Annotated in this window: 53 protein-coding genes and 2 pseudogenes (1 of these 55 running past the window's edge); 18 read left to right on the top strand and 37 right to left on the bottom strand. The window is 69.2% G+C overall.

Annotation, left to right across the window (positions count from 1 at the left end; all coding sequences use genetic code 11):
- The 4 genes from ACFU6I_RS25545 to ACFU6I_RS25530 form a co-directional block, all read right to left on the bottom strand.
- A protein-coding gene (locus tag ACFU6I_RS25545; protein ID WP_384370884.1) for an enoyl-CoA hydratase/isomerase family protein crosses the window boundary here: on the bottom strand, window positions 1–509 show its 5' portion. 310 nt of this gene lie to the left of the window's left edge; 509 of the gene's 819 nt are visible here — the first part of the coding sequence; it begins with the start codon at window positions 507–509; its stop codon lies off the left edge, out of view.
- 90 nt (window positions 510–599) lie between these two features.
- Window positions 600–1,265, bottom strand: a complete 666-nt coding sequence (locus tag ACFU6I_RS25540; protein ID WP_384370882.1) for a lipocalin-like domain-containing protein — start codon at window positions 1,263–1,265, stop codon at window positions 600–602.
- Window positions 1,266–1,336: 71 nt separating this feature from the next.
- A complete protein-coding gene (locus tag ACFU6I_RS25535; RefSeq protein ID WP_384370880.1) occupies window positions 1,337–2,914 on the bottom strand; it encodes an aldehyde dehydrogenase (NADP(+)) in 1,578 nt (525 codons plus the stop codon).
- A complete protein-coding gene (locus ACFU6I_RS25530) occupies window positions 2,911–3,573 on the bottom strand; it encodes an isochorismatase family cysteine hydrolase (RefSeq protein WP_384370878.1) in 663 nt (220 codons plus the stop codon). Before ACFU6I_RS25530 ends, ACFU6I_RS25535 begins: the two co-directional genes overlap by 4 nt.
- Before the next feature lie 139 nt (window positions 3,574–3,712).
- Here ACFU6I_RS25530 and ACFU6I_RS25525 point away from each other — a divergent pair, with 139 nt between their 5' ends.
- The gene (locus ACFU6I_RS25525; RefSeq protein WP_384370876.1) at window positions 3,713–4,270 is read left to right on the top strand and encodes a TetR/AcrR family transcriptional regulator; all 558 of its coding nucleotides are present in this window, start codon (window positions 3,713–3,715) and stop codon (window positions 4,268–4,270) included.
- Window positions 4,271–4,327: 57 nt separating this feature from the next.
- A complete protein-coding gene (locus ACFU6I_RS25520; protein WP_384370874.1) occupies window positions 4,328–4,501 on the top strand; it encodes a DUF6083 domain-containing protein in 174 nt (57 codons plus the stop codon).
- Here the strand turns inward: ACFU6I_RS25520 and ACFU6I_RS25515 are convergent.
- Window positions 4,487–5,605 (bottom strand): PP2C family protein-serine/threonine phosphatase, encoded by a 1,119-nt coding sequence (locus ACFU6I_RS25515; protein WP_384370872.1) that lies wholly within the window; start codon window positions 5,603–5,605, stop codon window positions 4,487–4,489. The two genes, ACFU6I_RS25520 and ACFU6I_RS25515, sit on opposite strands and share 15 nt — an antisense overlap.
- 243 nt (window positions 5,606–5,848) lie before the next feature.
- On the opposite strand from ACFU6I_RS25515, the gene ACFU6I_RS25510 reads away from it, so the two are divergent.
- Complete coding sequence (locus ACFU6I_RS25510; protein ID WP_384370870.1) at window positions 5,849–6,031, top strand: hypothetical protein; 183 nt, start codon at window positions 5,849–5,851, stop codon at window positions 6,029–6,031.
- 54 nt (window positions 6,032–6,085) lie between these two features.
- On the opposite strand, the gene ACFU6I_RS25505 is transcribed toward ACFU6I_RS25510, so the two are convergent.
- Both ACFU6I_RS25505 and ACFU6I_RS25500 read right to left on the bottom strand, forming a co-directional pair.
- Entirely contained in the window at window positions 6,086–6,262 is a 177-nt protein-coding gene (locus tag ACFU6I_RS25505; RefSeq protein WP_384370868.1) for a hypothetical protein, read from the bottom strand.
- Between the two features lie 359 nt (window positions 6,263–6,621).
- A complete protein-coding gene (locus ACFU6I_RS25500; protein ID WP_384370867.1) occupies window positions 6,622–7,923 on the bottom strand; it encodes a LuxR C-terminal-related transcriptional regulator in 1,302 nt (433 codons plus the stop codon).
- A gap of 276 nt (window positions 7,924–8,199) precedes the next feature.
- Here ACFU6I_RS25500 and ACFU6I_RS25495 point away from each other — a divergent pair, with 276 nt between their 5' ends.
- Together ACFU6I_RS25495 and ACFU6I_RS25490 are read left to right on the top strand one after the other, a co-directional pair.
- Window positions 8,200–9,282: an S-(hydroxymethyl)mycothiol dehydrogenase gene (locus ACFU6I_RS25495; protein ID WP_384370865.1), complete on the top strand. Its 1,083-nt coding sequence runs from the start codon at window positions 8,200–8,202 to the stop codon at window positions 9,280–9,282.
- Window positions 9,283–9,909: an MBL fold metallo-hydrolase gene (locus tag ACFU6I_RS25490; RefSeq protein ID WP_384370863.1), complete on the top strand. Its 627-nt coding sequence runs from the start codon at window positions 9,283–9,285 to the stop codon at window positions 9,907–9,909.
- Between the two features lie 86 nt (window positions 9,910–9,995).
- Here the strand turns inward: ACFU6I_RS25490 and ACFU6I_RS25485 are convergent.
- The 5 genes and pseudogenes from ACFU6I_RS25485 to ACFU6I_RS25465 all read right to left on the bottom strand — a co-directional run.
- Window positions 9,996–10,184: pseudogene (locus tag ACFU6I_RS25485) on the bottom strand (IS200/IS605 family accessory protein TnpB-related protein); the annotation flags it as partial.
- 425 nt (window positions 10,185–10,609) lie between these two features.
- Complete coding sequence (locus tag ACFU6I_RS25480) at window positions 10,610–11,038, bottom strand: VOC family protein (RefSeq protein ID WP_384370861.1); 429 nt, start codon at window positions 11,036–11,038, stop codon at window positions 10,610–10,612.
- Window positions 11,039–11,266: 228 nt separating this feature from the next.
- The gene (locus tag ACFU6I_RS25475; protein ID WP_384370859.1) at window positions 11,267–11,662 is read right to left on the bottom strand and encodes a hypothetical protein; all 396 of its coding nucleotides are present in this window, start codon (window positions 11,660–11,662) and stop codon (window positions 11,267–11,269) included.
- A gap of 396 nt (window positions 11,663–12,058) precedes the next feature.
- Entirely contained in the window at window positions 12,059–13,483 is a 1,425-nt protein-coding gene (locus tag ACFU6I_RS25470; protein WP_384370857.1) for a purine-cytosine permease family protein, read from the bottom strand.
- A gap of 1 nt (window position 13,484) precedes the next feature.
- Window positions 13,485–14,645: a serine hydrolase domain-containing protein gene (locus ACFU6I_RS25465; RefSeq protein WP_384370855.1), complete on the bottom strand. Its 1,161-nt coding sequence runs from the start codon at window positions 14,643–14,645 to the stop codon at window positions 13,485–13,487.
- Between the two features lie 83 nt (window positions 14,646–14,728).
- On the opposite strand from ACFU6I_RS25465, the gene ACFU6I_RS25460 reads away from it, so the two are divergent.
- Window positions 14,729–15,625 carry a LysR family transcriptional regulator gene (locus tag ACFU6I_RS25460; protein WP_384370853.1) on the top strand — a complete coding sequence of 299 codons (897 nt, stop codon included), beginning with the start codon at window positions 14,729–14,731 and terminating at the stop codon, window positions 15,623–15,625.
- A 49-nt stretch (window positions 15,626–15,674) separates the two neighbouring features.
- Here ACFU6I_RS25460 and ACFU6I_RS25455 read toward each other — a convergent pair.
- From ACFU6I_RS25455 to ACFU6I_RS25445, 3 genes and pseudogenes are all read right to left on the bottom strand, one after another.
- Window positions 15,675–15,875, bottom strand: a pseudogene (locus tag ACFU6I_RS25455) (ISAzo13 family transposase); the annotation flags it as partial.
- Between the two features lie 32 nt (window positions 15,876–15,907).
- Complete coding sequence (locus tag ACFU6I_RS25450; RefSeq protein WP_384370851.1) at window positions 15,908–17,491, bottom strand: SMI1/KNR4 family protein; 1,584 nt, start codon at window positions 17,489–17,491, stop codon at window positions 15,908–15,910.
- Between the two features lie 185 nt (window positions 17,492–17,676).
- A complete protein-coding gene (locus ACFU6I_RS25445; RefSeq protein WP_384370849.1) occupies window positions 17,677–18,882 on the bottom strand; it encodes a hypothetical protein in 1,206 nt (401 codons plus the stop codon).
- Window positions 18,883–19,372: 490 nt separating this feature from the next.
- On the opposite strand from ACFU6I_RS25445, the gene ACFU6I_RS25440 reads away from it, so the two are divergent.
- The 3 genes from ACFU6I_RS25440 to ACFU6I_RS25430 all read left to right on the top strand — a co-directional run bounded on the left by ACFU6I_RS25440 (window position 19,373) and on the right by ACFU6I_RS25430 (window position 21,668).
- Entirely contained in the window at window positions 19,373–19,534 is a 162-nt protein-coding gene (locus ACFU6I_RS25440; RefSeq protein ID WP_384370847.1) for a hypothetical protein, read from the top strand.
- Between the two features lie 563 nt (window positions 19,535–20,097).
- Window positions 20,098–20,832, top strand: a complete 735-nt coding sequence (locus ACFU6I_RS25435; RefSeq protein ID WP_384370845.1) for a MerR family transcriptional regulator — start codon at window positions 20,098–20,100, stop codon at window positions 20,830–20,832.
- Window positions 20,829–21,668, top strand: coding sequence for a hypothetical protein (locus ACFU6I_RS25430; RefSeq protein WP_384370843.1), 840 nt, complete (start codon window positions 20,829–20,831; stop codon window positions 21,666–21,668). Before ACFU6I_RS25435 ends, ACFU6I_RS25430 begins: the two co-directional genes overlap by 4 nt.
- Before the next feature lie 137 nt (window positions 21,669–21,805).
- On the opposite strand, the gene ACFU6I_RS25425 is transcribed toward ACFU6I_RS25430, so the two are convergent.
- The 4 genes from ACFU6I_RS25425 to ACFU6I_RS25410 all read right to left on the bottom strand — a co-directional run bounded on the left by ACFU6I_RS25425 (window position 21,806) and on the right by ACFU6I_RS25410 (window position 24,929).
- The gene (locus ACFU6I_RS25425) at window positions 21,806–22,606 is read right to left on the bottom strand and encodes a hypothetical protein (RefSeq protein WP_384370841.1); all 801 of its coding nucleotides are present in this window, start codon (window positions 22,604–22,606) and stop codon (window positions 21,806–21,808) included.
- 172 nt (window positions 22,607–22,778) lie between these two features.
- Window positions 22,779–23,048, bottom strand: a complete 270-nt coding sequence (locus tag ACFU6I_RS25420; protein ID WP_384370839.1) for a hypothetical protein — start codon at window positions 23,046–23,048, stop codon at window positions 22,779–22,781.
- 27 nt (window positions 23,049–23,075) lie between these two features.
- Complete coding sequence (locus tag ACFU6I_RS25415) at window positions 23,076–23,885, bottom strand: SAM-dependent methyltransferase (RefSeq protein WP_384370890.1); 810 nt, start codon at window positions 23,883–23,885, stop codon at window positions 23,076–23,078.
- Between the two features lie 591 nt (window positions 23,886–24,476).
- Window positions 24,477–24,929, bottom strand: coding sequence for a DUF402 domain-containing protein (locus tag ACFU6I_RS25410; protein WP_384370837.1), 453 nt, complete (start codon window positions 24,927–24,929; stop codon window positions 24,477–24,479).
- Between the two features lie 164 nt (window positions 24,930–25,093).
- Between ACFU6I_RS25410 and ACFU6I_RS25405 the strand changes: the two genes are divergently transcribed.
- Together ACFU6I_RS25405 and ACFU6I_RS25400 are read left to right on the top strand one after the other, a co-directional pair.
- The gene (locus ACFU6I_RS25405) at window positions 25,094–25,912 is read left to right on the top strand and encodes a hypothetical protein (RefSeq protein ID WP_384370835.1); all 819 of its coding nucleotides are present in this window, start codon (window positions 25,094–25,096) and stop codon (window positions 25,910–25,912) included.
- Between the two features lie 291 nt (window positions 25,913–26,203).
- Window positions 26,204–26,377, top strand: a complete 174-nt coding sequence (locus ACFU6I_RS25400) for a hypothetical protein (RefSeq protein ID WP_345509601.1) — start codon at window positions 26,204–26,206, stop codon at window positions 26,375–26,377.
- A gap of 239 nt (window positions 26,378–26,616) precedes the next feature.
- Here the strand turns inward: ACFU6I_RS25400 and ACFU6I_RS25395 are convergent, their stop codons facing one another.
- Window positions 26,617–29,112 (bottom strand): alpha-L-fucosidase, encoded by a 2,496-nt coding sequence (locus ACFU6I_RS25395; RefSeq protein ID WP_384370833.1) that lies wholly within the window; start codon window positions 29,110–29,112, stop codon window positions 26,617–26,619.
- 878 nt (window positions 29,113–29,990) lie between these two features.
- Here ACFU6I_RS25395 and ACFU6I_RS25390 point away from each other — a divergent pair.
- On the top strand, window positions 29,991–30,302 hold the full coding sequence (locus tag ACFU6I_RS25390; protein ID WP_384370831.1) for a hypothetical protein: 312 nt from the start codon (window positions 29,991–29,993) through the stop codon (window positions 30,300–30,302).
- Between the two features lie 286 nt (window positions 30,303–30,588).
- Here ACFU6I_RS25390 and ACFU6I_RS25385 read toward each other — a convergent pair whose 3' ends face one another.
- The 8 genes from ACFU6I_RS25385 to ACFU6I_RS25350 are packed head-to-tail and all read right to left on the bottom strand — an operon-like array spanning window position 30,589 to window position 39,526.
- Window positions 30,589–32,031: a family 20 glycosylhydrolase gene (locus ACFU6I_RS25385; protein ID WP_384370829.1), complete on the bottom strand. Its 1,443-nt coding sequence runs from the start codon at window positions 32,029–32,031 to the stop codon at window positions 30,589–30,591.
- Complete coding sequence (locus tag ACFU6I_RS25380; protein WP_384370827.1) at window positions 32,028–32,876, bottom strand: PIG-L deacetylase family protein; 849 nt, start codon at window positions 32,874–32,876, stop codon at window positions 32,028–32,030. The genes ACFU6I_RS25385 and ACFU6I_RS25380 overlap by 4 nt, the downstream gene beginning before the upstream one ends.
- Window positions 32,873–33,970: a sugar phosphate isomerase/epimerase family protein gene (locus tag ACFU6I_RS25375; RefSeq protein ID WP_384370825.1), complete on the bottom strand. Its 1,098-nt coding sequence runs from the start codon at window positions 33,968–33,970 to the stop codon at window positions 32,873–32,875. The genes ACFU6I_RS25380 and ACFU6I_RS25375 overlap by 4 nt, the downstream gene beginning before the upstream one ends.
- Complete coding sequence (locus ACFU6I_RS25370) at window positions 33,967–34,953, bottom strand: ABC transporter ATP-binding protein (protein WP_384370823.1); 987 nt, start codon at window positions 34,951–34,953, stop codon at window positions 33,967–33,969. Before ACFU6I_RS25370 ends, ACFU6I_RS25375 begins: the two co-directional genes overlap by 4 nt.
- Window positions 34,953–35,957 carry an ABC transporter ATP-binding protein gene (locus ACFU6I_RS25365; RefSeq protein WP_384370821.1) on the bottom strand — a complete coding sequence of 335 codons (1,005 nt, stop codon included), beginning with the start codon at window positions 35,955–35,957 and terminating at the stop codon, window positions 34,953–34,955. Before ACFU6I_RS25365 ends, ACFU6I_RS25370 begins: the two co-directional genes overlap by 1 nt.
- A complete protein-coding gene (locus ACFU6I_RS25360) occupies window positions 35,947–36,849 on the bottom strand; it encodes an ABC transporter permease (RefSeq protein WP_384370819.1) in 903 nt (300 codons plus the stop codon). Before ACFU6I_RS25360 ends, ACFU6I_RS25365 begins: the two co-directional genes overlap by 11 nt.
- A 29-nt stretch (window positions 36,850–36,878) precedes the next feature.
- Window positions 36,879–37,865 (bottom strand): ABC transporter permease, encoded by a 987-nt coding sequence (locus ACFU6I_RS25355; protein ID WP_384370817.1) that lies wholly within the window; start codon window positions 37,863–37,865, stop codon window positions 36,879–36,881.
- Window positions 37,865–39,526, bottom strand: a complete 1,662-nt coding sequence (locus ACFU6I_RS25350) for an ABC transporter substrate-binding protein (protein WP_384370815.1) — start codon at window positions 39,524–39,526, stop codon at window positions 37,865–37,867. The genes ACFU6I_RS25355 and ACFU6I_RS25350 overlap by 1 nt, the downstream gene beginning before the upstream one ends.
- Before the next feature lie 199 nt (window positions 39,527–39,725).
- Between ACFU6I_RS25350 and ACFU6I_RS25345 the strand changes: the two genes are divergently transcribed.
- A complete protein-coding gene (locus ACFU6I_RS25345) occupies window positions 39,726–40,949 on the top strand; it encodes an ROK family transcriptional regulator (protein ID WP_384370813.1) in 1,224 nt (407 codons plus the stop codon).
- Between the two features lie 356 nt (window positions 40,950–41,305).
- Here the strand turns inward: ACFU6I_RS25345 and ACFU6I_RS25340 are convergent, their stop codons facing one another.
- The 8 genes from ACFU6I_RS25340 to ACFU6I_RS25305 form a co-directional block, all read right to left on the bottom strand.
- Window positions 41,306–41,512, bottom strand: coding sequence for a hypothetical protein (locus ACFU6I_RS25340; protein ID WP_384370894.1), 207 nt, complete (start codon window positions 41,510–41,512; stop codon window positions 41,306–41,308).
- 58 nt (window positions 41,513–41,570) lie between these two features.
- Window positions 41,571–42,545 (bottom strand): PDR/VanB family oxidoreductase, encoded by a 975-nt coding sequence (locus ACFU6I_RS25335; protein ID WP_384370811.1) that lies wholly within the window; start codon window positions 42,543–42,545, stop codon window positions 41,571–41,573.
- 40 nt (window positions 42,546–42,585) lie between these two features.
- Complete coding sequence (locus tag ACFU6I_RS25330; protein ID WP_384370809.1) at window positions 42,586–43,068, bottom strand: hypothetical protein; 483 nt, start codon at window positions 43,066–43,068, stop codon at window positions 42,586–42,588.
- Window positions 43,069–43,132: 64 nt separating this feature from the next.
- Window positions 43,133–43,885 carry an amino acid ABC transporter ATP-binding protein gene (locus ACFU6I_RS25325; RefSeq protein ID WP_384370888.1) on the bottom strand — a complete coding sequence of 251 codons (753 nt, stop codon included), beginning with the start codon at window positions 43,883–43,885 and terminating at the stop codon, window positions 43,133–43,135.
- A gap of 65 nt (window positions 43,886–43,950) precedes the next feature.
- Window positions 43,951–44,889, bottom strand: coding sequence for an amino acid ABC transporter permease (locus tag ACFU6I_RS25320; RefSeq protein WP_384046238.1), 939 nt, complete (start codon window positions 44,887–44,889; stop codon window positions 43,951–43,953).
- 1 nt (window position 44,890) lies between these two features.
- Window positions 44,891–45,814 carry an ABC transporter substrate-binding protein gene (locus ACFU6I_RS25315; protein ID WP_384370807.1) on the bottom strand — a complete coding sequence of 308 codons (924 nt, stop codon included), beginning with the start codon at window positions 45,812–45,814 and terminating at the stop codon, window positions 44,891–44,893.
- Window positions 45,815–45,933: 119 nt separating this feature from the next.
- Window positions 45,934–46,932 (bottom strand): succinylglutamate desuccinylase/aspartoacylase family protein, encoded by a 999-nt coding sequence (locus ACFU6I_RS25310; RefSeq protein WP_384370805.1) that lies wholly within the window; start codon window positions 46,930–46,932, stop codon window positions 45,934–45,936.
- 5 nt (window positions 46,933–46,937) lie between these two features.
- Window positions 46,938–48,032, bottom strand: a complete 1,095-nt coding sequence (locus ACFU6I_RS25305) for a Rieske 2Fe-2S domain-containing protein (RefSeq protein ID WP_384370803.1) — start codon at window positions 48,030–48,032, stop codon at window positions 46,938–46,940.
- A 146-nt stretch (window positions 48,033–48,178) separates the two neighbouring features.
- Between ACFU6I_RS25305 and ACFU6I_RS25300 the strand changes: the two genes are divergently transcribed.
- Together ACFU6I_RS25300 and ACFU6I_RS25295 are read left to right on the top strand one after the other, a co-directional pair.
- Window positions 48,179–48,847: a GntR family transcriptional regulator gene (locus ACFU6I_RS25300; RefSeq protein WP_384370801.1), complete on the top strand. Its 669-nt coding sequence runs from the start codon at window positions 48,179–48,181 to the stop codon at window positions 48,845–48,847.
- Between the two features lie 555 nt (window positions 48,848–49,402).
- On the top strand, window positions 49,403–51,031 hold the full coding sequence (locus ACFU6I_RS25295; protein ID WP_384370799.1) for an amidohydrolase: 1,629 nt from the start codon (window positions 49,403–49,405) through the stop codon (window positions 51,029–51,031).
- 163 nt (window positions 51,032–51,194) lie between these two features.
- On the opposite strand, the gene ACFU6I_RS25290 is transcribed toward ACFU6I_RS25295, so the two are convergent.
- Window positions 51,195–53,123, bottom strand: a complete 1,929-nt coding sequence (locus ACFU6I_RS25290) for an NAD(P)-binding protein (RefSeq protein WP_384370797.1) — start codon at window positions 53,121–53,123, stop codon at window positions 51,195–51,197.
- A 162-nt stretch (window positions 53,124–53,285) separates the two neighbouring features.
- Between ACFU6I_RS25290 and ACFU6I_RS25285 the strand changes: the two genes are divergently transcribed.
- The 3 genes from ACFU6I_RS25285 to ACFU6I_RS25275 all read left to right on the top strand — a co-directional run.
- Window positions 53,286–53,723 carry a hypothetical protein gene (locus ACFU6I_RS25285; protein ID WP_384370795.1) on the top strand — a complete coding sequence of 146 codons (438 nt, stop codon included), beginning with the start codon at window positions 53,286–53,288 and terminating at the stop codon, window positions 53,721–53,723.
- Window positions 53,724–54,029: 306 nt separating this feature from the next.
- A complete protein-coding gene (locus ACFU6I_RS25280) occupies window positions 54,030–54,803 on the top strand; it encodes an SDR family NAD(P)-dependent oxidoreductase (protein ID WP_384370793.1) in 774 nt (257 codons plus the stop codon).
- A 421-nt stretch (window positions 54,804–55,224) separates the two neighbouring features.
- A partial coding sequence (locus ACFU6I_RS25275; protein WP_384370791.1) for an aldo/keto reductase occupies window positions 55,225–55,631 on the top strand: 407 nt, incomplete at its 3' end.

Below are 55,631 nucleotides of genomic sequence, written 5' to 3'. Positions count from 1 at the left end.
TCGTCGGCGCCCAGCAGGATCTCGAGGGCGCGTCCACGGCCCACCAAATGAGGCAGCCGACCGCTGGGGTTGCCCCCGGGCACGGATCCGACGCTCACTTCGAACTGTCCCAGGATGGCACCGGGCCCGGCGAAGCGGGTGTCCGTCGCCAGGACGAACTCGCTGCCGGCGCCCCGGGCTCGGCCGTTTATCTCGCTGATCGTGACAGCGGGCACCTGCGCGAGCCGGTACAGGTTGTCGGCGAACGGATGCAGACCCGAGGGGGCCGGCTTCATGCCGGCCACACGAGACCGGTCCGCCTGGAAGTCCCAGTGCGCCATGAAGAAATCGGGATTGCTGCTGCGGAAGACGACGGCGGTCAGATCCGGGGCCTGCTCGATGCGGGTGACCAGCTCGGCGAGCTGCTCGATGGTGTCGGGGTCGATCAGGTTGATCTCTCCGTTGGAGAAGGTCACCCTCCAGTAGGACGGGCTGACCTCTTCGACGGCGAACTGCTCGTGGTTACTCATGCGGGGTCCCTCCTTGTGAGGACAGTGGTGCGCACAGAAGCGCTGTACACGTAGGAAATCTCGGCGGGAGTGCGGCGGTCGTCCGACGTCTCACGTGTCCTGCGCGCCGAGGCCGGGCAGAGGCCGGTGCATGGCCGGCTCGACGGCGCACGTGCAGGACGTTCCCGGCAAGGGCCGTCCCCGCGAGCAGCACGAAGCCCAGTCCGCTGAGCACCACGCCGACCCACCCGAACGCGGAGAACATGACTGCTGCCACAGCGGATCCGACGGCACCTCCGGCCTCTCCCACACGAGTTCGGCCGTGCGCTCCGCGCCCCACAGTCGGGTGGGGGTGGGGACGGCGAGGGTGAGCAGTGGACCGTCGAAGCGCACCTTCCGTGTCTGGGGATGTCCGGTCCAGTTCGGGAAGAGGCTGGTGGTGACGTGATGCTCGACAGTGGTGGCGTCGACGACCTCGAACGGTCCGCCGTACGCGAGGTAGCCGACCGTCGTCCGGGCCAGTTCCTCGGGCATGGCGTCCTCGAGCCGTGCGGAGCTCAGAAGTGGGCGATCGCTGCGTCCCAGCTGGGCGGACATGAATCCCTGGGGGGTGTAGAGGATCAGTCCGTTCGGGTTGGGGCCGAGGGGCTCGATCACGTCCCCGTCAGCGCTCCTGGCGGTGTAGGACACGAGACGCCAGGCGCCGAGCAGTTTCCCGCGTACCTCGTCGCGGGCCTTGCGTTCGGCGTCCGCAGCGGTGCCTTCGGTGGCGTTCATGGAAAGGGGCTCCTTCCATTCCGGGAGAGTCGGACCCGTCCGTACCGGCGGGCGGGTCTCGGGAGAACGGTTCAGCGCTGCGTGATTTCGCCGTCCACCAGTCGCCACAGGTGCAGCGGGTTCGCCTCGCGCAGTGGCTGCGGCAGCAGCTCCTCGGGGAAGTTCTGGTACGTGACCGGGCGGACGAACCGCTCGATCGCGCCCGTGCCCACGGACGTGAAACGACTGTCGGAGGTCGCCGGGAAGGGACCGCCATGGGTGGATGCGTAGGAGACCTCCTGCGGGATGGAGAAGGCGTTGAACACGATCCGTCCCGTGCGGCGTTCCAGAACCGGCAGAAGCCGTTCGGCGATGCCGCGGTCCGCGGCCTCGGCGTGCAGGGTGGCCGAGAGCTGCCCGCGGAAGGCTCGGGCCGCATCGAGCAGTTGTTCCGGTCCGGTCACCCTGACCAGCAGAACGGCCGGGCCGAAAACCTCCTCGCGCAGGGCGGGTTCGGCCAGGAGCTGCTCGCCGGTGACCTCGTGCAGCAGGGACTGGCTGGACCCGGCGTGCGCGGGGGCGTCGCCCTCGGCGATCCGGACGGCGCCGTCGTCCTCCAGGCGCTGCGCGTTGCGGGTGTAGGCGTCGTGGATGCCGGGTGAGAGCATGGTTCGCGCGGCAGCCTTCTTCACCTCGGCGGCCGCTGCCGCACGCAGCGCCGCGAAGCCGGGTCCGTCGGCCGCGAGGAGGATCGCGGGCTTGAGGCAGGCCTGTCCGACGTTGTACATGGCGCGCTGCACCAGGCTGGTGCCGATCTCCGCGCCACGGGCCGCGAGTGCGGCGGGCAGCACGAAGGTCGGGTTGACGCTGGTCATCTCGGTGAACACGGGGATGGGGTCAGGGCGCTTCTGCGCCCGCCGGTAGAGGGCCATGCCGCCGCCCTCGGAGCCGGTGAACGTGACCGCCCGGACCAGCGGATGGTCCACGAGCTCCTCACCGATCTCGTTGCCGGCGCCCCGGATGAGAGAGAAGACGCCTTCGTGCAGTCCGGCCTCCGCGACGGCTTCCTGGATGACGCGGCCCTGTATTTCCGAGGCGCCGGGGTGTGCGTTGTGCGCCTTGACGATCACGGGGCATCCGGCCGCGAGGGCGGAGGCGGTGTCACCGCCCAACACGGAGTAGGAGATCGGGAAGTTGCTCGCGCCAAAGATCACCACAGGCCCCAGGGCCACCTTCTGCAGCCGGTGGTCCAGACGTGGTGCGGGCTGCCGGTCCGGCTGCGCGGGATCGATGGTCGCCTGCAGAAAGCGGCCCTGACGGACGACGGCGGCGAACTTGCGGAACACACCGGCGCTCCGCACGGCCTCACCCTCGAGCTGCGCCGCGGGCAGGCCGGTTTCCAGGGCAACTCGCTCAGCGAGCTCGTCCTTGACCGCCTCGAGCTTGTCCGCGATGAGGTCAAGGAACGCTGCCCGCTCGGCCAGGCCGGTGTGGCTGTAGCTGTCGAAGGCCTCGTCCGCCAGGCGGGCCGCGTGGTCGGCCTCGGCCGGGCCACCGAAAGCGAACTCGGGCTCGATGAGCTCACCGGTGGCGGGGTTGAGCGCCTTCATGGCCCCCTCGGTGGCGGCCACTCGGGACGCTCCGATCAACAAGGCTCCGGTCAGTGTCATGCGCGTTCTCCCTTGAATGCGGCGGTGAGCTCGTCGGTGGTGATGATGGCGTGGGCGTACGTCGGGCCGTTCAGGTCGTGAGCGGCGTGCATCATCTCCGGCAGGAACGCCGCGGTGGCGTCACGCACCAGCGTCACGTGGTAGCCCAGCTCCATGGCGAAGCGGCTGGTGGACTCGATGCAGGTGTTCGCCAGCAGACCCACGGCCACCACATGCGTGATGCCGTGCTGCTTGAGCTGGAAGTCGAGATCGGTGTTGGCGAATCCGCTCTGCGCCCAGTGCTCCTGGACGACCACATCACCGGGCTGCGGCTGGAAGTCGGGATGGAACTCGCCGCCCCACGTCCCGCGGGCGAAGCTGTGACGCTCCATGATGCTCAGCTGCGTGGGGTTGGGATGGTTCCACGTTTCGTAGTCACCCGGCTCCCATCGGCGATGCGGGACGAACACCACGCGGACACCGGCCTCACGGGCGGAGGCCACCACCGCATGCAGGTGCTCGAGCAGTCCGACCTCCTGCGCCATCTGCTCCAGGCGCGGCCAGATCTTGCCGCCCTCGGACAGGAAGTCGTTGTAAGGGTCGACCAGTAGAACGGCCGTACGACGAGGGTCGTAGGTGTGGGACACGATCGCATCTCCAATCTGGATGATGGTCATCATCTGCAAACTAGATTACGTTGGTCATCCAGAATGTCAAACGAAAACCATAAAAGCCCTAAATTGGACATGGGTGTATGATGATCATCATCCAGTTATGTGGTGGCCCTACTGCGCCGCCCCAAGGAAAGGCAGGGTCGACATGGGCCACTCGCAGGCCGAGAAGGCTGCGACCCGCGAACGGGTCCTGCAGATCGCCTCCCGCAAGATTCGCTCCGAGGACATCGCCCGCCTCGGTATCGCTGACCTCATGAACGAGGCCGGGCTGACACACGGCGGCTTCTACAAGCACTTCGACTCACGCGACGACCTGATCACACAGGCTGCCGCCGCCGCGCTGGCGGAGGGCACGGCGAAGATGGAGCGCTCCGCACAGAAGAACGCCCGGGATCCGCAGGCCGGCCTCATCGACGCCTACCTGGCGAAGAAACACCGAGATGATCCGGCCACGGGCTGCGCGCTGGTCACCCTGGGCGCCGCCGCCGGACGTGATGACCGGCACCTCAAAGAGGCCTACGAGAAGCAGGTCCGCACATACCTGGACCTGATCGCGGGACTCGACAAAGACTCCGAGGACGCCCGGGCCGAGGCGATACTCACCCTCAGCGCCCTGGTCGGTGCCGTACTCATGGCCCGGGCCGTGGCCGACGAGGCCCTCTCCGACGAACTGCTGGAGACGGTCAGAACCCGGCTGACCTGATCCGCGAAGCGAAGACCTGGCGACGGGCCTGAAGCCCACCGGGCATGACACCCGCGCGTGGCATCGCACCGGGTGGGCGCCACCGCGCCTGCGCCACCCGAACCGCCGGGCTGCCCGCACTGCGGACTCCCGCAGGACCGGCACCCCACCCCGCACGAGGGCCACCGGGTACTCCTCGAGCCCGTCGTCGGTTGCGTGACCTGCACCGCGATGCGCTCAGCGGTGCGGTGACCGTCGGACGGACAGGACCGCCACGTCGTCGTGCTGGGCTCCCTCCCCGGCGAACGCGCGCGCGTCGTCGTAGAGGGCGCGCGGCAGGTCGGTGGGGGCGAAAGATGCGTGCTCGGCGAGGCGTTCGGCGACGGGGTAGAACGTGCCGTCGACAGAGCGGGTCTCGGTGAGCCCATCCGTGGTCAGCAGCAGCGTCGCACCGGGCGGGAAGGCGAGCCAGTCGACGGTCGCGGGTTCGGCGGCGAGTTCGGCGAGACCGAGCGGGACGCCGGAGCCCAGAGCCGGCGTGATGACGGTGGCGTCGTGCACCAACTGCGGCGGAATGTGCCCACAGTTGATGACTTGGACCTCTTCGTGCGCGTCGACGTTGACGATGAGCGCTGTGACGAACCGTTCGTCGTCGCCGGTCTGTGCGGCGTAGGAGTTGTGCCGTACGACAGAGGCGTCGAGGGCGTCGACGAGGGCGGTCAGGGTGGGCTCTCGGTGGGCCGTCGCCCGAAAGGCGCCGATCACGGCGAACGCGGCGCCGACCGCGGGCAGGCCCTTGCCCTGGACATCGCCGATCAGAACCCGGGTACCCCACGGAGAGACGACGACGTCGTAGATGTCGCCGCCAACGAGCCTGTCCTCCTGGACGGGCTCGTACACGCCGTCGACCAGGACGTCGTCGGTGAGCAGAGGCAGGGGGCGCAGGATGTGGCGCTGCATTGCGGCGGCGGTGGAACGCAGCCGCAGCATCTCGTTCTCGCGGTGGATACGGCTGCGGCACGCGTAGACGGAAGCCGCGCCCAGAGCGAGGGTGAGCAGCATCATGAGGATCCTGTCGAACCACCGCTCCTCACCGTGCCGGACCAGCACGGTGACGATGACCACCAACGTGGTCCATGCAGCCACGAACTTCGTCTGACGTACGGTGCACAGCGCGGACGCCGTCCCCGGCAGGAATACAAGGAGCCCGAGAAGCCACACCGGGGACTCGGACACGGTAGCGAGGGCCACCACCAGGACCGTCACTGACACCACGCCGATCATTACCTCGACGTCGCGCGGTGGCTCGATGGCCTCGAAGGGATGCGTGGAACTCTTCGGACGCTTACGGGGCACGTGACCTCCCGGGCAGGTGGTGTACTCCCCCGTACGGTAGGCAGGCACGACCGTGGATGAGCCACGCCCCGCCGGACGATGTCCCCTGTGCGGTGGCCGGCACTCCATGCAGGGTCCGCGGCCCGTGGACTCCTTCGACCCGGTCGGATTCGATGACACGGGACCGGCGGACCAGCCGGTCACCGGCCTGGGGAGCGCAGAGTTGCAGCACTCCCGGCGAAGTTCAGGCGGCGGGCCCACGCGGTGACCGCCGGCACCGTCTCATCGGAGACGACCGGACTGACGGCCCCGATCCGCGACGCGATGGGCACCGCGGTGGCTGCCGTCGGCATGGTGACGCCCGTCGAGACGTTCCGGCCGCTGGTCGCGCCGGGCGGCAGCTGCTGCCGGGACCGGTCCGGCCGGTGTCCGTTGCAGTGGTCCTGATAGCCAGTCAGAACCTACCTGGCGTGGCTCCGCCCGGGCCACTCCTGGCCCTGGTCAGGATCCGTCCCATACCCCCAGACGCTTGATTCGGCGCTGCCGGAAGCGCTCCGAGAAAGCCGTGAGGGCGAAGACAAGACCCAGAGCCAGCCCGAAGACCACAGCGAACACGGTGTCGTCGGGTTCCTCCTCACGCGACAGCATCAAGAAGAAGAGCGTGAAGGGAACGGCCACGCAGAGACCGGTGCCTATCGGGTGTCGGGCCACCCACTTCTGGATCCGAGTCGGACGCCACTGCCCACCCAGGGCCCGATCCAGGGTCCGGAAAGCATCGCCCAGAGGCCGCCGCCAGTTCGCCATGGCAGAAGAATATGGCAGCCGATCCGCTGCCCTCCCCGGGCGAGGGCCGGTGATCAAGCCGCGGTCTGTCAGCCGCCGCGACCAGGACCGCACACGCCACGCCTCGTCCATGCTGCCCCGCCGACGCCGACTCTGCTGCGGCGAGCAGAAGGCTGAGGCGGGGCAGCGTCTCGTTCGATGTACCGGCCGTGCCCACGCCGCACGCTCGTCTGCCGCTCCGCCGTACGACGCCGTCACCGACGCGCGACGTGAGCGGACGCACTGTCGGAGAAACCGAGACCGGCGTCCACGGCAAGGGCGGCGGCAGCAGCCCGTGAGGTGACGCCCAGCTTGCGGTAGACCTGGCTGGTGTGGAACTTGACGGTGTTCTCACTGATGCCGAGCTCCGCGGCGATCTGGCGGTTGCGCTGTCCGGCGACGAGCAAGTGCAGCACCTCGGTCTCGCGCGGTCCGAGGTCCCACATGTGCATGGCTGTGCCCGAGGTGTCGGGCGGATCGAGCGGAATGCGTACGTCGATCTCCGAGCCCCACGTCTCCACGGCCTCCGCAGTGAGATGCCCGCCGAGCGCGGTCGCCCGGGCCGCCAGCTGTCGCAGTGCCGGACGTCCCTGGTCCAGAAAACCAGGGCCGTCGTCGCGCATCGAGATGAGCAGGTTCGTGCCGTCGCAGTTCCACTGGACCCGGATGCGAGTCACGTCCTCCTGCTCCCGCATGAGCAGAACCGCACTGCGGACGATGGCCCGGGCCGCATGGGCGACCTCTCCCGGCAGGGCTCGCCCGTCCGCGGGAGGCTCGATGAACTGGACCTGAATCCCACCGTACCGGCTCAGAGGACGCAAGTCGTCCCGCAGCCGCCTGAACGCCTGCGAGACGGCCTCCTCGGCGAGTGAGGCCACGAGATCGCTGCCCGCCCTGACCCGGACCAGAGCGGCGGCCGCCATGTCGGTCGCCAGCACCCTGGCCCGCGCGTCGTCCAGGTCGCGGCCGCGCAGGGTGGCCAGCAGGGTCTCCAGGTCGGTTTCGTGGCGGGCCGCCAGTTCGGCCGTGACCTGCAGCCGTTCGCTGGAAGCGGCGCGCGACTCGCGCAGGTAGTCGGGGCGGGCCTCGGCGACCTGCTGCCGGATGCGGGTCGCGGCCGTCGTCCAGACCGCGCGCACATAGTCCTCGGCACCCAGGTACGCGGGATCGCCTGGCTCACAGAGCACCAGGATGGCCCCGGTCGGCGCGTCGTACACGCGAACCGGGTGTTCCGTGCCGGCGATCACAGCGGAGCCGGGGGTTTCTCCCCCGGCCACGAGCCGGCGGACCGTGTCGAGTTCCGCGATCGTGATCCGCTCGGTGATCACCGGATCACCGGCCTTCTTCTGCGGTCGTCCGGTGCAGTCCTCCGTGAACACGGCCAGCGCCCGGTGCGGCAGCACCTCGTCGATCACTTCGTGAAGCCGTGCGGCCACCATGTGCAGCGGGGCGGTCGCCACAGCTCCCATCCGTTCCGCCACCAGGGCAGGATCCGGACGGGGCGTAAGAAAAACCATGGGAGGAATCTACCTCGCCGACCTACCCGAACGGGTGGGTGGAAGGCCCGGAACGTTGGGTGCGGCCTACCCGATGTGGCAGGAGGATGGAGCAGCGGAGCGGGCGAGCTGCCCCGCCGTCGGGCCGGCCCCGGAACGTGTACCTCACCTGTGGTGGCGTTCCGCGTCGGCCCTCCGGAGCTGCGCCGTGGTCCCAGTCCCCCGCCGGACGTGACAGGTCTCGACGCATCACGTCCGCCTCCAGCAATCAGCAATCAGCACGAGGGAAACACACACATGACCCATGAAGTCCAGGGCGTCGTCGCACGCCACACTGGTGCGCCCGTCTCCGTGGAGACCATTCTGGTGCCCGACCCGGGACCGGGAGAGGCCCTGGTGAAGGTACTGGCCTGCGGCGTCTGCCACACGGACCTGCACTACCGGGAAGGGGCCATCGGCAACGACTTCCCCTTCCTGCTCGGCCACGAGGCCGCCGGCATCGTCGAAGCGGTCGGACCCGACGTACAGGATGTCGCACCCGGGGACTTCGTCATCCTCAACTGGCGTGCCGTGTGCGGCCGATGTCGAGCCTGCCGCCGGGGCGAGCCCTGGTACTGCTTCGACACCCACAACGCCACGCAGAAGATGCGGCTGACGGACGGCACCCCGCTCACCCCGGCACTGGGCATCGGCGCCTTCGCCGAGAAGACCCTGGTCGCCGCCGGACAGTGCACCAAGGTGCCCGAGGTGCGCCCCGAGGCGGCCGGGCTGCTCGGCTGTGGTCTGATGGCGGGCCTGGGCGCCGCGCTCAACACGGCTCCGGTGCGACGCGGACAGAGCGTCGCGGTCATCGGCTGCGGCGGCGTCGGGGACGCCGCGATCGCCGGCGCCCACCTCGCGGGCGCCGCACGCATCATCGCCGTGGACATCGACGACCGGAAGTTGGAGCTGGCCAGGACCTTCGGCGCCACGCACACCCTCAATTCCCGCACCAACGACCCGGTGGCCGGGATCCGCGCGCTCACGGACGGGTTCGGGGCAGACGTGGTGATCGACGCGGTCGGCCGCCCCGAGACCTATCTGCAGGCCTTCGAGGCGCGGGACCTGGCCGGCGTCGTCGTCCTGGTGGGTGTCCCCGCTCCCGGCGTCACCGTCGAGCTGCCGCTCCTGGACGTCTTCGGCCGCGGCGGATCCCTGAAGTCCTCCTGGTACGGCGACTGTCTGCCCTCACGCGACTTCCCCATGCTCATCGACCTCTACCGGCAAGGACGCCTCGACCTGGACTCCTTCGTCACGGAGACCATCGCGCTGAGCGAGGTGGAGAAGGCGTTCGCCAAGATGCACTCGGGCGAGGTCCTGCGCTCCGTGGTGGTGTTCTGAGTGGGCGTCCGCATCGAACAGGTCGTCACCTCAGGCACCTTCAGCCTCGACGGCGGATCCTGGGACGTCGACAACAACGTCTGGATCATCGGCAACGACGACGAAGCCCTCGTCGTCGACGCCGCGCACGACGCCGATGCGATCCTGGCGGCACTCGGCAACCGGAGGCTGACAGCGGTGGTGTGCACACACGCGCACAACGACCACATCAACGCGGCCCCCGCCGTGGCCGAGAAGACCGGCGCTCCCGTCTTCCTCCACCTCGATGACCGTCTCCTGTGGTCACAGACCCATCCCGAGCACTCCCCCGCCTACCTCTGCGACCAGCGCCGGCTCACCGTCGCCGACACCGAGATCCAGGTACTGCACACCCCCGGCCACACCCCCGGTGCCATCAGCCTGTACATACCGGAACTCGACACCGTCCTCACCGGCGACACCCTCTTCGCCGGCGGCCCGGGCGCCACCGGCAGGTCCTTCTCCGACTTCCCCACCATCATCCGCTCCATCAGGGACCGACTCCTCGCACTCCCACCGCACACCACAGTGCTCCCGGGCCACGGCCACTCCACCACCATCGCCGACGAGGCGGCACACTTGGACGACTGGATCACCCGCGGCTACTGATGCCGTCAGCAGTTTCGTTCTTGATGCGTCTGCGGCCTCCCGCCAACGGTGGGAGGCCGCAGACGCATCCATCCGGCCGCTACCGCCGCACTGTGCTCCAGACCGTCCGCACAGCGCGCCTTGAGATCACGCGAAGCCAGACGGCCCTGATGCTCACCGACCGCACGCAGCACCATCTCGTCCCGGGGAGTGAGGTGCCCCAGACGGTCCCGGACCGCCACCCCGCAAGGCCCCGGCACCACGAAGGGCACGGCCAACTCCCTCACACCACCCACCGCGTCACCCCCTCCCACCAGGCCGGGCACCTGCCATCCAGCCCAACGAGCAACAGCCGCCAAGGTCACCCATTCGACCCCAGAACCCCCGTTCCCACCCCCACCAACCCACCGACAGGACTCACTCCCGCTCACCACCACTCACTTCAGTGCAGCAAACCGACAGCAGCTCACCACCCCACCTGCACGTCCGATGCGTACGCCCAGCCGGATCCCGCCTCCGCCGGCTCGCCCACGGCTACCTCCCCAACGCCCTCGCCCCTCACCGCGAGCGTCGGACACCCAGCGCGACGACACGCCCGGGATACGGAAGGCGTCACCCCGACGAGCGACCACTCGCTTCGCACACCCCGAGAACCAGATCGCTTGAGACCACAGGCATGTCCTCGCGTCCGGGGACAGAACGAGGAAACGTTCGCGGCCCCTCAGTCGATACAGAACTCGTTGCCCTCGATGTCCAGCATCGGGATGCACGAATCATTGCCGTCATACAGCGTTCGCACGTGTACCGCGCCGAGCGGGACCAACCGTTCGCATTCGGCCTCGAGTGCGGCAAGGCGCTCTTCACCCACGAGTCCGGTGCCGACGCGCACATCAAGATGCACCCGGTTCTTGGCGGCCTTCCCTTCGGGGACGCGCTGGAAGTACAGCCGCGGGCCCACACCTGAGGGATCAATGCAGGCGAACCAAGAATCCTGCTGCTCAGATGGCTGGGAGCCCTTGAAATCGTCCCAAGTGGCAAACCCCTCCGGTGGCGGCGGTACGACGTACCCCAACACCTCACACCAGAAACGAGCGAGGCGCTCGGGTTCTGCGCAGTCGAAGGTGACTTGGAACTTCTTGATCGACGTCATCGGACCACCATATTGGCGCGTGCTGTTCACCGAGATCCCGGGGGTCCACCGCCGTGCCGGTCGAGGTCTCGCGTGAGATGAGTAGCGCCAACGGCCAGATCGCCTGAGACGCGGGCCAATTCGCATGAGACCGGACAACGGACGGTCCGGCGCAACCGGTCCGTCCCGGGCTGACCTGTGACAGCGAACATTGATCCATTGCCACCGGAGTCTGGTCCGGTGCCGGTTCTACTCGCTGAACTCGTCGACAGTTCTACGACACTTCGATGCTCTGCGGGACAGGCGCGCCAGCAACTGGCCCGCGCCAACGGCAACGTAGAACACGACCAGAACCCCGAGTGCGAGGTCGAGCCAGTCATAGTCCCCGCCTGCCCAGAGCGAGGCCCACGCCCTGCGCCCCGTGATGGATCCGGCAACCACCAGCAGCACCGACGCCACTGCATACAGCGCCCGTGCAGTGCTGGGCCGCCGCTCCTTGAGCAGCTCGCCCCCCGCACCGAGCGCTACCAGCGCGGCGAAGGCATCGTGCGGCTCCAGATGCCCCGACCCGATCGCGTCCACGATGTTGATCAGGACGCCGATCGAACCTACGACCAGGGCGCCCTGGGATATGCGGCGACTCATCAACCCTCGCTAGCATTCAGACTTCGGTGGCGGCAGATCAATCCTCGCAGTCACAGGTGAATAGTGCTGCGACCGGAAAGGTTTGCCGGGAAGCTCGTGGCGTCCGGTGCGGTGCATCGCAAGGCGGAGGGTCGTCCACGTACCGGATGCACTCGGGCGGGCCCGGCAACGCAGCGAGCGAGCGTGCCAGGCGTCGCGGGGCAGGCGGGACTTCCGACACACGCCCTGGTCCGCGAAGATGCGCACCAAGCACTGCGCCGGGCAGCTCGACCCTGAGCGTGAACGCCTCGTCGCCGCCCTCTTCGACGGCGACTGGACCGCCAAGGACCCTGCCCCCGCCTACGCCTGACCTCGCGGGCGAGCATCCCAGTCGCGGTTGGCGCAGACCTTGGACGCTCAGTCGACCGGAAGCGGCGCGTCCGAGCCGGGTGCCGATGCTCGCGCGCCGACGGGTTGCACGACCCCTCGGGTGCGCCGCGCACAGGCCAGGTACAGCACCGTCGCCACCAGCAGGCCGACGATCCAGGAGATGTCGGCGCCGCCCAGGAGGTCGACCAGCGGCCCGGTGTAGAGGCTGCTGCTGATGAAGGGGATCTGCGCCGCGATGGCGACCAGGTAGACAACGACGGCCGGCCAGTTCACCAAGCCGTACTCGCCCCGAGGCCGGAAGAGCTCGCCGACGTCGTAGTGGCCGCGCCGTACGACGTAGTAGTCGGTGAGGTTGATGGCGGTCCACGGCACCAGCAGATACAGCAGGAACAGCGTGATGTTCTCGACAGTGCTCAGGATGTGGCCGCTTGCCATCAGAGTGGCTGCGATCGTGAGCGTGGCGCTCACCACGATGAAGACGGCGCGCACCAGCGGCGTCGCCGAGCCGTGGCCCTTGGCCGAGAAGGCGCTGATCGCGGTGAGGTACATGCCGTAGTAGCCGTACACGCCGGCAGGGACGATGCCGATGACGATGGCGAGCAGGATGGCCGAGTTCAGCGCGGGGATCTGTCGGCTGAGCATGCCGATGGCGTCGTCGCCCACCGCCTCGGCGCTGATCGTGGCGGCGAACGCGCCGAGGATCATCACCCACGAGGAGCCGAGTGCCGAGCCGGCGTAGGTCCACAGGAACGTGGTCCGCGAGGGGGTGTCCTCTGGGAGGTAGCGAGAGTAGTCCGAGACGTACGGCGCCCAGGTCAGCTGCCACGAGACGAAGATCGACATGACGAGCAGGACGGTGCCGAACGACGGAGCCGGGCCGCTCGGCAGGTGCTCCGGCAAGTGAGAGGCCAGCGCGATCGTGAGGGCGAGGAACAGTAGCCCCGAGACCACGCTGACCACTCGGGTCGACAGGTGGATGACCTTGTACCCGACAATCGCGATGACCGCCGGGACCGCGCCCTGGATGATCACCGACCAGGTGAAGGAGATGTGGGCCCAGTTCGCGAAGGCCTGCCCGGTGATGACGCCACCCTCGATGCCGAATCCGATGTACATGCACAGGACGATCACGACCGGCAGCAGCGTGCCGAGGAATCCGAACTGCGCACGGCTCTGGATCATCTGCGGCACGCCCAGACGGGGACCCTGGATCGAGTGGTAGGCCATGAACACAGCACCGACGAGGTTCCCGATCAGGATGGTGGCGACGGCCCAGGGAAGGTCGAGTCCCAGGGTGACCGCCAGGACGCCGGTGACGAACCCGGTGATCTGCACGTTGCTGGAGAACCAGACCGTGAACAGGTGCCACGGCTTGCCGTAGCGCTCCTCGGGCGGGACGTAGTCGATCGAGTGCTGCTCGATCGACTCGCCGTGTGATCGGTTGCGGCCCATCTCATGCCTCCTGCGGGGTCAGGGCGGCCGCACGGGCGATGGCGCCCAGCGCGTCCAGGTGAGCGGGGGTGTCGGCGACCGGCTGGTCGGTGGCGGAGAACTTCGCGATGACGACGTCGCTCTGCGGGTCGAGCCAGAGGTACTGGCCGAAGATGCCGACACCGTAGAAGGACCCGTGGTCGTCGCCCGGGATCCACCACTGGTTCTTGTAGGTGCCACCCGCCGCCGAGTCGGACTCGGCCGTGGTCGCGAAGTGCCCTCCGCGGCGCGTCCGCGCGATCCAGTCAGCCGGCACCACCGGTGTGCCCTCGCGCCACCCGTCGTCGAGAACCAGGCGCCCGAATCGCGCGAGATCGCGCAGTCGCATCCCCATCCCGGCACACGCATAGGGCGTTCCGTGGTCGTCGACCGTGACGAAGGCGTCGTCCTCGGCGCCGATCCACGACCAGAGATGTCGCCGCATCAGCTCGCCGTAGCCCGCGCCGCCGGCGCGTTCGAGCACCCACGCGAGGACGTCGGTGGTCCCCGAGCAGTACTGGAAGTCGGCGCCGTGTCGGCCGGCGCCGCGCAACTGGGCCAGGAACGGCCGGGTGCCGACCACGTCCTCGGGCTGCCGCGGCCGCCATCCGGCAGCGCGGTCGCCCGCGTGAACCTCGGCGGTGGACTCCAGGTACGACATGTCGTAGTACGGCGCCGCGGTCATGTCGAGCAACTGCCCCACGGTGGCGCCGGCGTAGGAGCCCGCCGCCAGCTCGGGGACGTACGTCGGGACGGTCGCCTCGAGGTCGAGGAGGTCGGCAGCGGCCAGCACCCCGGCCAGCATGCCGGCGAACGACTTCGAGATGGACATCACGATGTGGCGAGACGCGGAGGTGAACCCACCGAAGTAGCGCTCTCCGAGGATCGTGTCGCCGCGCAGCACGAGGATGCCGTCGGTGTGCGTGCGAGCGAGGAACTCCTCTGCGCTGATCGGCCCCCCTTCGGGACCCGGCACGGTCAGAAGGTCCCAGTCCAAGGGCTCACTCGCGGGCACCAGCTTGCGTACCGGAGCCTCACCGCGAGCAATGGTCGTGCAGGGGACCACGTCCTCGACCCGGTGCAGACCGAGTCGGTGGTGAGGTGGGGTGAGCCAGTTGCCGAACGAGATGTCGGAGGAGGTCATGGAAGAGATGGTGATCCCGGCCACCTACGCCTGTCCAAGACCTAACTACTACCCATCATGATGCCGTTTCGGCATGATGAGGCATGGAGCTACGCCACCTTCGGTGCTTTCTGACTGTCGCGCAACTCGGTACCGTCACGGCCGCCGCCGACCAACTGCACATCGCTCAGCCCGCGGTGTCCCGCCAGATCCAGCGTCTGGAGCGCGACCTCGGCGTGACGCTCTTCCGCCGCAACGGCCATCGGCTGTCCCTCACCGACGCGGGCCGCCGCACGCTCGACGTGGCGCACGACCTGCTCACCCGGGCCGACCGGCTGACGACGGTCGCGGGACAGCTGGCCGACGGACAGCTGACCCGGATCTCCTGCGTGGCCGCCCCCACCACGCTGGACTACGTCCTCGCTCCGTTCGTCGCCACCCTCGACGACGACGACCCGTTCATCGCCGTCGTCTCGGTCCTCGGCGACGAGGTGCACGAGGCGGTCGCCGCCGGGCACGACTTCGGCATCGCCGCGAACGTTCCCCCCGCGGGCGGCCTTGCCTGGCAACGCCTCACCCGCGTGCCGCTCCATGCCTACGTCAACCCGGGCCACCCCTGGGCCCGCGACACCAGCGTCACGCTGGACGAGCTGATGGAGCAGCCTCTCCTCCTTCCGGGCAGAACGGACCCGACGCGCACCGTTCTCGACGCAGCTGTCATCGCGGCCCGACTCCGGTATCAACGCCACACCGAGGTCCCGTGGGAGCAGATGCGCCACGCCCTGGCGGCAGGGCGGCGTGGCGTCGCGATCGGGACAGAGTTGCCGCGGTTCGGCACCCGTCCCCTGCTCGTCCTCGACACCGATGGCGCTCCGGTCCAGCTCCCCATCCACGCATGCTGGAGCCCCGACCACTACGCGGCCACCGCGCTCGAGCAGTTGGCCACGCGCCTCGGCAGCTTTGCCGAGCAGGTCGTCCGCCCCGAGGCCGAAGCGATCTGAGGCGCAGGGAGCTGCCGGAAAGTAACTTCGGGTTTCGGTCGGTCCTGCCGATGAGGTTGGCCAGGTCTGCTGCTGTCGGTGCGGTGATCGGTGCCGGGCGGGGACGGCGCCCGTGGGCGTCCAGGAAGGGCGTGATCTCGTGGAGGGCGTCGCCGACCGCGCCGGCGGGTGAGCCGAGCAGGGAGGTCTGGGCCCGGACCTGGGCTTTCCACCGGTGGCGCGGGACGGTGACCAGAAGGCGGTCGGACAGCAGGAAAGCCTCGCCCCGTGGTGGCCTGCCGGTCATACCGCGGGGCCGAGGTTTCCTTCGAGGAGCGTCTGAACGATCTGGGGCCGGTCCCAGAGAGCCAGGATCTCGTTGGCGACGGCCACGACGGGCAGGTGGTTCTGGTCGGGCACCTTGATGGCTGCGGCCTTCAGGGTGCTCGGGACGGCTCCGGCGTCCAGGAGGACGCGCCACTCCCGTATACCCAGTTCCAGGAACTCCAGTTCGGCGAGTCCAGCAACCTCCAGGGGATCGGCCAGCGTGCCGGGGGAGGCGGTGAGAGTACGCAGGCGGGGCAGTCCGGTGACTAGGGCAAGGCTGAACGGCGCGCCGTCACAGGCACCGATGGACAGGACTTCCACGGCGGGGTGGGCGGCGGCCTGGATGGTCTGCAGGCCGTCGTTGCCAACGCGGGCTACGACCGGCAGCTGATCCTGGCGGCGGTTGCCACCTTCCGCCCTCATCCGGTCCAGGACGAAGTCGGTGAGGGAGCCGGCGACGAGTTCGGCGCCGATGCTCTGTTCGTGGTCGACCAGGATGATCTGCCCAGTATGTCCGGCCGGGCCGGGAGTCAGGTCGACCGCGAACTCGTCGCCGCCGTTGGTTCCGAAGGCGATCCAGCCGGGCGAGCCAGCCAGGCTCTGTACTGTGGCGTCGGGCGGAGTGCTGCCTGCCGCCATCGATGCGTGCTTCCAGCCGGGGTGACGGACCTCCGCGCCGATGCTGTACAGGTCGTCCAAGCCGAAGAGCTCACAACCCACCGCCGAACTGACACGATCCGCCGCCTCATAGTCCTCGCCCCAGTCCTCCCACCGTGCCCGCGTCACCCGGTAGAGCACCTTGAGCTCGTCGGACAGCACGATACCCAGACGCGCTTCGACGGTGGCGATCTCGTCCTCCGTCGCGCCGATGGCGTCGGGCAACCGCTCGCGCAGCGTCCGCTCCAGCAACTCCAGGTCCGCCGAAGGGGCCGAAGCGGCCCCGAGGCCCGATTCGGGACGGCGGCGCCAGGGCTCGGCGAGAGAACCGTCGACCAAGACGAGCACCCCCAGGTCCGGGTAGCCGGCGGCGGCTTCCACGACCGGGCTGGGCCAGACCAGGCCGAGCGTGGCCCTCCCGTCCGGTTGGACCTCCGCCCTGAACGCGATCTCCGTGACTCCGCCGCGGGCCAGCGCCCTCTGCATGTCCTCCACCGCGCTCCGTTCCGTCGACGACATACGTCTCGGCAGGGCCAGACTCCAGCCGGACTGACTGATGCGTCCCGCCACACGGGCGGACCGGGCGGCGCTCCTCTCCGTGCCACCGGCCAGCATGAGCCTCAGCACGGGCTCCCAGGTCGCAAAGTCGTTTACCGAAGACAACGGGGGTCTCTGATCAACCATGCGCAGACCGTACGCGGAGCCGGTGACAGCGGAGGCGACCGAGCTGCCGCCAGCCAAACTGACCACCATGAGCGCTTCGGCGACCAGGCGGGCGCGCTGCAGGTTTGTTGTGCACGCCGCGACATCGCGGGCGAGGTCGTCCTGTTCGCGTGGGCTGTGGCGGTGGGCAAGGGCGGTGAGCTCGGCGCGGGGCCAGGAGCAGGCGATGATGGCCGCCATTCGGTCGGCGGCAACCGCCTTGCCGGACGTTTCGGCGCCTTGAGGGTGCTCAGTGCTGTGACGGGGTCGCTGTGAGCAATCGATCAGCAGCCTGTCACCGGAGGCGTATGACGCCGGGAGCGCGATGGTCAAAGATCTCGACCAGCCAGTCGAAGACAGCGGTTCCGCGGCGTTGCCCGGTTGGGTCAGTGATCTGCAAGGGCGTCCTCCGGGTCGACGACCTGCGCCAGCAATCCGTAGTACTGACTGGTGCGGCTCTCGAAGTCCGCCCGTGCTGACAGGCCGAGGTTCCGGTCGTCCGGTACGCGCAGCAGGTCGACGGATGTCTGGGCGAAATGGGCGGGGAGTCCTTCTTGTTCGGCGATGGCCATGAGGGAACGCAGCTCGGTGACGGCGGAGCGGGCGAGCTCGCGCTGTTCCCGTCCGGCGCGCAGCATGCTCAAGTACCCGGATGCGGGTTCGGCCTCGGTGAGGGCCCGTTCGAGCTCGCCGGCGAGTTCCTCGCCGGCGCGTGCGGTCTGGTGGGCCTCGGCCCCGGCTTCCAGCAGGACGTGCAGTGCGACGAGCAGGGCGACGGTGTGCGGTCCGGGGGCGACGGGATCGACGCGCACCAACAGGGTGGCCTCTATGTTGTCGGCGAGGCGGCGGGCGGCGGTGTGGGCGTGTTCGGCCGAGCTGCGGTCCATGCCCATGTGCCTCAGACCCGGCACTCCGGCGTCGAGTACATCGCGCGCGGTGAGGGCGCCGGCCGCCTCTACATCCTGCACCGCCCGGCTGACCGACGCTCCCTTGAACAGTCGCGCGACGGGGACAGCGCTCAGCTTCGCGTCGATCTGCTCGCGGCGCAGCGCGTTCCACGTCACGCGCACGGCGTCGCGAGCCTGTGCGTGGTCCCGGGCCACCTGGTCGGCGACCTCGTACAACTTCCATGCCCTTGCCACGGTCTTGGGGCGTACGCCGGCCAGGCGTATCGAGGCGCGGATGTTCCCCCCGATGAGGCCGACGGCGATCAGGGCCAATCCGATCAGCACGAGCGCGTCGGACAGGCCGTAGGGCTCCTTCTCCTCGAGCGACGGCTCCAGGTCGCCCTTGTGCCGGCCTTCGGTGAACATGAAGCCGCTCTCCCAGCCGTACCCCGTGTCCTCGTCGTAGTTCGGTGACTTGAGCAGCGCATCGCGGTCCGGATCGCACTGGTAGGCGGTCTCACGCCAGCGACCCACGTCGCTGTACGGGTCCTTCCAGCGAACCGTGCACCGGCCGTCAGGCTTCTCGCTGATCACGGTGAGGTCGATCTGCCGCGTCTCGGGATACGACGCGTAGAGGTACGCCGACCAACCGAACAGCAAAACGCCGAGCGTCAGTATCCAGCGAAAGAACGGCCGGTGCCGCATAGTGTCTCCCCTTCGTCCCCCAGCAGACCTCGTACCCCGGCCGTTGCCTGGCCGGCCCCGGGTTCATCGTCTGCCTGCACGGCACCTTTACTCAAGCCTTCAACGGTCTCTCTTGCGCGACGACCGCTACACCTCACCCCGGTCGTCGCGGACCGCGCAGAACCCAAAAATCGAGCCGATCAGCGCCATCGTGCCGCTCTGCGAGCCACCTATCGCACACACGGGCCAGCTATCAGGCTCAGGGGCTTCCCAATGGAGAAGTCAAGCCGCAGGGCCTGTGCTGGTGCCCGGTGACGTGACTATCTGACAGCGGTATCTTCCTCTGGAAATGAAGTTCAGGATGCACATCCTGGAAGACCCGTCCCAGCTCTCGGCTCGCGCACAGGACCTCCTGCGTCGCACACGCCGGCGTGAGTGCCCCTCTCGGTTCGAGTTGCCGATAGAGCTCTGGCAAGTGCACGACCACGCGGGGAAACTTGTCCCGGCCCCCATGGGTCTCATCATCCGATGCGAGGGGTTCGAGCAGAAATTCGGAGGCCTGCGCTACGAGGTGCGCCGTAGCTGGGTCGTGAACGGGGACCGGTACGAGACCGCCCGCAGATGGGAGTACGACCACCTCGGCGTGAAGACGCGAAGCCGACCCCCGGACTGACGAGGCGTAGGGACCAGCTGAGGTCCCTGGCACCACTCGCGGCAAAGGGCTCCTGCGGCCAGTTCCCATGGCTGCGGGAGCCCCTCTCGTCTGCGTGGTGGGCAGCGCTCACGTCGGAGTTCGTGAAGTACCCCCCGACCGGGACGGGGTTGGGGCGATCGCCCGGCACCACCTGACGAAGGGCTCGGGGCTTCGGACCCCGGAGTACACCCCGGTACCACCGAGGCAGCGCACCCACTGGCTCTCACGCGTGCAGGACCGCAAGCTCCCCGAGCCCGGCCGGCTATGGAGCCGGGACGGTACCTGTCCATCAACCGACCCGCTCCGGGACAACGGCACCCGGACGTCGACACACCGCGCCGGAGCGCGCTTCCAGCGTCCGCTGATGGTGTTCAACAACTCGGGGCACCCGTGCGACGAGGGGTAGCGGGAGCGGACGCCGACCCGATACGTGCGCTGCGAGGACGTACCGACAACTCCCACGTGCAACCCTGCTTGACTCGTTCTGCGCCCGACGACACAGAGCTTGACCTTGACGCAACGGCAGGGTTTCTACTGAAGGCATGCGAATCGGAGAGATCGCCGCGCTCGTCGGGCTCACCCCCCGGGCGATCCGGCACTACCACCACGTCGGACTGCTCCCGGAACCGGAGCGGCGTCCCAACGGCTACCGGGCCTACAGCGTCCGCGACGCCGTCCTGCTCGCCAGGGTGCGCCGGCTCACCGAACTCGGCCTCAGCCTCGATGAAGTGCGCGACGCGCTCGCCGACGATGCCGGACGCGAGCTGGCCCAGGTACTGGAGGAGCTCGACGCCGACCTGGCCCGCCAGGAAGTCAACATCCGGGAGCGCCGCCGTCGGCTCGGCGCCCTGCTCTCCGAGCCGCCCGGCGCGACAGGGCCCGTCTCACCCGGCCTCGCCGCCCTGCTGGCTCAGGCCCCCCGGACAGACTCGCCGAGTGCGGCCAAGGACCGCGAGTACCTCACACTGGTGGACGCCGGCAGCACCGGTGACCAAGAGATTTTCGCGCTGCTCGGAACGCTGGTCGCCGATCCTGCGGTCGTCGAACTGTACGAGCGTCTGGACGCGCTCGCCGAAGCGCCCGTCGACGATCCGCGGATCGGACCCCTGGCAGCTGACCTGATGGCAGCTGTCCCCGACGAGTTGTTCGCAGTGATCCCCGAGGACGGGGTGGTCGTGGCCGGGCTCAAGGAGGCGCTGCTCGCCGAGTACGCCCCCGCGCAGGCGGAAGTGGTGGGCCGTCTCATGGACGCGTTCATGGAGAGGGGGCGAGGATGAGCGGCGGACCCTGGGGCGTACAGGTGGCGCGGGTCGCGGTGGCTGCTGTGCTGCCGGTGGAACTGGCCCTGGTGGTCTGCCTGGTGGCCGGGGTCCGGCTGCCCGGGTGGGCGCTGGCAGGTGCCGAGGCGCTGGTGCTCGCGGCGCTGCTGCTGGAGGCTTGCGTGCTGCGCTCGCTGTACGTCGCCGCGCGCGCCCGCGGCGCGGACCGCAGGACAGCGCGGCGGGCCGCCATACGGGAGGCGGTGCCGGTGAAGGTCCGCCGCCTGGTCCTCCACGAGTTGCGCGCCTTCGCCTCCCTGGGGCGGTGGGTCCGACGGGGCACGCACGGGGTGCGCCCCGGGGATCTCGCTGCCGCGTACACCGGGCCCCAGACCGCGATGATGTATGGGCTGCTCTTCGTGTTGGTCATCGAGACGATGGGCCTGGCCTTTCTCATCCCTTGGCCGGCGGTCCACCGGGTGATCCTGGTACTCGACCTGTACGGCGTCGTCCTCGTATTGGCCCTGCACGCCGCCTGCGTCACTCGACCGCACGTCGTACACCCCGACGGCTCTTTGCGGATCCGCTACGGAGCCCTCTTCGACCTCGCCGTGCCGCCGGACGCGGTCGCCTCGGTCCGGGTCGACCGGCGTTACCCCGAAGGCCGCTTGATCACCCTTTCCGACGACGGGGTCCTCGACCTGATCGTGGGCAGTCAGACCTCCGTGACCCTGGAGCTGAACCGGCCGCTCCCCTTCACCCGCCCGCTCGGCGTAATGGAAGAGGCCCACACCATCCGCTTCCACGCCGACGACCCGCGCGTACTGGTCAACGCACTCCGGCAGACCGCCTGACCACACAGACGCCTCGGTCCGGCACCCCGCACATGCCGGTCAACGACCCCGAGTGACAACAACCTGCTTTTGTGACACCTTCCGTGCTGTGACTCACCGCTCGAGTCGGCGAGTTTCGCCAGGTATCACGCTCAGGTTCACGGTGAGGCATGTGCCTTGTGTACCCCTCCGCTTGGGTTGATGCTCCAGGAACCGCGCGACTGAACGTACAGAAGACCGGCCTTCCTCGGCGCGATGGCCGGTGCCGTGAACGGCCCGTTCCCCTGGCACAGGAGCGCCCCGAGCGTGAAGTTCGATCGAAGTACGTGGAGTGAGAAGGCGGTCCCGTCATGCTGAGTGATCAGCAGGGGCACCCGGCCGCCGGGGTGCCGCAGGACGTAGGAGCCAGTCGATCCCAGCTCTCCCTCCAGGAGCGGGATCTCCTCCGGCGGATGCAACCAGATCCGCCACCCTCCCTTGGTGTTCATCTGGAGGCGTATCGCGTCCCGACCGTCGGCCTCGCCCGGAACGATCGCCCGCGTCAGCGGGGAGCCGTGCGTGAGGATCTTCCTGGGCCGTCCGTTGCCGTCGGGCGGGCTGGTCAGCTCGACCCAGGAGTCCGCGGCCCGCTTCAGGTGGACCACGAGCAGGGCGGGCGTCCGAGGGTCGGTGCGGACGAGCTGGACGCCCCTGGCGCCGTGGCTCTCCCAGCGCTGCCGCGTACCCGTGTTCCCGGGCCAGGTCTCGTAGGGGTCAGGAGACGCGAGCGGGGAAGCCGGAGACGGAAGCGCTGCGCTCGGGCGACGCTCCGGGCGCCTCTTCGCGCGAGCCGCGGCGGCCGGGTTCGGGCTCGGCCCGGGCCGCGGGTGCGGAGCGGGCCGCCGCTCCCGCAGACCGGTCTCGATCGACGGCATCCCCTCCGCCAGGCGTACGGCGTCGGCTGCACATACGGCGATCATCCGGGCGGCCCCCTCGGAAGGCGCCCAGCGGACATCCTCGGTCGACTGCCCGTGGCGAGGGTCGAAAAAGCACAGCGGACGCCGCTGCGGGCGTGGCCGTCCTTCGATTGCGGCGTCCACACAGGCCAGCGCATGACGCCCCTCATCGAGGGTGCGCTTCAGCCGACCGCGGCTACTGGGCCTCGCCGACGCTGCGGGTGCAACCCCGCAGTCGCCGTTCTTCGCCGTCCTGGTCCCACTGGTCGACCATCGCGTTCAGCTCGGTCAGCGAGGCGACTTCCAGGACAGGGACGAAATGGTTGCGGCGGAAGTAGCCAACCTGCCCCTCGACGCCACCCTTCTCGTGGGCGCCCTCGATGCCGGGGCGGTAGTAGACGGCTCGATGCCCAAAGTCCGCAGACTGACATGCAGAATCGTCCGTTGCCCTGGCAACCTGATCCAACCCCCGAAGGGCTTCCGGAGCTGACCGCTATGCCTTGCGTGCGACTCCGCCGAACATCGCCACCTCGTCCGGCGTGCCGGTTGCACCAGTCTCGGGGCGCCAGCGGTTGCACGACACCACTCCCGGTTCGAGGAGTTCCAGGCCTTCGAAGAACCGAGTGACCTCGCCAGAAGTGCGCTGGGTGAGCTTCGGGGTGCCGTGCTCGTTCCAGAACGCCACTGCCGCGTCCACATCGGGCATTGCCGGATCCTTGATCGTGTGAGAGAGGACCAGGTGGCTTCCGGACGGCAGCGCATCCATCAGGCGGCCGACGATGCCGCGCGCCTCGGCGTCGTCCTCGAGGAAAATCACCACTCCGAGGAGGATAAGTGCGACAGGTTCACTGAAGTCCAGTGTCTTCGCCGCGTGTTCCAAGATGACGTCGACGTTGCGCAGGTCCTCGTCGAGGTAGTCGGTCTTCCCCTCGGGTGTGCTGGTGAGCAGGGCACGCGCGTGGGCAAGCACCAGGGGGTCGTTGTCGACGTAGACGATGCGGGACTCCGGCGCCAGCCGCTGGGCGACCTCGTGGGTGTTGTCGGCCGTCGGCAGGCCGGTACCTATGTCGAGGAACTGCCGGATCCCGCAGTCGGCAACCAGGTACCGCACCGCACGCCCGAGAAAGAGTCGATCCGCCTGAGCGTAGTCGCCGATGCCCGGGTGCAGCTGACGGATCTGGTCACCGGCTGCTTGGTCGACCGGGTAATTGTCCTTGCCGCCCAGCCAGTAGTTCCAGATCCGGGCCGTATGTGGCTGCGTGGTGTTGATCCTGTCGAGCTGCTGGGACACATCGGAAGGCATCGACTGCTCGGCCACGGGATCTCCTCTTTGGAGTCGAGCTCACTTCAAGGTCAACGTGCAGCCTACCTAAGCGAGTTGCACCTCGAGATCGCAACCCTCGAGGGAGCCGGGGCCTGCAGGTCGGGTTTGTCGAAGGCCGCGCCGGCGAAGTCGAAATCGCAGGCGCCTCAGGAGGTCGGTGCTCGTGAACATCGCCCTCGCCGCCGGGCGGGTACCTCCCGCAGACCGACCTCACGGTGGAAATCGGCGCGCTGCGGAGATGCCGGACCGGCGTGCTTGAAGCAGCTCAGGGTCCTCTCGGAAAGCCACGGCAGGAAGGTGTCACGCCTGCGGAGCAGAGCGTCGGCCGTTCGCCCGTCGGCTACCTGATGAGCCCGAGCCAGTGGCGGTACACCGAGGCGAAGGGTTCGATGCCGTCACCATCGCGACGGCCTGCCTCCATCAACCATTCGCAGGCCTGTCGGGCCTTGTCGGTGACACTAGTGCCCCTCCCGGCAAGCTTTGCCCCGTCGCACCGCCCTGCACGCGCGCTCGCCGCGTTGGCCAAAAGCCCTGGTAGCTCCGCTACAAGGACTTCCGGCCGCCTTGCGATCACACGCACCGGACGGCGCTCCTCATGGGGCAAACATTGCCGGTCAAGGCACTGGCTGGGTAGCCATAGCGCACTCGGTGTTCGGCGAACTCGTCCTCGTCCTCGATATGGACCTCGCCGCCACAAGACCGCACGACATCAAGATCGAGGTCCACCGTCTGCAGGACCGTCCCGTCCGCGTTCCACTCCGGCACCGTGCACACGTCGCAGTACATCTCGGGACCCGGGTCCACACAGAACGTGGCCGTCCACCACTCACCACGCGGGACCAACATCACGTACGCGAACCGGCTTGTCCAGCCGCCCGTATCCGAACTGACGTGGACACCCTGCGCCGTGCCCAACCACACGCCGTGCTCGTCCTCACCGAGCCGGGTAGCAGTCCACCGGGCGCTCAGGCTGCCGTCGTACTTCCGGATGTCGACCAGCACGGAGGTGCTCTCTGTGATCACGCCAAGACGCTAAACCCGACGGGCAGTCACGGACCCTGCCCCGGAGGAGCAGAAGCCCGACAACACCGCGATCGGTGGGTGCGCGGTTCGGGTGTGGCTCCGAGGCTCTGCTGAGGTCTGAAATCGTTGGGCGTCGGCGAAGGGGTGGCGGCTAAGTTGGCGCCATGCATCCGATCGTCTTCGAGGCCGCTGAGGCGGAGGGCCTCCATGTCTTCCGCTACCTTCCGGGCGACAGCATGGCCGTGAGTCGGCACTGGCCAGGGCTGTTCCAGAGCTGGCCCGAGGGGAAGACTCCGTTCACCGAGTGGGCGGTGAACAACAACAACATGGAGGAGGTCGCCGTCTATGTCGGCCTGGTCTGGCGTCTGACGGCAGGGCTGGCCCGCTATGCGATCCCGACGTACTACCGCGACGACGCCGAACGGACGCTGGGACGCGCGCCGGCGCTGGTGGACTGGGAGTACGAAGTCGACGCCGAGCAGTTGACCGCTGCGCTGAGAGACAAGGGTTTCGTTCCCGGATGTTCGGCGACCACGACCCGCCCAAGGCCCACCCCATGGGAGGTGGAGGACGCCGATCGTGCGGGCCTGTTCCCGCTGGCGACGCCGCGGGACCTGGTGGCTGCCTTGCATGCCGTGCTTTGCGACGCCTCGTCGGAGATCACGGTGTTCGCTGTCGCCCCGGGCTCCGGGCGTTTCGACCGACTGACAACGGCATTGCGTGGTCCGACTCGTCCGACACTGACCGAAGTCCTTGGCGGCGATGGCGTCTTCGTTGATCTGACTATCGGATCCGACCTGGGCAACTACGATTCGGTCATCGTGGCTTCGCCCGCTGGATTGCTGCCGCGGCTCGCTGATCTGACTGCGGACTATGCCCGCCGTATTGAGGCGTATGAACAGCGACTGGACGAGCTCAGGGACGTTCCCGATTTCCTGCGGGCGATGCGCAAACTCGCAGGCGTGGATCTGGACGCTCCCTGAGCTCCATTCCGGGTGGTGCGGACCACCGGGGCCCGTACTGATCGGATGCCAAGCCGCGAGAGCGGTGGCCAGCGGGCTCGTGGCACCATCCGTCGCAGAGGAGGCTCCAGAGGACGTCGGCAGCGGCGAGCGAGGCGTCACCCATTCGGCCCGTAGTGATTGCTGGTGCGCGTAGTTGGATGTGGGCTGTCAGTGCGCCTGGCGACAGTCGCGGGTGCCAAGAGGGCGGGGCCCCCTGCCGAACGAGCGGGGCCGGCCCACGCCGACCCACACGAGACTTGGAGATCCCCCATGCCTTACCGCAAGGGACAGCACGTGGAGTACCGGGACCAGCAGGACGAGCTTCAGCGCGGCGAGATCCGCAGCGCCGAGGGCAGCGGAGCGCAAGCTCGCTACGCCGTCCAGAACGAGGCGACCATGCGCGAAGACAAGATCAGCGAGAGCCAGATCGAGCGCGAGCTGTAGTAACGCCTCTGCCGACACAGCCCGCCGTTGCACCGGACCAAAGTGCAACGACGGGCTGCCGGCTGTCCCGCGACGGTGGATGCAGCGGCGGAAGCCGGTAATCCGGGTCAGGACACCGTTCGCAGCGACACCACTTGCGGCCGGATTCAACTCACCTCCGCACTTTATCGCCGGAGTCGTTCTCTATTCCGGCACTGAGCTCCTCCACTTCGGAGAGCGGACGTGCTCTGCCCCCTTGGCTACTCCGCTGCGAGCCGGCTACGGACCTTCACCTCGGCGAGGGCCAAGGGATTGGTGTGCGACTCAAGCTGAATGCGCACATACCGGCCGGGTGTTTTGTCGAGGTCGATGCTCGTGGGCCGTCCAGCGACGTTCGACCGGTAGATCGCTGTGACACCCGGGGTCTTGCGCGCCTCGCTGAGAGAGTTGCTGGTGATCGGCGTTTCCGAGACGAGCACCCAGTATTCGGCCAATCGGTCAGAACAGCAGTCCGTGCGGTTCCAGATCTCGATCTGGTCGATCATGTGCTCGTTCTGAAGATCGACCTGCCACCATGCCTGGTTCGACGGCTCGGCAGTGTGGGTCGTGGAGTTGTCGCCGAAGTAGTCCCCGCCCGTGTTGCCGTCGACGGCTCTGCCGGCCACGCCTCCCCACGCGGTGCTCGACTGCGTGGCGGGTTTACCGACCGCCACGTTCGGCAGCACGACGTTGACGTCGTTGGTCAGGCCGAGGACGCGTGCGTCGGTGTCGAGGTCCGAGTGCAGCCGGTAGGTGCCCGGCTCGCCATCGCGGGACGCGGACAACTCGATCGGCTGGGTCCGAGTCGCACCGGGTGGCACCGTCACCGTCGCAGCCGGGCCGAGGGTGAACGGCCCCTGGCCGTCCAGTCCGACCTGACCGGTCACGGTCCGGCTGCTCAGGTTGGTCACGTGCACCGGGATCGGCGCCGTCGCTCCGAGCTCGACCGGGTTGGGCGGCTGCGACCACGCGACCGCGGTGCCGGTGGGCCCGACCATGACGGCGTCGATACTCACTCCGAGATCCTGGGATGTGTACTCCGGTTCGGCTCTGGTGATGGTGAGGGGCAGCACGCGGCCGGGTTGTACGACGAACGGTCCGACGGCCGATCCGACCAGTTGTTCCCCGGTCACGACCTGCTCGCGGCCCCCGAGCCTGACCCGGTACCGGGCGGCCGGGTCCGCGCGTCCGGCAAGGGCGATCGAGACAGGTCCGCCCCGGTGGGCGCGCAGGTAGGCCGTGTGACGGACCACGGTGCGACGGGTGCTGGAGTAGGAGCCGTTGTCGGCGTAGCTGTAGCCCGTTTCGATGTCCTCGGGGGACAGCACCCACGCGCCGTCCGTGTCGGCAACGGTGCGCGTCGGAACGATCCGCAGGTCTCCGGCCAGTTCGACCTTGATGACCGGCAGCACCTTGTCCGCGGCTTCGGCGGGCAGGGTCACAACCAGGTCGTTTCCGTCCTGCCGCCACCCGAGCTCTCCGGCCCCGTCCTCGAGCACCCGCCTGACCTCGGTCGCCAGGCCGGGCAACCTCAGTTCCCCGTCAGCCGGCCATCGAGTGACGTGGAGAAACAGGTCGTGGCCGTTGACGGTCACCTCGCCCCACGGTTGGCCGCCGAACCGGGTGGGAGAGGCCCCGAGGACCGCTCCGGAGTGGCGCTTGAGCCAGGCTCCCATGCCACGGAGGACGTCCGCCTCGAACTCGACGAGGCTGCCGTCGCCACGGGGGCCGATGTTGAGCAGGTAGTTGCCACCCCGGGCGCGAACGCTGGCCAGGCCCTTCACCAGGTCGCGCACCTTGCCGGGCAGGTCGTCGCGGACCTGCCAGCTGCGGTAGCCCCAGGTCGAGTGGTAGATCGACGCCGGTGTCTGCCATGCGCCGTCCACGGCGACCGATGGGATCTCGTTGTCTCCGAGGGTTCGGAAGTCGCCGACGTTGTTCCAGATCCGGCTGTTGATGACGGCATGCGGCTGCAGCTCACGCACGACGCCCGCAAAAGCCTCACTCTGCTTTTTGGTCGGTGACGACATGTCGAACCACACCTCAGCGATGTCCCCGTAGTTCGTCATCAACTCGCGGAGCTGCCCCTTGATGACCGGCTCCATCGCCGGGGGTATCGGGTTGTTGTTGTTCCCGTCGAACGCGTGGCCCTGGTGCCAGTCGACCAGCGAGAAGTAGAAACCGAACTTCAGTCCCTGGCTGCGGCACTCGTCGGCGAGCAGCTTGAGCGGGTCCCTGCCGTACGGCGTCGCATCCACAACGTTGTAGTTAGTGCTATCGGTGTCGAACATCGAGAAGCCGTCGTGGTGCTTGGAGGTGATCACGACGTACTGCATCCCGGCGTCCTTGGCCAACGAGCAGATCGCCTTGGGGTCGAACCGGTCCGGACGGAACCGCTCGGCAACCTTGAGGTAGTCCGCCTCGGGGATGTTCGCCCACATCTGGATCTGTTCGCTGTAGCCCTGCCTGACCGGTTCGTCCTTCCAGACACCTCCGAGTTCGGAGTACAGACCCCAGTGGATGAACATGCCGTACTGCAGCCGCTGCCAGGCGGCCAGGTCAGCGTCCTCGCTGACAGGAATCGTGCCGGGGATGCCTTTCACCCGTTCCGGTGGCGTCCCGGCCGGCCCGGCCGCCGCGGCCGGGCCGGACAGCGGTACAAGAGCGGCGACGAGCAAACCGACCAGAATGGTCATCAACCAGTGACGGTGGCGCACACGGGCTCCTTCGCAGGTGGGCAGGGGCCGAGCGATCATGGTTTCGCCCTCACGCTCAGCCGATTCCGATATTCCGGACCCGGATATCGGGAGCTTCGGTCACGCGGATGCTGGAGCTGCGCCCATCCCGGGAGATCCCGTCGCCGTCGCTCGGACGTTCATGACCTCTCCGGTCCGGGCACAAGCATTGAGCCTTAGAGATCGGATGTCTAAGACCCGCCTTCTTCAGCTACCGACGATTGACTCTCAGTAATGGAAGTGCAGGCAGGAACATAGGATGACTCCGAGCGATCGTCAAGACCTGAGGTTCAAGAGCTTCGCGATGAGCGCCTCAAGACTCCAGCCCTAGAGCCTGCAACCAAGGCCGTATGACTGCCACCAGCAATAATCGTCACTGGAAAGCCCGACAGATCATCGGATGAATCGTTCCATGCGGCGTGATCAAGTCAGCGATCTTGCTCGTCTATGCAGTTTATTTGACTACTCTGCGCATCCACGAGCACGTATGCCATAGATACGATCACCAATGGACTCTCAGAAGCCCGCACACTGAGCGGTAAAAGATCCGATCTCATCTAAGGGCTGATGACCGCCGTTCCCCGTGCTCGCACTCCTGGTACAGGCCGAGCCTGGTGAGACCGTCATCGGCGATGTCACCGGCTTCGACGCCCAGGGCTCCACCTACACCTTCAGCGGCGGCCGGGCCCAGATCCGATTCGCGTTCCACCGCGACGACATCGTCCGTACCCAACTCGCCCCGGACGGGGTGTTCACCGACCCGGGCAACAACGCCCCGGCCGACCCGAACGCCCCCGTCGCCGGCATCCTCGTCGGAACCGACTTCGGCCCGGTCGCCGCGTCCAGAGGCGGGCGTCCGGGTGCGCAAGCTGGACGTGGCGTGGGTGAACTCCGGCTACCGGCAGTCGCTGTCCGCCTGCGAGAACGCCCACGGGGGCATCGAGCAGCACGCGGAGGCTCGCGGCTACGTCTGGACGGTCGAGGGCCGGGCCGGGTCGCCGCTGCTCGGTGCACTGGACCGGCGACCACAGCGGCGTCATCGACGCGATCCCCCTGCCCGCGGCGAACGCGGTGTACGCCGTGATGGTTTCGGGGAGTGCGCGCAGCGGCGCGGCTGCCTGCAGGGACCGGTGGGTACGGCGCTCGTTGTGGAACTGCTCGTACTCTCGTAGGGCATGACGCAGGTGGTGAGTGTTCCGGACGAGGGTGCGGTCGAGGAGGTCGCGGATCAGGCAGGCGGCGTGCGCGCCCACGTCCTCAAGGTCCAACCTGATTGCCGCCGCCGGGGCCGTCGCCTGCGCACCGAATCCCCGGAACCGGCCCAGGTCCCCTGGAACCTTTCATGGGCGCCTCGTGTCGTACTGCCACTGCCGCAACACGCCCATTGCGTCGATCAGTCTGCCGGGTCCCTGCTCACGCGGAACGGGGAGGGAACGCGTCCGCCCCGAACCGCGCCCCTCACGCCGCCCCGCCCCCGGCGGCCCAGTCCACGCCGTCCGCTGCGGTCCATGCCAGCCTGTCCGCGGTCCATCGCCGGCCGTGAGCGGTGATCCGCCGTGCGAAGTCGTCCCAGTCACGGACCTGTTGGGGCGACCAGGCGACCTCGGCGACGGCGGGCAGCCGGGGCAGCAGCATCCGCTGCAGGCCGGCAACATCGGCGATGGTCTCCGTCCACAAGGGCGCCTCCACCCCGACGACCGCACCGTCCGGCAGGCCGGGCAGATACGCGGCCGGGTCCCAGTCGTACGCGTCGCGCAGCCCCACCGTCCCGGCCCAGTCCGCGCCGAGCGGTGTGTCGGCGTCGTACTTCATGTCCAGGTAGGTGCGGTCGGCCGGCGACATCACCAGCCGGGCCCCGCCCCGCGCGGCAGCCCGCACCGCCTCGTCGACCGAGGGGCCGGCGTGCCGACGCGGCCGCCACACCTGGACCACGTCGACGGTCGCAGGCCCGGCGAGCGCGGCCTCGTCCCAGGCCATGGGCTGTTTGCCGTGGGCGCGCACGATGCCGCCCACCCGCGTCATGAACCGCGCGTAGTCGGCGGCACCGATCCGCAGGGCTTCGTCGCCGCCCATGTGGAGCAGCGGCCCCGGGGTCAGGGCGGCCAGTTCCCGCACCACGGTGTCGACGAACGCGAAGACACGCTCCGAGCCGGTGTCGACGCTGCTGCGCCCCACCTCTCTTTCCGTGTAAGGAAGTTGACCGGTCTCGCCGGGCACGGCCAGCTCCGGGTACGCCGCCAGCGCGGCGTTCGTGTGCCCCGGCAGATCGACCTCGGGCACGACCGTGATGTGCCGCTCCGCGGCGTACGAGACGATCCGCCGGTAGTCCTCGGCGCTGTAGTACCCGCCCGCCCCGCCCACCTCGGCGAGCCGCGGCAGCGCACCCACAGCGATGCGCCACCCCTGGTCGTCCGTGAGGTGCAGATGCAGGTGATTGAACTTGTACGCGGCCAACAAGTCGACGTAAGCCAGCACCTGGGGTACGTCGAAGAAGTGCCGGGCCACATCCAGCATCCCGCCGCGGTACGCGTACCGCGGCGCGTCCACGATCTCCCCGAGCGGCGGCGCCGCGCCCAGCTGTGCGAGCGTACGCACCCCGTGCAGCAGCCCGGCCCGCCCGGCAGCGGTGATGGTCACCCCGTCGGCGGCGGACACCAGCCGGTATGCCTCAGGACACGCGTCGGCGCTCTCCTCCAGCCGCAGCTCGACGCGGCCGCGCCTCTGGGTGCCGTGCCTGCCGGTCTCGAGCCCGAGCAGCCGGGCCGCCGCCTGCGCGCCCTCCCCGTCCACCGAAGCGGGCCGGGTTCCGGTTCCCCCGGTCCACACGGCATACGCGGGCCGGGGCACCGGACCAGGGACGGGGGCAGGGGCGGGTGCGGGGGCGGGGGCCTGGTCCGTCACGCGGTGACCGGCGGCAGCAACGCCGCCAACTCATCAGGGGTGAACATCCGTCGCCCCGGCGCCAGTTGGAACGACTCGGCATACATCACCTGCGCCGCCTGCTTCTTCCCGTACCGCACAGCAAGCGCATCGCGCATACCCTCACTCGCCTCGAACCACGGCCGCCAGTGCTCCAGCAGGTAGGCGCGGCGCCCCGCCCAGTCGTCGGCGGGCGGCACCGTGCGGTCCTGACCGTGGGAGGAGAACTCGTAGAACTGACTGGCGTGCGCATCGCAGCCGCGCAGTTTGCGCTCCAGGACCGGTGCGAGATCGACAGCAATGTCGTGCCGGTGCACATGTGTGGTGGCGTAGTCCGGCATCAGCAGGTACAGCGGAGCCGCCGACAGCGCCGGCACAGCCGGCAGCACATTGTTCAACTCGGTGAAATGCAGCGCGTCGGCGAGGATACGGCCGGCCGCCCGGTTGTCGGGGTGGCCGCCGCCATCGGGGTGGAAACCGACGACGACATCGGCCCGCCAGCGCCGCACCGAGCGGATGACGCGCATGCGCAGGTCGAGCGTCGGCACGAGGGAGCCGTCGTCGACGTCGTCGTAGATCTCGTACTCGGCGACGCCGAGCCGCTCGGCGGCCAGATGGGCCTCGCGGGCGCGGCGGGCGACGAGTTCGGCGGCGCCGAGTGTGGCGTGCCCGGCCGAACCGTTGGTCAGGGTGAGGAACTTGACGTGGTGTCCGGCCTCGGCGTACGCGGCGGCGAGGCCGCCCGCGTACTCTTCGGGCTCGTCCGGGTGGGCGGCGACGACGATGACCTGGAGCGGGCGGGGGGTGGGGGCGGTGCGGGTGGTCAAGATGTCTCCTTCTGGGTGGATGCTGCGGGTTCTGCGGATGCTGTGGTCTGGATGGCGGTCAGGTGGTCGGCCGACCGGCGGATGAAGTCCAGGGCCCAGTCCTCGCTGGGCGGTTCGGGGTAGTAGTCGTCGAGGCCGGGCGCCGTGCCGGCTCGCATGCGTTCCTCGGACAGATCGCACAGCCGGACGAGTTCGAGGACGTCGGACATCGGGAGCTGGGGGTGGGCGGCCTGCCAGCGCGGGTCATGCAGCGGGATGCCGTTCCAGTCGCGGGCCATCGTGTTCTCGATGGTCAGGTTCAACGGGCCCCGGCCACCCCGGTGCCGAGTCAGGACGTCGAGTACGGCCGCGAAGTCGATCACCCCGTCGCCACAGGCCCGGATCTGTCGCTCCATGCCCTCGTCCGTGAAGGCGAGGACGATGTCGCGCATGTGGGTCTGATGGGTGTAGGGAGCGACTCGGCGGGCCGCGGCCACGGGGGCCTCGCCGCGCACGACGACGTTGGCGAGGTCGAGTGTGATGCCGACGGCGTCCGGGCCGACGGCCTCCACGAGCGCCACCACCTCGTGGGTGGTGATCTCCTCGTGGGTCTCCAGGTTGATCCGGCAGCCGTTGGCCCGCAGCACTGGTGCCAGGCGTTGCAAATACCGCTCGATGGCGACCAGTTGATCGTCCCAGGTGACATCGGTGCGGAACCGGTCGACGGCGTGCAGCCCCCAGCTGTGCCGCTGGTAGTTCGCTGTGTCGGCCCACAGCTCGGTGATGCCGATCGCCGCCGCGGCCTCGATCATCCGGGTCATCCCGAGCAGATGGTCGCCGTCGCCGAGTTCGCGTACAGAGGTCTCCTCGGAGATGTTGTACGGGTTGACCTTGCCGAGCCCGGCCTCCAGGTACAGCCCGTCGGCATCGGCCCGCGCCCGCAGCTCGGCCAGGTGTCCGGCGTCCAGGTCCGGGCTCATGTCGGTGAGGGTGCGGAAGAACACGCCTGCGCGCCCGATCCGGGCCGTCGCCGCCAACACACCTTCGGGGCCCAGGCGTTCGACGCCGGGGAACTTCCGTCCGCACACCCCGACCCGCATCAGTGTCTCGCTCATGCCGCGCTCACCTTTCTGGCAGCCGCGTACTGGTCCGCCGCCCGGTGGCAGCGACTCCACCGTCCGTCGGCGACCTCGGTGACCTCGGGTTCCTCGGTGCGGCACTTGTCCACGGCCAGCGGGCACCTCGCGGCGAACGGGCAGCCCGTGGTCGCGGTCGCGGCGCGGGCCCGCTTGACGGGGGCTGCGGTGCGGCGCGGGTCGGGCACCGAGCCGACCAGCAGGTCTGTGTACGGGTGCGCGGGCCGGTCCACGACGGGCCCGGCGGGTCCCGACTCCACGATCTGGCCGGCGTACATCACGAGGATGCGGGCGCCCAGGTGCCGGGCGCTCGCGATGTCGTGGGTGATGTAGAGGAACGCGGTGCCGCGTTCGGTGCGCAGCTGCTCCATCAGTCCGAGTACGCCGAGCCGCAGCGACACGTCGAGCATGGACACCGGTTCGTCAGCCACGACGACCTCCGGTTCGACCGCGAACGCCCGGGCGATGGCGACGCGTTGGCGCTGGCCGCCGGACAGTTCGTGCGGATGCCGGTCGAAGAGCGACCGGGACAGACCCACCAGATCCATCAACTCATTGGCCTTGACGTCGAGTTCTCCGCGTGTTGCCCGCTTGTGCAGCAGCAGCGGCCGTACGAGGTGATGGCGCACGGTGTGGGCCGGGTTCAGCGAGCCGAACGGGTCCTGGAACACCATCTGCACCCGCGAGCGGTACTCCCGCTCCGGTACGTCGCTCGCGCCGCCCAGGCTGATCGTCCCGGCGGTCGGTTTCGTCAGCCGCGCGATCATCCGGGCCGTCGTCGACTTGCCGCACCCCGATTCGCCGACCAGCGCGAGGGTCTCGCCCCGGTGCAGGTCGAAGGAGACGTCCCGCACGGCCCGCACCTCGGTGCTGCGGGAGTGCGCGAACGGGAGCGACCCGCCCTGACGGAACGTGCGGCTCAAGTGCTCGACGGACAGTAGGGGTCGATGGGGAGAGGCCATCACGCGTGCACCTCCTGGGAATCCTGTGAGTAGAGGTGACAGGCCGTCACGTGAGTAGCCGCGCCGTTCAGCGACCTCAGCGGCGGCTCGTCCCAGCGGCACACGTCCATCGCCTTCTCGCAGCGTTCGGCGAACCGGCAGCCCGGCGGCGGCGCCGACAGGTCGGGCGGTGTGCCCGGCAGGGCGGTGCGGCTCACGGAGCGTCGGCCGTGCAGATCGGGCGCGGCGGCGAGCAGGCCGCGGGTGTAGGGGTGGGCGGCACCGTCGAGCAGCGGCAGCGAGGGCGCCGACTCCACGAGTCGTCCTGCATACATGATCGCGATCCGGTCGGTGAACTCGGCGAGCAGCTCCAGGTCATGGCTGACAAAGAGCACGGCGAATCCCAACTCGCGTTGGAGTCCCTTGAGTTCGTCCAGGATTTCGCGCTGCACGACCACGTCGAGCGCGGTCGTGGGCTCGTCCAGGATCACCAGCCGGGGCCGCAGCGCCAGCGCGATGGCGATGGCCGCGCGCTGCCGCATACCGCCCGACAGCTGGTGCGGGTACGCGCGCAGCCGGTCCCGGCCGATCCCGACGAGGTCGAGCAGCTCGCCGGCCCGCTCCCTGGCCTGCTCCGCGCTCGCCCTGTCGTGGTGCCGGATCACGTCCACCATCTGTGCGGACAGCCGCAGCACCGGGTTGAGGGCGTTCATCGCATTCTGGAAGACGAGCGCGATGTCGCGCCAGCGCACGGCGCGGATCGCCGTGTCGTCCATACCCAGCAGGTCCGTCCCGTCGAAGACCACCTGCCCGCCCGTGATCACGGCGGGCGAGCGCAGCAGCCTCGGCAGGGCGAGCGCGATCGTCGACTTGCCGCAGCCGGACTCTCCGGCGAGTCCCAGGATCTCCCCGGGGTGCAGGGTGAACGAGACCCGGTCAACGGCCGTGACGAGGCCGCCCCCGGACTCGTATGCGACGCTCAAGTCCCTGACATCGATGAGCAGTTCATCGGCCTTATCGCGCATCGCGCACCACCGGGGTCGGCGCACCCGCCACGCGGCGGATGCGGGAGCGGGAGCGCAGCCGGGGATGGGCGGCGCGGTCGATCGCGAAGTTCACGAGCGTGAGGCCGCCCGCGGTGGCGGCGATGGCCAGACCCGGGACGGTGAACGTCCACCAGGCACCCTGCAGCAGCGCCGAGTCGTTCTGCGCCCAGTACAGCATCGTCCCCCACGAGGCGGTCCCGGCGTCGCCGAGGCCGAGGAACTCCAGGGCCGAGCCGGCGGTCAGGGCGAAGACGACCTGGCCGAAGAAGAACGCGGCGATCACCGACCACATGTTGGGCAGGATCTCCACGAAAACGGTACGCAGCGGCCGTTCGCCGACGACCGTCGACGCGGCCACGAAGTCCCGCTCGCGCAGCGTCAGGGCCTGCGAACGGATGACGCGGGCGCCGTACGCCCAGCCAGTGACGGTCAGGACAAGCATGATCGTGCCGGTGCCCGGCGGCAGGAACGCCGCGAGCACGATGATCAGCGGCAGGCCGGGGATCGTCAGGACGACGTTCACGAACAGGCTGATCAGGTCGTCGCCCATGCCGCGCACATACGCGGAGAAGATGCCGACGGCGACGGCGAGCACGGTGGTGCCGGTGCCGACGACGGCCGCCATCAGCAGCGACGACCGGGCGCCCCACAGGAACTGGGCGAACACGTCCTGCCCCTGCCCGTCCGTGCCGAACAAGTGGTCGCCGGAGGGCGCGGCGAGCAGCCGTACGTCCGTGGCGGTCGGCCCGTCGGGCGCGAGCAGCGGAGCGGCCAGCGCGACCAGGACGAGCAGCAGCAGGACACAGGCGCCCGCCGTGGCACGCCGGTCGAACCCGGCGGTCTTGCCGACCTTGGTGACGAGGGTGTTCATGGACGTACCTCCTTTGGTACGGGTGGGGTTCACGCGGCGGCGCCGGACCGCACCCGCGGGTCGAGCAGCACGTACACCGCGTCGACCAGCAGGTTCACCAGCATCAGCGAGAGCGTGATGATCAGGAACAGGGCCTGCATCAGCGGATAGTCGTGGGTGGTGACGGCCTGGTAGAGCTGGTGGCCGACGCCGGGGTAGGAGAAGACGACCTCGGTGAGCAACTGGCCGCTGAATACCGCGCCGATGGCCATGCCGAGGGTGGTGACGGTCGGCAGGATCGCGTTGCGGGCGGCGTAGGCGCCCATCACGCGGCGCTGGGCGAGCCCCTTCGCGTGGGCCATCGTCAGGTAGTCCTCGTCGAGGACACCGATCATGGTGTTGCGCATGGTCAGCAGCCAGCCGCCGATCGAGACGAGCACGACGGTCCCGGCGGGCAGGATCAGGTGCTGGGCGACGGAGCCGGCGAACCACAGGTTCCAACCGGGGTCCGCATCGAGCCCGTACGCCTGGCCGAGCGGCAGCAGCGGCCACTTCACCGACAGCAGGTAGACGGCGACGAGCGCGAGGAAGAAGTACGGGAACGCACCCACCAGCATGGTCAGCGGCGGCACGACCGAGTCGAAGCGGCTGCCCTGCCGCCACGCCGACAGTGTCCCGAGCCCGGCGCCGATCGCGAAGCCGAGCACGACGACGGTCGTGCCGAGCAGCACCGACCAGCCGAGCCCGTCGCCGACCACACTCGTCACCGGCGTCGGGAACTGCGACAGCGATATCCCGAGGTCGCCTTGGAACAAGTGCCCCAGATATTCGGTGAATTGGGACCACAAGGACCCGCCGCTGAGCCCGTACGCCTCGCGCATCGCGTCGATGTCGGAGGGCGAGAGGTGGTCCTTGAAGCTGGCGAACATGGCGGTCGCCGGGTCGCCCGGCATCAGCCGCGGCAGCAGGAAGTTCAGCACGACGGCCGCCGCGGCAGCCAGCAGATAGAACAGCGCCCTGCGCAGAAGATAGGTCATCACGCCGTCCTCAGATGAGGGAAGACCAGGAAGGTGCTCGGGAATCGGGAGACCGGGCGCAGCGCCGCGTACGGGTTCTCCTTCGTCGGGAACCCGGTGTACCGCTGCGTGTTGTACGCGCCCCACTCCGGCTGCTCGTAGAGCGGCACGGCCGGCATCAACTCGGTGTAACGCGATGCCAGTCGGCGCGCCAGGTCCTTCTGCTCGGCCTGGTCGGAAACGGCTGCCCAGCGGGCGAGCAGGTCGTCCGAGGCGGGGTCGGCGAGCCGGTGGAAGTTGAGCGTCGCCGCCTGCCCCTTGGGGGCCTTCGTCGCCTTGGACATCATCGCGCGGAAGTAGTTGTACGGCGTCGCGCCCCACTCGCCCGCGCTGATGCAGGCCTGGAACGAGCCTCCGTACACGTTCTGCGACCAGTTGTCGAAGCTCGTCGTGCGCATGGTCGCGTCGATGCCGACGGTCCTGAGGTTGTCGGCGGCGATCCGCGCCACGGACACGAAGTCCGTCCAGCCGGCGGGCACGATGATGTCGAACCGGAAGGCCCTGCCATCCTTCCCGACGCGCATCCCGCCCCCGCCCGTGCGCTTCAACCCGACCTTGTCCAGGGCGAGTTCGGCGGCCTTCGGGTCGTACGCGGTGAGCTTGTCCTCGCGGTGCAGCGTCTCCTTCTCGAACCAGCCGGGGTACGCGCCATCGGGCAGACCCACCGCGTTCGCGGGCACGCTCTTGCCCCACACCGCGATGTCCACCATCCGCTTGCGGTCGAAGGCGGGTGCGAGCGCGCGGCGCACGGCCGGGTCGTCGAACGGGGCCATCGTGGTGTTGAAGAAGATCTGCACGTCGGTGGCGTGCGGCCACCAGTACCCGAAGTGCTCGGGATCGCGCCGTACGAAGGTCTTGTCGGGGTTCGGTATCAGTGCCCCCCAGTCGACGGCACCGCTCACGGTCGCGTTGTTGATCTGGTCGTTGCCCGACCAGCCCGACAGCTGCAGCCCCGGTATGTGGATCTTCTGCCAGTACAGCGGGTTGCGGTGCATCTCGTAGCCCTGTGGCCGGAACTGCGTGACCTTGAACGGGCCGGTGCCGACGGGGTTCGGGTTGGCGAACCGCAGCGGGTCGTCGATCTCGCCCCACACGTGCTGGGGCACGATCGCCTGCCCCACCAGGTCGTGCAGGGACGGGGTGTTGACCCGCTTCAACGTGATGCGCAGGGTGCCGTCGTCGGGCGCGGTGATCGTGTCGACGTCGGCGAGCGCAGGCGCCGCCCGCCCGATCAACCCCTTTGTCCTGCGGATGAGTTCGAGCGTGAAGGCGGCGTCGTGGGCGGTGAAAGGCCGCCCGTCCGACCACCGCACGCCCTGCCGCATGGAGAGCGTCAGGGTGTGGTTGCGGTCCGACCAGCGGTAGCCCGTCGCGAGCTGCGGCTCCAGGCGGCCCTTGGCCATGTTCCAGACCATGAGGGGCTCGTGGAGCACGTATTGGGCGGCCCAGCGGGCGTTGGGCACGAACGGGCTGAAGTTCCGCGTCAGCAGCGAGCCGGTCTCCGCGATCACGGTGAGCAGCCGCCGGGAGCGGCCGGGCGGACTGCCGCACGCCGTCAGCAGCCCGCCGGCCGCGGTCGCCGCGGCAGCGGACAGCAGGGCGCGCCTGCCGAGAGGGGGCATGGGGCCTCCAGGGCCGGGACAGAGGTGAACGAAGGAGGACACGAACGAACGTCAGGGGATCGCATGGACCTTCCTTCACTAACAGTTCGTTCGAGAAGGTGACGCAAAGTTAGAGCGGCACAAGTGTCCGGTCAATACTTGCTGCAATCCGAGTATTAACTTCCTGTTAGAGAAAGCTCCGGCACCGTACGATGAGGCCATGCCGTCGACCTCGCCGAGCCTGCCCGGCTCGCCCTCCCCGATGCCCTTCGGTGCCGCCCCGGTCCTGCGCTCCCTCAACGAGTGGTCGGTCGCTGCCCACCTCCTGGACGCCGGTCCCCTCACGCGCGTGGAGCTCGCCGAGCGCACCGGGCTCGCACTGCCCACCGTCGGCCGCGCCGTCGCCAGCCTGGAGCAGTCCGGCCTCGCCGCCCGCACCGGTCAGGACACCTCGCGCAAGGGCCCGGCCGCCCTGCTCTACGGCATCGAACCGCAGGACGGCGGCCTGTACGCGGCACTCGTCGTCACCCCGCTCGACCTGCGCCTGACCCTGCACACCATGCGCGGCGAACGCCTCGCCCTGGCCCAGACACCCGCCGAGGCACTGCCTGCGGGCGCCCCCCTGGAGATCCAGGTCCAGGCACTGGCCAACCGCGCGCTGGCCCGCGCCGGCACTACCCGCGACCGCATCTGGCACACGGTGATCTCGGTACCCACCATCGTCGACGGCGACGGCCGCGTCCGCCGCGACCTCCCCTCGCCCCTGCCTCACTTCGACCAGGAAGCCATCGACGCGATCCGCACGGACCTGGGACCGGACGCGGCGGTCACCGTCGAGAACGACGTGAACCTCGCCGCCCTCGGCGAACGCGCGCAGGGCGCCGCCCGCGGCCTCGACGACTTCGTCTACCTCCACGTCAGCCAGGGCATCGGCATGGGCATCGTCATGCACGGCGAACTGCACCGCGGTGCCCGCGGCGCCGCCGGCGAGGTCTCCCGCATGCCGATGGCCGGCATCCACCCGCACGGCCCGCGCGAACGCGAACTGGGCCCTCTCCAACTCGCCCTCGGCCCCACCGCGTTCACCGCCCGCCTCACCGCCCACGGGCTGCCCGCCGACACCCTCCCGGCAACCGTCTTCGAAGCAGCCGCCCGCGGCGACCAGACCTGCACCGAGATCGTCCAGGCCCACGCAACAGCCCTCGCCCAGGCCCTGGCCGGCATCGACGCCGTCCTCGACCCCGCCCTCATCGTCCTCGGCGGCGACCTGGCCGGCCACCCCGACCTCCTGCCACCACTACGCACCGCCCTCGGGGCACTCGGCCCCCGCGTCCCGGAAGTCACCACATCCACCCTCGGCCCGGACGCGGTACTGCGCGGCGCGGAGGCGGTGGCGGCAGCCCAGGTCAGAGAGGAACTGTTCCGGCGGATCACCGGGGCGTAGGCACACGCACACACGACAGGCACCGCGGGACGAATGGATCCGATACGCCTCAACTGCCGCAGGCGATGAGTTGAGTGGCCACCCGCCGGTGCGCCGGTACCGTGGTTGCTGGTAGAAGGCGCTGCTGCGCGACGACGCGGCCGTCGTGATCTCCCGCCCGTCGGCTGTGCGCAGGCCGCCGTAGACCCAGGTCCTCTCCGGTCCGCGGCTGGGCGGCGCCGGCCGCCACCGGGTTCGCCTGCGCGGGACGCGTCAGGCAACTGCACCGTGCCGGGCATCCGCAGCCGCAGCCGGTCCCCCGCGCCGGGACGAGGCGACGTGCCGGGGCCGGGCCACGAGGGCGCGGCCCCGGTACCTCAGCCGACCGCGGGCGTGGGGATGTCGCGCGGCCCGAGCCGTAGGTGCTCGACATGGAGGTCGGTGCGGAACACCCCGCAGGCCTGCACCCGCACCAGCGCCTCACCGGGTCCCGGGTCGGGCACGACGATGTTCTCCGGAGTGACGTCGGCGCCCTTGCCGCGCGCGACGACGCCGTGCACCATGTGCCCGGACCGCTTGCCCATGGTTGTCCCCTTGCTGATTCGAATGGCTCCGGTTTTTCGGTCCGGGTCGGGTGTCCGCTCACAAATCCAGGACGAGGCGGGGGCACAGGGCACGGCCCACGCAGATCATCATCGTGTCGTTCGCGGTCCGCTCCTCCGGTGACAGCAGGCTGTCCCGGTGGTCGGGAATCCCTTCGAGGACCTTGGTCTCACACGTCCCGCAGATGCCCTCCCGGCAGGAGTTCGGCGGTTCGATCCCGTTGTCCTCCAGCGCCTCCAGGACCGCCTTGCCCGCGGGCACCGTGACGGTGCGTCCGGTGCGGTGCAACACCACCTCGAACGGCTGCTCGGCGTCGGGGTCCGCAGGCATCTGCGGCCTGGCGGCGAACCGCTCCAGGTGCAGCGTGTCCGTGGGCCATGCCGCGCAGAGCCGCTCGACGGCGGCCAGCAGCGGCTCCGGACCGCAGCAGTACACCGTCGTGTTCTCCCGCGGCGCGCCGAGGAAGGATTCCAGGTCGAGGAGTCCGTGTTCGTCCTGCGGGCGCACGAGCACCCTCTCGCCGTACCGGGCCAGTTCCGGGAGGAAGGCCATGCTCGCCCGCGAGCGCCCGCCGTACATCAGTGACCAGCGGGCTCCGGAGGCCGAGGCCCGCGCGAGCATCGGCAGGATCGGTGTGATCCCGATGCCGCCGGCGATGAAGAGGTACTCCGCACAGTCGACGAGCGGGAAGTTGTTGCGCGGCCCGACGACGTCGACCTGGTCGCCCGCGCGCAGGCTCTCGTGCACCGCCCGCGAGCCGCCGCGCGAAGCGGGTTCCAGCAGCACGGAGACCCGCCAGGCGGACCGGTCGGCGGATGCCCCGTTCAGGGAGTACTGCCGAACGATGCCGCCGGTCAGGTGCAGGTCCAGGTGGGCCCCCGGCGCCCAGGCCGGCAGTTCACCGCCGTCGGGCCGCCGCAGATGCACGGAGACCACGCCCTCGGCCTCCCATTCCAGCGCTTTCACCCGCAGCCGCAACCGCTGCTCCTCGTGCACGCCGTACACCGTAGTCACCTCTGCTTTCCATTACTGATCCGTGCGGTCCGCCGACTGCTCACGGAACCCAGGCCATGACCCGGCCGTCGGCCGGGCGCAGCCTGACCACCGCGACCAGCGAGCGTGAGCCCGGTGGGCTCAGCACGCTCACGCCGAGCGGGTCGTCGCCCGCCAGCACCAACGCGTCCTCGTCGGCGAGCAGGTGCCGGTCCTCCACCAGCACCTGTCCGCCGCAGGCGAGCAGGACGACGATCTCGTCCCGCTCGCGGGCGACCTCCGACGGGGCGCCGAGGCCGACGACCTCCACGGTCGGGCTGACCGTCCCGGGCTCGGCCACGACCTCCAGGGTCACGCCCGGGGCGAGTGACTCGGTGACGCGGTGGGCCCGGGGCAGGGGAACGTAGGACGGGCCGTGCGCGGCGTCGAGCAGCCGGACCTGCCACAGCCATCGTTCGCGGCCCGGGGTGTCCGGCGAGGCCGCGACCTCCCGGCAGCCGCCGTCGATCCGCCGGTGGGTGTTGGCGCGTAGCAGCAGCCTCATCCGGTGCCTTCCCTCGTCTCGCACGGGTGGGCCGGGGCGTCCCGGCCCACCGTGGTACCGGTGTTCACCGGACCGCCGTCAGGAAGGCCTTGGTCCGGGCGTGCCGCGGGTCGGTGATGATCTGGCGGGCCGGGCCGGTCTCCACGACCTGGCCCGCGTCGAAGAACGCGACGCGGTCGGCGACCTCGCGGGCGAATCCCATCTCATGGGTGACTACGATCATGGTCATGCCGGATTCGGCGAGGTCCCGCATCACCTTCAGTACGTCGCCCACGAGTTCGGGGTCCAGGGCCGAGGTCGGCTCGTCGAAGAGCATCAGCTTGGGCCTCATGCACAGGGCCCGCGCGATGGCCACGCGCTGCTGCTGGCCACCGGAGAGGTGGCGCGGGTAGGCGTGCGCCTTGTCCTGCAGGCCCACCTGCTTCAGCAGGCCCATGGCCCGTTCGGTGACGGCGGCCTTGGGCTCCTTCAACGCCAGCCGGGGCGCCTCGGTGAGGTTCTGCACCACGGTCATGTGCGGAAACAGGTTGAAGTGCTGGAACACCATGCCGATCTCGGTGCGCCGGCGGCAGATCTCCTTGTCGCCGAGTTCGTGCAGCCTGGTCCCGCGCTGCTGATAGCCCACGATCTGCCCGTCCACCCACATCCGGCCGCCGTCGATGGTCTCCAGGTGGTTGATGCAGCGCAGGAACGTGCTCTTGCCGGAGCCCGAGGGGCCGATGAGGCAGACGACCTCGCCCCGAGCGACCTCCAGGTCGACGCCCTTGAGCACCTCCAGCCTGCCGAAGTGTTTGCGGACCTGCTCGGCCCGCACCATCGGAGGCGGAGCCGGGTCACCGGCCAGGGCGGTGGGCGTCGTGCCCGTGGAGACGTCGTCGGCCGTCATGAGGTCCTCCCGGTGGCGATCGGTGCGTGCGTGCGCAGCAACTCCCGCAGCCGCTGCAGCGGGGTGGGCGGAAGGGTGCGGTTGCCGCGGGCGTACCGGCGCTCGATGTAGAACTGCCCCACGGTCAGGACGGTCGTCACGACCATGTACCAGATGCTCGCCACGATGAGCAGCGGGATCGTCTGGAAGTTGCGCGAGTAGAGGATCTGCGCGGAGTAGAGCAGGTCGGGTACGGCCAGCACGCTGACCAGCGCGGTGGTCTTGAGCATGCCGATCGTCTCGTTGCCCGTCGGCGGGACGATGACCCGCATCGCCTGCGGCAGGATCACCCGGCGCATCGTCTGCATCCGGGTCAGCCCCAGCGCTCCGGCCGCCTCGCCCTGGCCGTGGTCGACGGACAGGATGCCGGCCCGCACGATCTCGGACATGTACGCCGCCTCGTTCAGGCCCAGGCCCAGGATGGCCGCGAACAGCGGTGTGATGAGCCGGTTGGCGTCCAGGGCCACGCCCGGGATGCCGAACGTGAGCGTCGGATACAGCGCCGCAAGGTTGTACCAGAACAGCAGCTGCACCAGCACCGGTGTGCCGCGGAAGAACGAGACGTACAGGAAGGCGGCGGATCGCACGACTGGGTTCACCGACAGCCGCATCACTGCGAGGACGATCCCCAGCAGGACGCCGACCGCCATGCAGATGGCGGTGAGTTCCAGAGTGATGGCGAGGCCGCTGCCGATCGACACGTCGCGCAGATAGGTGTTGACGACGTCCCAGCCGAAGCGGGGGTTGGTGAACACCGACCGCAGCCCTGCCGCGCCGATGAGCAGCAGCACGACTGCCGTCACCCACCGGCCCGGGTGCCGCTTCGGAAGGACGGTCAGTTCCGCGGACGGCACCGACTTGGCCGCCCCGGCGAGGGGCGTTGGGATCGTGGCCATGTCAGCTCCTGGGCTTGAGGGACGTGCTGGCGGGGAGGTTCCACTTCTTCATGAGTGACTCCACCGTGCCGTCGGTCAGCGCGGTTTTCATGGCCGCCTCCAGGGCCGTCTTGAGCGCAGAGCCCTTCGGCAACGCGATACCGGTGGGAGCGGGCTCGTAGTCGGGGCCAGGTACGAGCTCGAACTGCCCGTTGGACGCCTCGGCCTGCATCCCGAGCGACACGGTGTCGGCCATGACCGCGTCGACGCGGCCGCTGACCACCGCGAGGTTGGCGCCGTCCTGCGAGGGGAAAAGCTCGATCTCGACCGCGGGCTTGCCCGCGTCCGTGCAGATCTCAGAGATCGCCGGCAGTTGGTTGAGCCCCTGGATGGCGCCCTTCTGGGCCGCGATGGTGTGTCCGCACAGGGACATCGGTTCCATCTTCAACCCCAGCGGGTTGCCCGTCTTGGCCGCGAGGCCGGACCCGCCATTGAGGTAGGGCACGAAGTCGACGGTCTTGGACCGCTCCGGGGTGATCGAGAAAGCGGAGGCACCGATGTCGTACTTCTTGGCAGCGAGGCCGGGCAGGATGCTGTCGAAGCCCGCGTTGACGTGGCGCACCTTGAGGCCGAGCTTGGCGCCGAGGGCGTCGGTCAGGTCGATGTCGAAGCCGATCATCGTCCGGTTGTCCGTGTCGAAGTACTCGAACGGCCGGTAGGACGCGTCACTCGCCACGGCGAGCACGCCCTTGGACTTGATGGCGCCGGGGAGCAGCGCCGCGGCGGCGGCGTCGACCGCTGCCTCGGTGGCGGGCGAACCGGCGGTCGCCGGGGCAGGAGCGGCCTGGGATGCTGAAGTGCCTGCCCCTGCCGATGCGTTGGTGCAGGCGGTGACGGCCAGGGCGAGGCCGGCCACGAGGGCGGAAAGTCGGATCGGGTGGCGCACAGGGACGGGCCTTTCGGACAGGGACGGAACGAAGTGGGCGGTGCGTCAGCTGAAGCCGTGGGGGGTCGGATATCGATCGGAGTGGTGGAAAGTCACCTGCCGATCGCAGTGGTGGATGGTCAGATGTCGATCGGGTGGTCGGCGGCCAGGTGGTAGAGGCAGTCGCCGAGGTCGACCAGTGGGGGGCGGCGGACAATGGCGACGACGCCGTCGCGATGCGCGACGACCGGGACGCAGGGCCGGTCGAGCTCCTCAACCGGGTGGACCCGGCCGAGCAGGTCGCCCTGCTTGATCTCGTCGGCGACGTGCGCGATGGGCTCGAACAGGCCCCGGACGGGGGTATGGACGGCGCCGTCGGCGAGGAGGCCGATCCAGCGGGTCCGCGGTGCGGACGGGGTGTCCGGGGAGGCTTCGAGGATGCCCGCGCCCGCCAGCACCCGGCGCAGCCCGTGGACCGCGGCGGCGACGATCGCCGGAGTGACCTCGCCCCCGCCGCCGAGCTCGGTGGAGATCATCGCGACGCCGGCGTCGTCGGCCGCGGTCGAGAACGAGCCCGGCTCGAACCGCTCGGGGACGGCGACCGACCACGGCAGTCCCAGTTGCTCCGTCAGCCGGCGCTTGGCCGCCCAGCCCTCGGGATCCGGGCCCTCGTAGACGAACGCCGACGGTACGTAATGGGAGCTCGATCCGCCGGAGTGCAGGTCCATCGCCAGATCGGCCCGCGGCAACAGCTCCGCAGTGAGGAAATGGGCGATCTGCTCGGTGGGTCCGCCGCGGGGGTTGCCCGGGTAGGAGCGGTTGAGGTTCTGTCCGTCGAGGGGCGAGACCCGGGCGGCGCCCCGTACCGCCGGCAGGTTCAGCGCCGGCAGGACGATGATCCGGCCGGCCACCTGTGCCGGGTCGGTCTCCCGCAGCAGGCGGTGCAGGACCACCTGCCCCTCGTATTCGTCGCCATGTGTCCCCGCGACGAGGAGTGCCGTCGGGCCCGGCCCTCCGGAGAGCACGGCGACGGGGACCGGAATGACGCCGTTGTCGTGGCGGTTGTCCGAGTGCGTCAGGTGGATGGACCCGACCTGGCGCCCTGACGCGTCGAGGTCGATGCCGTGCAGGCGCGCCATCGTCGTCAGCCCCTCGCCGCGGCGACGGCGGGCGACGTCCCGGTGGTCCGGCTCGCCGGGGGTGCGCCGACGGCCTCCGCCGCCAGCAGCCGGCTGAGGATGCGACGGGCCTTGGCCACCCCGGCGTCATGGCCGATGAGCACGTCGTGCTCGGTACCGGGGCGCTCCCGCATCCCGATCTCCTGGTCCCTGAGGGCGTCGGCGTCCTCGCGCAGCACGGTTTCGAGCCCGACCTCCAACTCCCGGGTGGCCCACTCGGCGTCGACGGCGAAGTTCCGGCTGAACGCGTAGTAGTACCAGGTGGTCTTCTCGTCGACGGGCGTGATCCCGTTGAGCACCTTGATGAGGTGGCCCTCCTCACGCGGGCGCCCCTGCTCGGTGATCCCGGAGTGCAGCACGTGGTAATTCGGGACATGGAACTCGGTGGCGTGGAACCGGTCGTACAGCCCTTCGGTACCCATGGTCCGCGCGTACAGCGGCGGCGCCTCGACGCCGGGCATGAGCCGGTCGACGGTCACGACCCGGCCGTCCACCTCGACGGTGATGCCGTGCTCGTAGATGTAGTCGTCGCCGACGGTCGACTGGTGCAGGAACGACTCGTGGGTCAGGTCGAGCAGGTTGTCGTGGATGAGGTCGTGCCGGCACTCGAAGAGCATGGTGTGGGTGACCGTCGCCCACTCGGGGTCGTTCATCCAGTGCGTGTCCGGGACCAGGCTCAGGTCGGCGAGTTCGGCGTCGCCGGTCCAGACCCAGATCCAGCCGTCCTTCTCCACGATCGGGTAGCGGCGCACCCGGGCGCGCGCGGGGACGGCCGACTGCGCGGGGACGCGGGTGCAGACGCCGTCAGGGCCGTACGCGAAACCGTGGTAGCCGCACTCGATGGAGTCCCCGACCGTACGGCCGGCCGACAACGGATAGGCGCGGTGGGCGCAGCGGTCGGCCAGGGCCACCGCCTCACCGGCCGGGGTGCGGTACAGCACGACGGGCTGCTCGCAGATGACCCGGCGCACCGGCTTGTCGGTCACCTCCTTGGACCACGCAGCGACGTACCAGGTGTTCAGGACAAACACAACGGCCTCTTTCGGATGCAGTACATGCACCGTATACAGTGTGTCCGAGGAGGACAACGGGGCGGCGAGATGGTTTTCTGTCCGCCGTGGCTGATGTCGCCTCAGGCAGAGCCAACCGGCAGGGATGGAGATCAGACGTGCAGCCTTTGCGGAGTGGCCCGAGGGACACGCGGCCCTTGGGCATCCGGGTCTACGAGCGCCTCCGCGACGAGATCGTGTCGGGCGGCATCGAGGCCGACACGCCCCTGGTGCAGGAGCAGGTGGCGGAGCGGCTCGGGGTCTCGCGCACGCCGGTCCGCGACGCGCTGAACCGCCTCGCCCACGAGAACCTGGTCACCTGGCTGCCGGGGAGCGGATACCTCGTCAACGCACTGCAGTCGAACGACATCGCCGAGGTCTACCAGGTACGGCAGTCCATGGAGACCCTGGCCCTGCGGCTGGCATGCGGCAACCACAACCAGGCTCAACTGACCCGGCTCACCGCGGTGATCGAGGACATGGCGGCGGCCGATCCTTCCGACGCCGCCGCCCAGTTCGAGCTGAACCGCACATTCCACATGTCCTTGATCGAGCCGTGCGGCAACGCGCTGCTGCTCCGGATGATCGACACGCTCTGGGACCATCCGGTCAACCGGCGCATCACCCGCTCCTACGTCCACGACGTCGGCAACGTGCGGCTGATGGTGAGCGAGCACAGTGCGCTGCTCGACGCGGCCCGGGCCGGGGACGAAGAGCGTCTGATCCACTTGGCGACCCAGCACATGTACACCGGTTACCAGGAGACGCTGCCCGAGGACAGCGGTATCGATCTCCTGCCTCGGCCGGGCACGGAGAGCGTGCACTGACTCCAGGTCGCCGGCCGAAACGGCCGGCAGCCACGGGACCCGCACCACCGGTGTCGTTGAGCAGTGCCGCCTCGATCACCTGTCCGTGCGTCAGGCGGGCACTCGCGCCGCCCGGGCTCACCTCGTCGACGATTCCGGCCACGTCCAGCCACCGCAGAGACTCGGCGGCGACGGGCGGAGCGCCCAGACGCTTCTCCACCACGGAGGTCACCGTCACTTCGAGGCGCTGACGCGGGCACCGTGGCCGCGGCGACCGGGCATTCGTCGACACACCCAACGCCATGCCACCGGCCCAGGACACCCCCGGGCCGGTCACGCCATACGAACCAACGACCCGCGAAGTCCGGTTCCAGACCGTGGAGTTGTCGGGCATGAGTACACATGCCGGTGGAGCGGAGATCTCGCCTGTCGCGACCTCCTGCGCTGCGCGAGCGCCCCTGGACCGCGAGGTCGTCGGCCCCCAGCAGGCCATGACCCGACCGGGCCAGGCCGCCGACCACCCACGTCCCAGCGCAAGGAGTTTCACCCCCTATGAGAGACACCTTTCGTGCCGCTATGTCCCAGACCACATGGACGGGCGACAAGGAATCCGGGCAGCCCCTGCGGGTGTTCACCGCCCGCAGGATCGAACCGCTCGACGGCACGCAGCCGGAGGCGTTCGCGGTCCGCGGCGCATGGGTGGTGGCGACCGGGTCGAGCGCCGAGCTGTCCGCCCGCTTCCCCCACGCCGAGCGCGTGGAGCTCGAAGGCGCCCTCGTGGTGCCCGGCTTCAACGACGCTCACTGCCACACCTCGCAGGCAGGACTGGCGCGGGTACGGGTGGACGTCTCCTCCGCGCGATCCGCGGACGAAGTGCTGACCGCCCTGCGGGCCCGGGCGGCGCTGGTTCCGGCGGGGGAATGGGTTGTCGGGCAAGGGCTGCATGAGGACGCCGTGGCCGGGCCGGTCGACCGGAACCTCCTCGACCGTGTGTCCGCCGTGCACCCCGTCGTCGTCATCCAGTACACCTTCCATCGGGCTGTCGCCAACAGCGCCGCCCTGGAGCGGATCGGCTATCGGGCGGAGGCAGACGCGCCGCCCGGCGGGCAGCTGCGAGCCGACGCTGACGGACGCCTCAACGGCTGGATGTACGAACGGGCCTGGCTGGATCCCTGGCTGCCAGGGATCGGCAGGGAGTCGATCGCTTCAGGCGGTGAGCAGTCCGCGCAGGTCGCCGCGTTGCGGGAGGTCAACACCGAGCTGCACCAAGTCGGAATCACCTCTTACTGCGACGCGATCGTCACGCCGCTGGAGCAGGAAATGTATGCCGCGGCACGCAACGTCGGGCAGCTCACCCCGCGCGTGAGCATGCTGCTGTGGCACACCTACTTCGACCCAAGGGCATGGCCCACTGAGCAACCCGACGCCCACCGACTGCAACTGGCCGGGGTGAAGCTGATGCTGGACGGCGCCCTCTCCGGCGGCACGTGCCTGTGCCAGCACCCCTATCCGAGCTCCACCGGGCGTGAGAACGGCCTGCAGGTGCTGGACGACGCCGAGCTCGGGGATGCGATCCGGTCCATCCACGCTGCCGGTGCGCGGGCAGCAGTGCACGCCAACGGAGACCTCGCCATCAGCAAGGTGCTGGATGCTCTGGAGTCGCTGGACCACCCCTCGGCGCTGCGGACAACCAACCACAGGATCGAACACTGCAGCATCGTCGACGAGCAGCTGATCAAGCGGATCAAAGCAGTCGGTGCAACGCCGGTTCCCTTCGGTGCGTTCATCGCACTCTTCGGTGACGCGATCGAGCGGTTCTACGGGACGCAGCGCGCCGCCATGGCCTGCGCCCACGGGTCCATGCTCGATGCCGGCGTCGCGGTCGCAGGTTCCACAGACTTCCCCATCGTCCCGATCGACCCGATGCTGGCGGTTCAGAGCATGGTGACCCGTCAGACGGCCAATGGCACCGTACTCGGTCCGGAACAACGGCTGAGCGTTACTGACGCGCTCGGTGTCTATACCCACGGGTCTGCACACGCGACGGGCGAGAGCCATGTCAAGGGCCGACTCACAGCGGGGCAACTCGCTGACTTCGTGGTTCTCGACGCAGACCTGACCACAGTGGACCCGCACGAGATCACCTCCGTCTCGGTGACCTCGACCTGGGTAGGCGGCGAATGTGTCTGGGCCAGGCACGCGTGAGACCCTTGCGGACTCCGTCGGCGGCATCCACTCCGACGGACCCTTATCCGCTTCGCTCTGGTTGGTCCTCGCGGTGACTGCCACGAGCGACCGGCCCTTCCCGCCCGGCACCGCCGGGCGGGAAGAGACGCCTCACCTGCCCCGGAGAACAGACGACAGTAGGTCAGACGAGCTCGGCCACCGCACGGTACGCGGCATCGAAGGCGGCATGCGTGTAACCGAACGCCTGCGCGTCGGAGTTGGCGATGGCGATCCGGCCGACGGGCCTGCGGGCTTTCACGTAGGGCCGCTCTGACTCGGGCAGGAACAGGGCGGGGTCGTCGAGGGAGTTGTATTCGTAGGCGTAGCCGTGCGCCCACCGGTTGACGGTGATGGCGGTGATGTCGCGGGCCGGGTCGAAGCCGTGATCGGCGAGGGAGCGGGCCATCGAGTCGCGGATCTCACGCTCGAAGTCCTCGAAACGCATCCTGATGAGCTGTCGACGGCCGGCTTTGTGCTGCTCCCGGCAGACCAGGCGGGGGGAATTGGGAGTGGCCGACAGGGAGACCACGGTGGGCAGTTCGGGTCGGTGCGGCATCGCGAAGTCGCCGATCTCGGTCACCGTCGGCAGACCGAAGCTGCTGAAGAAGCCGGAGGGCGTACTGACACGGGAGACCCGGGCCGCAGCGAAGGGCCGCCAGTCCTTCAGCGCGACCCGCGCGTACACCAAGGGCACCTTGACGCCGTAACGCATCGCGGTCACCTGTTCGTCGGGCAGTTCGGGGACGAGGTAGGAGGTGACGGAGTTCCAGCAGGCCATGACAGCACCCTTGGCCTTCACCCGGTAGCTGCGACCGCCCTTCGAGTAGGCGACGACCACGCCGTGCCGGCCATCATTGCGTACCTCGAACGCCGCGCTGGACAACCGGATGCGGACTCGGTTGTCGGGTTCGTCGAGTCTGCTGTAGTCGGCCTTTGCGGTGACAATCTCCCGCCAGTCGGGGCGGCGCACGTCGAAGGCGTCCGGAACGAGCTTGCTGATCAGCAGGCGGGCGATCGATGCGTTGCCCTCGGGGAAGTAGAAGTTGCCGTCTTCCTCTGTTTCCTTCAGGCTCATCAACGGCGTGAAGCCGGCGCCCGGCCACGGGTCGTCGGTGAGTCCCAGTCCCCCGAAGCCTGGCTGCCCGGTCGCCCACGCGTCGGCCGCAGCGACCCGGTCGACGTTGACGCCCCACAGGCCGTTCGTGCCGCGCTTGACGATTTCCAGGGCGTCGTCGTCCAGGCCGACCTTCTCCCGCAGGTAGGTCTCGTACGGAGTACGCGCGAGGATCTCCTTCTTCTGGGCGTCGGTCAGACCGGGGTAGAAGTCCTCGGTCGTGGTGTTCAGGCGCACCAGGGCCGACCGGCTTGCCGCGCTCATCGGCAGCTTGGCCGCGTACGACGCCCAGGATTCGCCCGGTTCTCGGGTCACCAGATGGTCCTTGCCCCACCGTTCGGCGGTGAACAGGGTGGCGCTGCGCAGGGAGTAGGGGGCGTAGGCGTTGCTCTTGACCGTGGCTGCAAGGGCCTTGAGATCGACGCCGAGATCCTTGGTCAGCAGATCGCGGGCCTCGCTCGACCAGCTGCTGGGAGTGTCAATGTTGACGGTGCCGCCGTTGGACAGCAGCAGGGTACGACCGACGTGGAACTCGTTGCGCCGGGCATGCCCGCCGAAGTCGTCCAGGGCATCCAGGACCAGAACGCGTACGCGGGGGCCGGCGTGTTTGCGGTAGAGGTAGGCCGCCGCGAGACCGCTGAGGCCGCCACCGACCACCACCAGGTCGTAGGACTCGTGGGTGTCGGTAATGAGTCCGGCCTCGAAGTCGCCGTCGCGCACGGCGTGCGCGACGTCGTAGGCGCCCGGCTGCTGCCCTCTCAGTCCGGTCTGGGTGGGCGGGTATGGTGCGTTCCGCTTGTGCTGACCCTGGCCGTGTGCGGCGGGCGCGGCTTGCGCGGCACCCGGAAGCACCGTGGCGGCCGCCGCCCCGGCCGCGGTGACTGCCACGCCGTCCAGGAAGTCGCGGCGTGTGATCTTGCGTCCCATGCCGAGCTCTTGATCGCTGAATCTGGGCATGCCATACCCCCACATTGGTTTGCGGATTTCGGAGATGGATCGCGTGATTGGCATGCTAACCAGTCATAGACGCGCCTTAAAGAACTGATTCAGTTGCAGAATGGCTCTTTGGGTGCGGAATTCGCAGTCACGCGATGCGGCGGAAGAAGGCCTGTCGCCGGCATGGCCTGCGCGCCCCCACAGTTCGGGCACAGGTCCGCGCAGGTCCGACGGGCAGAACGAGCGGCCCAGGAGCGCGCCGCTTCGGCGACGGTGGCGCGGAGTTGCAACGGCCGGTGCCCGCACCATGACGGTGCACCTGCAGCACGGCGAGGACCTCAGAACCTCGCCGTCGCTTGCTCCTATACGGAAGCCGACACCCTGGCCGCCTCCGAACGACGCCATGGGGAGGACCGCGGCCTGCCGCCCCGTTACCTGTGCCCCATCGACCGCCGCGGCATCTGCACCGACGTCGGCGAGGACGGTCTGAAGCTCCTGATCGAGGTTCGCCCGACCAGCGACGCCGCCCTGCGCGAGACGCTGGACGAAGCCGCCCGCACCCCCGAGCCGGCCTCGCTGGTCACCGCGGTAGAGGCCGTGGACGCCTCGCGACGCCGGTAGGACCGAGCGCCCCGGATCGCCGTCCCGCCCAGCTGAACCAGCAACGGGGCAACGGACCGGCGCTCCGTCCTGAGGGCACCTGAACGGCCCAACTTCCCGAGCGGCCCCCACGTTCTGCTGATGATCCTTGATTCCGGCCGTCCAAGGCGCTCATGCGCGTGCGTGAAGTGCGCCGGTAACCGGACTGCCCGGCCCGACGAGCTGTGGCGCAGGCCCGCGAGCCTTCTGGGGACCTGAGGATGGAAGCACGATCAGACGCGGCCCACTGCCGGTGGGCCACCACCACTCCGGAGAGGTACTCGCCCGATGCAGATCGATCTCAGTGGACGTACCGCCCTGGTCACCGGGTCAACAGCGGGAATCGGCGAAGCAGCCGCGCAGGCTCTCGCCTCCGCCGGGGCCGACGTCGTGGTCAACGGCCGCAACGCCGACCGCGTCGCCGAGACGGCGAAGCGGATCGGCGGACGCGGCGTCACGGCCGACGTCGGTACCGCCGAAGGGACGGCCGACCTGATCCGGCAACTGCCCGACGTCGACATCCTGGTCAACAACACCGGCATCTTCGAAACCAGGCCCGTGTTCGAGATCCCCGACGCGGACTGGCTGCGCCTCTACGAGGTCAATGTGCTCTCCGGCGTGCGCCTGGCACGCCACTACACGCCGCGGATGGCCCGGCGCGGGTGGGGCCGCGTGATCTTCGTCAGCAGCGAGGCCGGCGTCCAGACGCCGACGGACATGGTCCACTACGGGATGACCAAGACGGCGCAGCTGGCCGTGTCCCGCGGCATGGCCCAGGAGGTCGCCGGCACCGGGGTCACGGTGAACTGCGTGTTGCCCGGACCGACGATGAGCGACGGCGTGCTGGCCATGTTCGACGAGCTCTACCCCGGCCTCGACCCCGGAGAGCAGGAGCAGCGCTACCTGGCCGAGAACCGTGCGGCCGCATCCCTGCTCAAACGCCTGATCCGTCCCCACGAGGTGGCCAGCATGATCACTTACGTGGCGTCGGAGCAGGCCTCGGCGACCACAGGCAGGGCGCTCGGCGTCGACGGCGGTCTCGTCCCCACGATCCTTCCCTGAGGCGGTCGCTCGGCATGGAGCCGATACCCGTGTCGGACGGCTCGCACCCGACGCGTCCGCGGAGGTGCCGGCCGGGAGCCCCTGCGAGTCGTGCAGCGTCCCTCACGGGATGCGGTGCGCCGTCGTCGGCGCGGGCGGGCGGTCATTGTGGGGGACGCCTTCGGTTTGCGAGCCCGGCGGATCGCAGTGAGGTTGGCGGTGAGGAAGGCCCGCACCTCATGGGCCCGGCCCCCGGGCCTGACCCTCGCAGTGCAGCCCCTTGCATTAACCCGCGCATGCAAGTATTGTTTCTGCATGTAAGGCGCGTTTGCATTTATATGCGGCGCTCACCCGGTGGGCCGCCCCTCCCCCCGTGCCCCGGCCCCGTCAGCGGAGCCGCCGCACTCGCGGACACCCACCCTTCCCCCACAAAGGCACCACCATGTCCCTCAAGGAAATCCTTCCCGGCAAGCTCGGCTTCGGCACCGCCCCGCTCGGCAACATGTTCCGCGCGATCCCCGACGAGGAGGCCGCCGCCACCGTCGAGGCCGCCTGGAACCAGGGCATCCGCTACTACGACACCGCCCCGTTCTACGGCGCCGGCCTCGCCGAGGAACGCCTGGGCCAGGTCCTGTCCACCAAGCCCCGCGACGCCTACACCCTGTCCACCAAGGTCGGCCGCGTCATCCTCGACGAACACGAGACCGCCGCCCGCGACCTCGGCGAGAAGGGCGGCCTGTTCGAACACGGCAACCCCAACAAAATGCTCCACGTATGGACCGCCGAAGCCACCGAACGCTCCATCGAGGACAGCCTCAAGCGCCTCGGCGTCGACCGCCTCGACATCGT

This window comes from Streptomyces sp. NPDC057486 (assembly GCF_042802415.1).
Classification (GTDB): Bacteria; Actinomycetota; Actinomycetes; order Streptomycetales; family Streptomycetaceae; genus Streptomyces; species Streptomyces yanii.
This window is presented reverse-complemented; position numbering and strand designations above follow the sequence as displayed.

What these genes read in the sequence shown, in the direction of transcription:
- ACFU6I_RS25355 (WP_384370817.1), bottom strand. Translation starts at nt 37,865, where the DNA reads ATGACCTATCTTCTGCGCAGGGCGCTGTTCTATCTGCTGGCTGCCGCG.
- ACFU6I_RS25450 (WP_384370851.1), bottom strand. Translation starts at nt 17,491, where the DNA reads ATGGCGGCCATCATCGCCTGCTCCTGGCCCCGCGCCGAGCTCACCGCC.
- ACFU6I_RS25535 (WP_384370880.1), bottom strand. Translation starts at nt 2,914, where the DNA reads ATGACACTGACCGGAGCCTTGTTGATCGGAGCGTCCCGAGTGGCCGCC.
- ACFU6I_RS25480 (WP_384370861.1), bottom strand. Translation starts at nt 11,038, where the DNA reads ATGACGTCGATCAAGAAGTTCCAAGTCACCTTCGACTGCGCAGAACCC.
- ACFU6I_RS25500 (WP_384370867.1), bottom strand. Translation starts at nt 7,923, where the DNA reads ATGGTTTTTCTTACGCCCCGTCCGGATCCTGCCCTGGTGGCGGAACGG.
- ACFU6I_RS25360 (WP_384370819.1), bottom strand. Translation starts at nt 36,849, where the DNA reads ATGAACACCCTCGTCACCAAGGTCGGCAAGACCGCCGGGTTCGACCGG.
- ACFU6I_RS25285 (WP_384370795.1), top strand. Translation starts at nt 53,286, where the DNA reads ATGGCCTGCGCGCCCCCACAGTTCGGGCACAGGTCCGCGCAGGTCCGA.
- ACFU6I_RS25470 (WP_384370857.1), bottom strand. Translation starts at nt 13,483, where the DNA reads ATGGGCCGCAACCGATCACACGGCGAGTCGATCGAGCAGCACTCGATC.
- ACFU6I_RS25370 (WP_384370823.1), bottom strand. Translation starts at nt 34,953, where the DNA reads ATGGCCTCTCCCCATCGACCCCTACTGTCCGTCGAGCACTTGAGCCGC.
- ACFU6I_RS25330 (WP_384370809.1), bottom strand. Translation starts at nt 43,068, where the DNA reads ATGAGGCTGCTGCTACGCGCCAACACCCACCGGCGGATCGACGGCGGC.
- ACFU6I_RS25445 (WP_384370849.1), bottom strand. Translation starts at nt 18,882, where the DNA reads ATGCGGCACCGGCCGTTCTTTCGCTGGATACTGACGCTCGGCGTTTTG.
- ACFU6I_RS25440 (WP_384370847.1), top strand. Translation starts at nt 19,373, where the DNA reads ATGGGTCTCATCATCCGATGCGAGGGGTTCGAGCAGAAATTCGGAGGC.
- ACFU6I_RS25280 (WP_384370793.1), top strand. Translation starts at nt 54,030, where the DNA reads ATGCAGATCGATCTCAGTGGACGTACCGCCCTGGTCACCGGGTCAACA.
- ACFU6I_RS25310 (WP_384370805.1), bottom strand. Translation starts at nt 46,932, where the DNA reads ATGGCGCGCCTGCACGGCATCGACCTCGACGCGTCAGGGCGCCAGGTC.
- ACFU6I_RS25325 (WP_384370888.1), bottom strand. Translation starts at nt 43,885, where the DNA reads ATGGTGCGGGCCGAGCAGGTCCGCAAACACTTCGGCAGGCTGGAGGTG.
- ACFU6I_RS25465 (WP_384370855.1), bottom strand. Translation starts at nt 14,645, where the DNA reads ATGACCTCCTCCGACATCTCGTTCGGCAACTGGCTCACCCCACCTCAC.
- ACFU6I_RS25365 (WP_384370821.1), bottom strand. Translation starts at nt 35,957, where the DNA reads ATGCGCGATAAGGCCGATGAACTGCTCATCGATGTCAGGGACTTGAGC.
- ACFU6I_RS25350 (WP_384370815.1), bottom strand. Translation starts at nt 39,526, where the DNA reads ATGCCCCCTCTCGGCAGGCGCGCCCTGCTGTCCGCTGCCGCGGCGACC.
- ACFU6I_RS25340 (WP_384370894.1), bottom strand. Translation starts at nt 41,512, where the DNA reads ATGGGCAAGCGGTCCGGGCACATGGTGCACGGCGTCGTCGCGCGCGGC.
- ACFU6I_RS25495 (WP_384370865.1), top strand. Translation starts at nt 8,200, where the DNA reads ATGACCCATGAAGTCCAGGGCGTCGTCGCACGCCACACTGGTGCGCCC.
- ACFU6I_RS25460 (WP_384370853.1), top strand. Translation starts at nt 14,729, where the DNA reads ATGGAGCTACGCCACCTTCGGTGCTTTCTGACTGTCGCGCAACTCGGT.
- ACFU6I_RS25290 (WP_384370797.1), bottom strand. Translation starts at nt 53,123, where the DNA reads ATGCCCAGATTCAGCGATCAAGAGCTCGGCATGGGACGCAAGATCACA.
- ACFU6I_RS25475 (WP_384370859.1), bottom strand. Translation starts at nt 11,662, where the DNA reads ATGAGTCGCCGCATATCCCAGGGCGCCCTGGTCGTAGGTTCGATCGGC.
- ACFU6I_RS25375 (WP_384370825.1), bottom strand. Translation starts at nt 33,970, where the DNA reads ATGAGCGAGACACTGATGCGGGTCGGGGTGTGCGGACGGAAGTTCCCC.
- ACFU6I_RS25405 (WP_384370835.1), top strand. Translation starts at nt 25,094, where the DNA reads ATGCATCCGATCGTCTTCGAGGCCGCTGAGGCGGAGGGCCTCCATGTC.
- ACFU6I_RS25435 (WP_384370845.1), top strand. Translation starts at nt 20,098, where the DNA reads ATGCGAATCGGAGAGATCGCCGCGCTCGTCGGGCTCACCCCCCGGGCG.
- ACFU6I_RS25295 (WP_384370799.1), top strand. Translation starts at nt 49,403, where the DNA reads ATGTCCCAGACCACATGGACGGGCGACAAGGAATCCGGGCAGCCCCTG.
- ACFU6I_RS25540 (WP_384370882.1), bottom strand. Translation starts at nt 1,265, where the DNA reads ATGAACGCCACCGAAGGCACCGCTGCGGACGCCGAACGCAAGGCCCGC.
- ACFU6I_RS25400 (WP_345509601.1), top strand. Translation starts at nt 26,204, where the DNA reads ATGCCTTACCGCAAGGGACAGCACGTGGAGTACCGGGACCAGCAGGAC.
- ACFU6I_RS25345 (WP_384370813.1), top strand. Translation starts at nt 39,726, where the DNA reads ATGCCGTCGACCTCGCCGAGCCTGCCCGGCTCGCCCTCCCCGATGCCC.
- ACFU6I_RS25530 (WP_384370878.1), bottom strand. Translation starts at nt 3,573, where the DNA reads ATGATGACCATCATCCAGATTGGAGATGCGATCGTGTCCCACACCTAC.
- ACFU6I_RS25320 (WP_384046238.1), bottom strand. Translation starts at nt 44,889, where the DNA reads ATGGCCACGATCCCAACGCCCCTCGCCGGGGCGGCCAAGTCGGTGCCG.
- ACFU6I_RS25415 (WP_384370890.1), bottom strand. Translation starts at nt 23,885, where the DNA reads ATGCCTTCCGATGTGTCCCAGCAGCTCGACAGGATCAACACCACGCAG.
- ACFU6I_RS25525 (WP_384370876.1), top strand. Translation starts at nt 3,713, where the DNA reads ATGGGCCACTCGCAGGCCGAGAAGGCTGCGACCCGCGAACGGGTCCTG.
- ACFU6I_RS25425 (WP_384370841.1), bottom strand. Translation starts at nt 22,606, where the DNA reads ATGATCGCCGTATGTGCAGCCGACGCCGTACGCCTGGCGGAGGGGATG.
- ACFU6I_RS25430 (WP_384370843.1), top strand. Translation starts at nt 20,829, where the DNA reads ATGAGCGGCGGACCCTGGGGCGTACAGGTGGCGCGGGTCGCGGTGGCT.